Source organism: Streptomyces sp. SID12501 (genome assembly GCF_010550245.1).
Classification (GTDB): Bacteria; Actinomycetota; Actinomycetes; order Streptomycetales; family Streptomycetaceae; genus Streptomyces.
On sequence record NZ_JAAGLU010000013.1, the window covers coordinates 167,826 to 225,496 of the forward strand.

50 protein-coding genes and 3 pseudogenes (2 of these 53 cut by a window edge) are annotated in these 57,671 nt (G+C 68.2%); 24 read left to right on the forward strand and 29 right to left on the reverse strand.

What is annotated here, in order from left to right; all coding sequences use genetic code 11:
- From G3I71_RS17765 to G3I71_RS17780, 4 genes are all read right to left on the reverse strand, one after another.
- Window positions 1-146, reverse strand: partial view of an Imm50 family immunity protein gene (locus tag G3I71_RS17765; protein WP_164315757.1) — the start only. The gene continues 262 nt to the left of window position 1, outside the view; only the first 146 of its 408 coding nucleotides appear in the window; it begins with the start codon at window positions 144-146; its stop codon lies beyond the left edge, outside the window.
- Window positions 136-636, reverse strand: a complete 501-nt coding sequence (locus G3I71_RS17770; RefSeq protein WP_164315758.1) for an Imm50 family immunity protein — start codon at window positions 634-636, stop codon at window positions 136-138. The genes G3I71_RS17765 and G3I71_RS17770 overlap by 11 nt, the downstream gene beginning before the upstream one ends.
- 293 nt (window positions 637-929) lie before the next feature.
- Window positions 930-1,673, reverse strand: a complete 744-nt coding sequence (locus G3I71_RS17775) for a hypothetical protein (protein WP_164315759.1) — start codon at window positions 1,671-1,673, stop codon at window positions 930-932.
- Between the two features lie 21 nt (window positions 1,674-1,694).
- A complete protein-coding gene (locus G3I71_RS17780; protein WP_164315760.1) occupies window positions 1,695-6,323 on the reverse strand; it encodes a DUF6531 domain-containing protein in 4,629 nt (1,542 codons plus the stop codon).
- A gap of 328 nt (window positions 6,324-6,651) precedes the next feature.
- On the opposite strand from G3I71_RS17780, the gene G3I71_RS17785 reads away from it, so the two are divergent.
- Entirely contained in the window at window positions 6,652-7,308 is a 657-nt protein-coding gene (locus tag G3I71_RS17785; RefSeq protein WP_164315761.1) for a hypothetical protein, read from the forward strand.
- Between the two features lie 71 nt (window positions 7,309-7,379).
- Window positions 7,380-8,339 (forward strand): hypothetical protein, encoded by a 960-nt coding sequence (locus tag G3I71_RS17790; protein ID WP_203730675.1) that lies wholly within the window; start codon window positions 7,380-7,382, stop codon window positions 8,337-8,339.
- On the opposite strand, the gene G3I71_RS17795 is transcribed toward G3I71_RS17790, so the two are convergent.
- Window positions 8,312-8,683: a hypothetical protein gene (locus G3I71_RS17795; RefSeq protein WP_239149195.1), complete on the reverse strand. Its 372-nt coding sequence runs from the start codon at window positions 8,681-8,683 to the stop codon at window positions 8,312-8,314. The two genes, G3I71_RS17790 and G3I71_RS17795, sit on opposite strands and share 28 nt — an antisense overlap.
- Before the next feature lie 144 nt (window positions 8,684-8,827).
- Between G3I71_RS17795 and G3I71_RS17800 the strand changes: the two genes are divergently transcribed.
- Together G3I71_RS17800 and G3I71_RS17805 are read left to right on the forward strand one after the other, a co-directional pair.
- Window positions 8,828-9,340 (forward strand): SigE family RNA polymerase sigma factor, encoded by a 513-nt coding sequence (locus tag G3I71_RS17800; RefSeq protein ID WP_164315762.1) that lies wholly within the window; start codon window positions 8,828-8,830, stop codon window positions 9,338-9,340.
- A 113-nt stretch (window positions 9,341-9,453) separates the two neighbouring features.
- Window positions 9,454-10,755: a hypothetical protein gene (locus G3I71_RS17805; protein ID WP_164315763.1), complete on the forward strand. Its 1,302-nt coding sequence runs from the start codon at window positions 9,454-9,456 to the stop codon at window positions 10,753-10,755.
- Between the two features lie 41 nt (window positions 10,756-10,796).
- Here G3I71_RS17805 and G3I71_RS17810 read toward each other — a convergent pair whose 3' ends face one another.
- Window positions 10,797-12,122, reverse strand: coding sequence for an Nramp family divalent metal transporter (locus G3I71_RS17810; protein WP_164315764.1), 1,326 nt, complete (start codon window positions 12,120-12,122; stop codon window positions 10,797-10,799).
- Window positions 12,123-12,332: 210 nt separating this feature from the next.
- Between G3I71_RS17810 and G3I71_RS17815 the strand changes: the two genes are divergently transcribed.
- Complete coding sequence (locus G3I71_RS17815; protein WP_164315765.1) at window positions 12,333-13,694, forward strand: M14 family metallopeptidase; 1,362 nt, start codon at window positions 12,333-12,335, stop codon at window positions 13,692-13,694.
- Between the two features lie 66 nt (window positions 13,695-13,760).
- Here the strand turns inward: G3I71_RS17815 and G3I71_RS17820 are convergent, their stop codons facing one another.
- From G3I71_RS17820 to G3I71_RS17840, 5 genes and pseudogenes are all read right to left on the reverse strand, one after another.
- On the reverse strand, window positions 13,761-14,357 hold the full coding sequence (locus tag G3I71_RS17820) for a hypothetical protein (RefSeq protein ID WP_164315766.1): 597 nt from the start codon (window positions 14,355-14,357) through the stop codon (window positions 13,761-13,763).
- Window positions 14,358-14,479: 122 nt separating this feature from the next.
- Window positions 14,480-14,682, reverse strand: a pseudogene (locus G3I71_RS17825) (GntP family permease); the annotation flags it as partial.
- Between the two features lie 71 nt (window positions 14,683-14,753).
- Window positions 14,754-15,167 (reverse strand): RidA family protein, encoded by a 414-nt coding sequence (locus G3I71_RS17830; protein WP_164315767.1) that lies wholly within the window; start codon window positions 15,165-15,167, stop codon window positions 14,754-14,756.
- Entirely contained in the window at window positions 15,164-15,964 is an 801-nt protein-coding gene (locus G3I71_RS17835) for an IclR family transcriptional regulator (protein WP_164315768.1), read from the reverse strand. Before G3I71_RS17835 ends, G3I71_RS17830 begins: the two co-directional genes overlap by 4 nt.
- Window positions 15,961-17,073 carry a sugar kinase gene (locus G3I71_RS17840; protein WP_164315769.1) on the reverse strand — a complete coding sequence of 371 codons (1,113 nt, stop codon included), beginning with the start codon at window positions 17,071-17,073 and terminating at the stop codon, window positions 15,961-15,963. Before G3I71_RS17840 ends, G3I71_RS17835 begins: the two co-directional genes overlap by 4 nt.
- 148 nt (window positions 17,074-17,221) lie before the next feature.
- Here G3I71_RS17840 and G3I71_RS17845 point away from each other — a divergent pair, with 148 nt between their 5' ends.
- Window positions 17,222-18,526, forward strand: a complete 1,305-nt coding sequence (locus tag G3I71_RS17845; RefSeq protein ID WP_164315770.1) for an amino acid deaminase — start codon at window positions 17,222-17,224, stop codon at window positions 18,524-18,526.
- A gap of 60 nt (window positions 18,527-18,586) precedes the next feature.
- On the forward strand, window positions 18,587-20,212 hold the full coding sequence (locus G3I71_RS17850; protein ID WP_164315771.1) for a D-aminoacylase: 1,626 nt from the start codon (window positions 18,587-18,589) through the stop codon (window positions 20,210-20,212).
- An 84-nt stretch (window positions 20,213-20,296) separates the two neighbouring features.
- On the opposite strand, the gene G3I71_RS17855 is transcribed toward G3I71_RS17850, so the two are convergent.
- The 3 genes from G3I71_RS17855 to G3I71_RS17865 form a co-directional block, all read right to left on the reverse strand.
- A complete protein-coding gene (locus G3I71_RS17855; protein WP_164315772.1) occupies window positions 20,297-21,172 on the reverse strand; it encodes a serine protease in 876 nt (291 codons plus the stop codon).
- 318 nt (window positions 21,173-21,490) lie between these two features.
- Window positions 21,491-21,934, reverse strand: a complete 444-nt coding sequence (locus G3I71_RS17860) for a hypothetical protein (RefSeq protein WP_164315773.1) — start codon at window positions 21,932-21,934, stop codon at window positions 21,491-21,493.
- 485 nt (window positions 21,935-22,419) lie between these two features.
- Window positions 22,420-23,538, reverse strand: coding sequence for a hypothetical protein (locus G3I71_RS17865; protein WP_164315774.1), 1,119 nt, complete (start codon window positions 23,536-23,538; stop codon window positions 22,420-22,422).
- Window positions 23,539-24,111: 573 nt separating this feature from the next.
- Between G3I71_RS17865 and G3I71_RS17870 the strand changes: the two genes are divergently transcribed.
- Window positions 24,112-24,600 (forward strand): hypothetical protein, encoded by a 489-nt coding sequence (locus tag G3I71_RS17870; protein ID WP_164315775.1) that lies wholly within the window; start codon window positions 24,112-24,114, stop codon window positions 24,598-24,600.
- A gap of 94 nt (window positions 24,601-24,694) precedes the next feature.
- Here G3I71_RS17870 and G3I71_RS51145 read toward each other — a convergent pair.
- The 3 genes and pseudogenes from G3I71_RS51145 to G3I71_RS17880 all read right to left on the reverse strand — a co-directional run.
- A pseudogene (locus tag G3I71_RS51145) lies at window positions 24,695-25,004 on the reverse strand (protein kinase family protein); the annotation flags it as partial.
- On the reverse strand, window positions 24,971-25,666 hold the full coding sequence (locus G3I71_RS17875; RefSeq protein WP_164315776.1) for a hypothetical protein: 696 nt from the start codon (window positions 25,664-25,666) through the stop codon (window positions 24,971-24,973). The gene G3I71_RS17875 and the pseudogene G3I71_RS51145, both read right to left, overlap by 34 nt.
- Entirely contained in the window at window positions 25,663-25,983 is a 321-nt protein-coding gene (locus tag G3I71_RS17880; protein ID WP_203730621.1) for an ATP-binding protein, read from the reverse strand. Before G3I71_RS17880 ends, G3I71_RS17875 begins: the two co-directional genes overlap by 4 nt.
- A 44-nt stretch (window positions 25,984-26,027) precedes the next feature.
- Here G3I71_RS17880 and G3I71_RS17885 point away from each other — a divergent pair, with 44 nt between their 5' ends.
- From G3I71_RS17885 to G3I71_RS17930, 10 genes and pseudogenes are all read left to right on the forward strand, one after another.
- Complete coding sequence (locus tag G3I71_RS17885) at window positions 26,028-26,219, forward strand: Scr1 family TA system antitoxin-like transcriptional regulator (protein ID WP_164315777.1); 192 nt, start codon at window positions 26,028-26,030, stop codon at window positions 26,217-26,219.
- Window positions 26,212-26,424 (forward strand): DUF397 domain-containing protein, encoded by a 213-nt coding sequence (locus G3I71_RS17890; protein WP_164315778.1) that lies wholly within the window; start codon window positions 26,212-26,214, stop codon window positions 26,422-26,424. The genes G3I71_RS17885 and G3I71_RS17890 overlap by 8 nt, the downstream gene beginning before the upstream one ends.
- Window positions 26,425-26,527: 103 nt before the next feature.
- Entirely contained in the window at window positions 26,528-26,881 is a 354-nt protein-coding gene (locus G3I71_RS17895; RefSeq protein ID WP_164315779.1) for a VOC family protein, read from the forward strand.
- A gap of 33 nt (window positions 26,882-26,914) precedes the next feature.
- Window positions 26,915-27,292, forward strand: a pseudogene (locus G3I71_RS17900) (VOC family protein).
- 117 nt (window positions 27,293-27,409) lie between these two features.
- Window positions 27,410-28,621, forward strand: a complete 1,212-nt coding sequence (locus tag G3I71_RS17905; protein WP_164315780.1) for a pyridoxal phosphate-dependent aminotransferase — start codon at window positions 27,410-27,412, stop codon at window positions 28,619-28,621.
- A 93-nt stretch (window positions 28,622-28,714) separates the two neighbouring features.
- Complete coding sequence (locus G3I71_RS17910) at window positions 28,715-29,155, forward strand: hypothetical protein (protein ID WP_164315781.1); 441 nt, start codon at window positions 28,715-28,717, stop codon at window positions 29,153-29,155.
- Window positions 29,156-29,457: 302 nt separating this feature from the next.
- Window positions 29,458-30,543 carry a substrate-binding domain-containing protein gene (locus G3I71_RS17915; RefSeq protein ID WP_164315782.1) on the forward strand — a complete coding sequence of 362 codons (1,086 nt, stop codon included), beginning with the start codon at window positions 29,458-29,460 and terminating at the stop codon, window positions 30,541-30,543.
- Window positions 30,544-30,649: 106 nt separating this feature from the next.
- The gene (locus G3I71_RS17920; protein WP_164315832.1) at window positions 30,650-31,807 is read left to right on the forward strand and encodes a toxic anion resistance protein; all 1,158 of its coding nucleotides are present in this window, start codon (window positions 30,650-30,652) and stop codon (window positions 31,805-31,807) included.
- Window positions 31,804-33,372 (forward strand): substrate-binding and VWA domain-containing protein, encoded by a 1,569-nt coding sequence (locus G3I71_RS17925; protein ID WP_164315783.1) that lies wholly within the window; start codon window positions 31,804-31,806, stop codon window positions 33,370-33,372. The genes G3I71_RS17920 and G3I71_RS17925 overlap by 4 nt, the downstream gene beginning before the upstream one ends.
- A gap of 4 nt (window positions 33,373-33,376) precedes the next feature.
- Complete coding sequence (locus G3I71_RS17930; RefSeq protein ID WP_203730681.1) at window positions 33,377-33,997, forward strand: hypothetical protein; 621 nt, start codon at window positions 33,377-33,379, stop codon at window positions 33,995-33,997.
- A 115-nt stretch (window positions 33,998-34,112) separates the two neighbouring features.
- Here the strand turns inward: G3I71_RS17930 and G3I71_RS17935 are convergent, their stop codons facing one another.
- Complete coding sequence (locus G3I71_RS17935) at window positions 34,113-35,975, reverse strand: phosphoenolpyruvate carboxykinase (GTP) (protein WP_343242991.1); 1,863 nt, start codon at window positions 35,973-35,975, stop codon at window positions 34,113-34,115.
- Between the two features lie 349 nt (window positions 35,976-36,324).
- On the opposite strand from G3I71_RS17935, the gene G3I71_RS17940 reads away from it, so the two are divergent.
- The 3 genes from G3I71_RS17940 to G3I71_RS17950 all read left to right on the forward strand — a co-directional run bounded on the left by G3I71_RS17940 (window position 36,325) and on the right by G3I71_RS17950 (window position 39,487).
- A complete protein-coding gene (locus G3I71_RS17940; protein ID WP_164315784.1) occupies window positions 36,325-37,044 on the forward strand; it encodes a hemolysin III family protein in 720 nt (239 codons plus the stop codon).
- Between the two features lie 162 nt (window positions 37,045-37,206).
- Window positions 37,207-38,850: an MFS transporter gene (locus tag G3I71_RS17945; protein WP_164315785.1), complete on the forward strand. Its 1,644-nt coding sequence runs from the start codon at window positions 37,207-37,209 to the stop codon at window positions 38,848-38,850.
- A 4-nt stretch (window positions 38,851-38,854) separates the two neighbouring features.
- Window positions 38,855-39,487 (forward strand): TetR/AcrR family transcriptional regulator, encoded by a 633-nt coding sequence (locus tag G3I71_RS17950; protein WP_164315786.1) that lies wholly within the window; start codon window positions 38,855-38,857, stop codon window positions 39,485-39,487.
- Window positions 39,488-39,570: 83 nt separating this feature from the next.
- On the opposite strand, the gene G3I71_RS17955 is transcribed toward G3I71_RS17950, so the two are convergent.
- The 7 genes from G3I71_RS17955 to G3I71_RS17985 all read right to left on the reverse strand — a co-directional run bounded on the left by G3I71_RS17955 (window position 39,571) and on the right by G3I71_RS17985 (window position 50,224).
- Window positions 39,571-41,883 (reverse strand): galactose oxidase early set domain-containing protein, encoded by a 2,313-nt coding sequence (locus G3I71_RS17955; protein WP_239149206.1) that lies wholly within the window; start codon window positions 41,881-41,883, stop codon window positions 39,571-39,573.
- A gap of 200 nt (window positions 41,884-42,083) precedes the next feature.
- Window positions 42,084-43,370 carry a glycosyltransferase family 2 protein gene (locus G3I71_RS17960; protein ID WP_164315788.1) on the reverse strand — a complete coding sequence of 429 codons (1,287 nt, stop codon included), beginning with the start codon at window positions 43,368-43,370 and terminating at the stop codon, window positions 42,084-42,086.
- Window positions 43,367-45,028, reverse strand: coding sequence for a phospholipid carrier-dependent glycosyltransferase (locus G3I71_RS17965; RefSeq protein ID WP_164315789.1), 1,662 nt, complete (start codon window positions 45,026-45,028; stop codon window positions 43,367-43,369). Before G3I71_RS17965 ends, G3I71_RS17960 begins: the two co-directional genes overlap by 4 nt.
- Window positions 45,025-46,290 carry a glycosyltransferase gene (locus tag G3I71_RS17970; RefSeq protein ID WP_164315790.1) on the reverse strand — a complete coding sequence of 422 codons (1,266 nt, stop codon included), beginning with the start codon at window positions 46,288-46,290 and terminating at the stop codon, window positions 45,025-45,027. Before G3I71_RS17970 ends, G3I71_RS17965 begins: the two co-directional genes overlap by 4 nt.
- Before the next feature lie 231 nt (window positions 46,291-46,521).
- Entirely contained in the window at window positions 46,522-48,555 is a 2,034-nt protein-coding gene (locus G3I71_RS17975; RefSeq protein ID WP_164315791.1) for a thioredoxin domain-containing protein, read from the reverse strand.
- A 99-nt stretch (window positions 48,556-48,654) separates the two neighbouring features.
- Complete coding sequence (locus tag G3I71_RS17980) at window positions 48,655-49,383, reverse strand: hypothetical protein (protein WP_164315792.1); 729 nt, start codon at window positions 49,381-49,383, stop codon at window positions 48,655-48,657.
- A 376-nt stretch (window positions 49,384-49,759) separates the two neighbouring features.
- Window positions 49,760-50,224, reverse strand: a complete 465-nt coding sequence (locus G3I71_RS17985) for a recombinase family protein (protein ID WP_164315793.1) — start codon at window positions 50,222-50,224, stop codon at window positions 49,760-49,762.
- Window positions 50,225-50,454: 230 nt separating this feature from the next.
- Here G3I71_RS17985 and G3I71_RS17990 point away from each other — a divergent pair, with 230 nt between their 5' ends.
- The gene (locus G3I71_RS17990) at window positions 50,455-53,673 is read left to right on the forward strand and encodes a tetratricopeptide repeat protein (RefSeq protein WP_164315794.1); all 3,219 of its coding nucleotides are present in this window, start codon (window positions 50,455-50,457) and stop codon (window positions 53,671-53,673) included.
- Between the two features lie 43 nt (window positions 53,674-53,716).
- On the opposite strand, the gene G3I71_RS17995 is transcribed toward G3I71_RS17990, so the two are convergent.
- Together G3I71_RS17995 and mca are read right to left on the reverse strand one after the other, a co-directional pair.
- Complete coding sequence (locus tag G3I71_RS17995) at window positions 53,717-54,016, reverse strand: hypothetical protein (protein ID WP_164315795.1); 300 nt, start codon at window positions 54,014-54,016, stop codon at window positions 53,717-53,719.
- Window positions 54,009-54,869 carry a mycothiol conjugate amidase Mca gene (gene mca, locus G3I71_RS18000; protein ID WP_164315835.1) on the reverse strand — a complete coding sequence of 287 codons (861 nt, stop codon included), beginning with the start codon at window positions 54,867-54,869 and terminating at the stop codon, window positions 54,009-54,011. Before mca ends, G3I71_RS17995 begins: the two co-directional genes overlap by 8 nt.
- A 145-nt stretch (window positions 54,870-55,014) precedes the next feature.
- Between mca and G3I71_RS18005 the strand changes: the two genes are divergently transcribed.
- Both G3I71_RS18005 and greA read left to right on the forward strand, forming a co-directional pair.
- Entirely contained in the window at window positions 55,015-55,413 is a 399-nt protein-coding gene (locus G3I71_RS18005) for a DUF4307 domain-containing protein (RefSeq protein WP_164315796.1), read from the forward strand.
- 204 nt (window positions 55,414-55,617) lie between these two features.
- Window positions 55,618-56,115: a transcription elongation factor GreA gene (gene greA, locus G3I71_RS18010; RefSeq protein WP_164315797.1), complete on the forward strand. Its 498-nt coding sequence runs from the start codon at window positions 55,618-55,620 to the stop codon at window positions 56,113-56,115.
- 115 nt (window positions 56,116-56,230) lie between these two features.
- Here the strand turns inward: greA and G3I71_RS18015 are convergent, their stop codons facing one another.
- Together G3I71_RS18015 and G3I71_RS18020 are read right to left on the reverse strand one after the other, a co-directional pair.
- A complete protein-coding gene (locus G3I71_RS18015; RefSeq protein ID WP_164315798.1) occupies window positions 56,231-57,076 on the reverse strand; it encodes an ABC transporter permease in 846 nt (281 codons plus the stop codon).
- Window positions 57,073-57,671 carry the 3' portion of an ATP-binding cassette domain-containing protein gene (locus G3I71_RS18020; RefSeq protein ID WP_164315799.1) on the reverse strand. Its footprint extends 412 nt past the window's final position, so 599 of the gene's 1,011 nt are visible here — the last part of the coding sequence; its start codon lies beyond the right edge, outside the window — the gene reads right to left on this strand; the stop codon is at window positions 57,073-57,075. Before G3I71_RS18020 ends, G3I71_RS18015 begins: the two co-directional genes overlap by 4 nt.

Here is a 57,671-nt window from a genome sequence, read left to right on the forward strand (position 1 = left end):
GTATCGAAACCCAGAGTCACCGAGTCCTCCCGTTCGTCGATGTGCACGTAAAAGAGGTCGCACGCGCCAGTCGGGGGCGGGGCGCCGTCGTACAGCTTCCCCAGGTATTCGGGAGATGCAAGGAGCCGCGACCAGTCAGCGCTCATAGAACGTCTTCTCATTGGTCGGGGGAAGGAAGGTGTGCCGTCGGGCGTCTATCTTGCTCACGAAGAGATGCGTTCCGTTGTCCGATCCGTCGACGTGAATTTGGAATGCGCTCACGTGGCCAACGCGCACGGACTCACTGCAGTCGAATCGGAGCGCTACCCCTCGGCCGTCGGCGACTACCCGCATACGACTCTCCCTGCCCCATGACGACATCTCGACGCAGCCGACGGATGGCGGATCCCAGTCGGTGAGGGAGATGTTCTCCACTGCCAGGAACTGAAGTTGGCACTGCACCGTGTCCATACCCGCGTCGGTCCACTCCTGTGGTGCCGAACCGGGAAAGGAGGGCAGGTCGACGCGGAGCGTTACCGTGGGCCCGCGCCAGTTCAGATTGATCGATCTGATCCTGACGTCAACGAGATCCGGGACGTGGCTATAGAGCGAATAGAGTGTTTCTGGATTCACAAGAAAACTCTCAACGGTCGTCATACTCGACCTTCACCCGTAGCTGTTACGCAGCAGCGGGAGCTGCTGCGTATCACGTTCTGATCGTCCAAAATAGTGAGTGCGCGGGAGGAGCCGGCCTCACTTCCCACTCGGAGAGATCTTCGCCAGGCGCGCCGTACGGCAACTGACCCCCCACGGTTTCGGTGCATCGTTCAAGGACGGATGCTGGCCCAGATTGGTCATCGGCGTCATGTTCCAGCCAGAATCCGCAGAGGCCGCACGCTGATCCCCTTCGGGCAGCGCTTCGACCCTCCACCGGCAGGGGCGCCGGTCTCTCACACGTACAGTTTCGCGGTGGCGAACTCGACAAGTTCGTCGAGCCCAGTCTCCCGCGGTGTGCCGTTCTGGGTGTTCCAATCGGCGACGAACCAGGCGCCGTGCCATTCGGCACGCCATACATCGCCGTGCCGGTTCTCGAACTCGACAAAGCTACCGGTTCCGTCCTCCATCAGCCGAAGCTCCTCCACGAGCCGCACCGGCTCTGTGAAGCCCCGTCCCGGGTTTGTGCTCTTGCCGCGGGTCCGCGTGTTGGCGTACCGCATCTTCAGGAAGGGGAGAGGTTCGCGGCCGAGATGGTTCAGGCGCAGCATGCGGTACCTGGTGACGGCCTCGTCCAGCGTTTCGTCGCCGGAGAACTCGCAGGAGTACGCGGGAAAAGTCAGCCGGACGTGCGGGGTCAGGTCCGGGTTCTCCACGCGGTAGAAGCGGTGGACCTCGGGCGCGATACCCACAACCGCGTCAAAGCGATGGCCGGCTGGCGGTTCGAAGCCGTCGCGCGAGCCCAGAAAGGGATTACGGGCGAAGAGCGCGTCCTCGTGGTCCCGGGCGAAACGGAGGGTGCTTACGGCGAGGTTCCGGTCGTAGGATTTGCGGCCGCTCAGTTGGAGCAGCCGCTTACCGTCGGCGGACAGCGCCCCCGCGAAGTCGATTCCGGGAGCCGGCGACCAGTGCCAGCTGTCGGGCAGACCGGGAAGCGGCTCCGCGCCTCGGAAGCTCGTCACTACGGCGCGAACGTCCATCAGTCCTCCGTGATCACGTGATCAGCTGCATGAGTATCCGTCTCCGACATCCTGGCTGAACGTGTCCGTCATCCGCCCGCCACCCCTGGAGTTCTCACTCCACTCCATCGGTTCCAGGTGGTCCGTGTTGTTGTAGAAGTCGTTGCGTGTGGGGCGGTCGGAGAATCGGCCTTCCCGGTTCCAGTGCTGGACCACGGGGTCCAGGTGTTCGTAGGTCACCGTACGGTGGAACGGCTCGGGGTTGTTGGCTCGGGGGTTCCAGATCATTTCGTCGTTTCCGTTGCGCCACGTCAGCTGGTCCCGTGGGATCCGCAGGCCGTCGTCGTCGCGCGGCACCCCACTGATCGCCCTGCCCTCGTCGGTGTAGTTCTCGACCATGTAGTCGTGGGTGGGCGTTCGGTAGCCCGACGGGTACTGGTTGTCCCGTGTGTACGCACGATCCCCCTCGGGGAGATCCGGGTCCCGCCCGAACCGCATGCCGTTGCCCGGGTCCTGCCAGTGCAGTCCGAGCGGGTCACTCCACCGGTACGGGTTGGGGACGTACGCGCTGTCGTTCGCGGCGGGTGCGAGGCCGAGAGGGTCAGGGCTGGCGTACTGCCCCGTGAGCGGGTCGTAGTGGCGCAGGAAGTTGTAGTGCCAGCCGGTCTCGTCGTCGGCGTACTGTCCGGGGAACCTCAGCGGACAGTCGACCTGGTCGGTGCCGCCGGTCTGCAGGTTGTCGGGCAGACGACTGCCCCAGAGGGTCGTCCGCTGCTGCCAGACCACCTCACCGTCGGCCGAGACGAGTTCTGCGGGGGCGCCGGAGAGATCGGTGACGATCGCATGGAAGCGTGCGTCCCGTTCGGGCGCCGCCCGGTCGAGCTGGGTGACCGGCTGATGGGTGCCGGGTATGTAGTCCCACGTCGTGGCCGAGCCGTCCCGCGTGATCTGCTCGACGAGACGGGTGCCGTCCCACACGAAGAGGATCTCGTCATCGACGGATCCGTTCTCGGTCAGCCGCTGCTTGGCCACCCGGCGGCCCGTGGGGTCGTACCGGTACCGCCAACTGACTCCGTCCGGGGTGGTCGTGCCGACGAGTCGGCTCCGGCTGTTCCAGGTGTATGACCGGATCCGCCGCTGTCCATTGAGCAGCCGCCGTACCGTGCGGACGATCCGTCCCTCCGCGTCCCGTTCGTAGCGGGTACGCCCGGTGTGCTGGATCCGGGTCCCCACGAAGGATCGGTTCCTGTCGCCGTCCTCGACAACGGGGCTCAAGGCCCGGGTCACGTTCCCCAGCTCGTCGTACTGGTAACCCTCCTGCCACCCTCGCGCGTCCACGGCGGTAGCCCTGCCCCTGACGTCGAGGGTGAAGTGACGTGTCCCGGTGGTGAGTTCGTCGACTGCGGAGAGTGCGCCGTCCGGGCGGTACAGATAGGTGCGCTGCTGAAGCGGCGCTTCCTCGCCGTTGGAGGCCGAGGCCCGTGTGAGCGTCTGGGCGGCGAGCCTGCTCGCGTCGTCCCAGGACTGGCTGAGCCGGACACCCCCGGGCAGAGTACGGCTCGTCTCGCGATCACTGTCGTCGAAGTCGAACTCGATACGGCGGCCGTCCGCTTCGAGTACGGCGGAGCGTTCCGTGTCGTCGTACGTCCACGTGGACTCGATCCCCGTGGGAGTGCGCCGCGTGATGCGCCGTCCGAGCGTGTCGTACGCGAACGTCGTCGTCCTGCCGTCGATGCTCTCCGACAGCAGGAGACCGTCCACGCTGTAGGTACGCTCAACGGTGGCGTCGGGACCGGCTTCCAGGGTGGGGCGGCCATCGGCGTCGTACGTGCAGCTGACCGAGACACCGTCGTACCGTGTCTCGACCGTGCGGCCGAGAACGTCGCGGTGGAACGAGACCGCTTCTCCGGCGCCATTGGCACGGGACGCGAGCAGGCCTACGGCGTCCAGTTCGTAGGTGAGCGAGCGCCCGCCGAAGTCGGTCTCGGACACAAGGCGGTTCGCCGCGTCGTACCAGTACCGCCAGGCGTTGTCCTGGGGGGCCGTCACCTCGACCAGATTGAGTTCGGTGTCGTAGGTGAAGGAGTGGGCAGTCCCGTCGGACAGCCCGCGAGCCGCGACCTGACCGAACGGGCCGACCTCGAACGTGGTCGTACGCCCCAGGCTGTCGGTCTGGGCCACCAGGTGGCCCTCCGCATCCCACACCCAGTGCTCCTCAGAGCCGTCCGGCGTCCGGCGCCACACCATGCGGCCCTCGACCGTCGTGCGCCGATGCGTGACGCGTCCCCGCCCATCTGTGAAGCTGCTGACCTGGCCCAAGGCGTCCCGCTGGATCCGGCTGACAGCACCTCGCGCGTCGGTGAACTCGACGGGCAACCCCGTCGCGTCGCACCGCGCTCTGCTGATCCGACCGACCGCGTCGATGACGGCGGTGAGGCCGCCGTGGCGGTCGTACTCGTAGCGGGCATTCGCCCCTGTTGGGGTAGTGGTGGCGACATGGTTGCCCCTGCTGTCGTACGCGTGGCGCCACTCCGCTCCGCCAGGGGTCACCGCCCGTACCAGTCGCCGCAGTTCGTCGTACTCGGCCTCGGTCACGGCACCGTCGGGGCGGACGACCGTGGTGAGATTCCCCGCCGGGTCGTAGCCGTAGCGGGTGGTACGCCCCAATGCGTCGGTCCGGGAGAGGAGGCGGTCGAAACGGTCCCACTCGTTACTGACGTTCTGCCCCAGCGCGTTGGTCACCGAGACGAGTTGGAGCCGTTCGTTGTGCCGGTACGTGGTGGTGCGGCCGAGGGAGTCGGTGTATCGCGTGCTGCGGTCCTCGGCTTCGTAGGCGATGGTGCAGTCGAGGATGCCCTCGATACCCTCGCCACGGATGACGCGATGGGCCTCGTCGTAGGTGTAGCGGTACCAGGAGCCCGTGCGGTCGGTCCAGGACGTGATGCGGTCGTCCGCGTCGTAGGTGAGCTGATACGGCAGGTCGCTGGAGTTGAGGATCTCGGTCAGGCGACCGTTCTCGTAGCCGTAACGTGCCAGCGGTGTCGGGCTGTTGCCGGGATCGAGCAGTCGTAGCGCCGTGACCCGGGCGTCGACCGAGTCGACAGCCACGTGGTAACCACCGGAGTGACGCAGAGCGAGCGGGGCTCCGTCCGCGGCGTACTCGAAGTCGATACGGTTTCCGTTGCGGTCCCACACCGCCCGGATGGGCAAAGTGAACGCGGTGTCGTGATCGGCGCTCTCCACCGGAGCGAAGAGCCGGGTGATGCCCGACACGGGGTCGGTGACCCTCATGCCACCCGACTGCTCTTCGTCGAACGACAGTGGCCAGCGTGGCCCTTCCTTCGGCAGGACCTCGCTGTCGCCCTGCGGGGGCGGATAGACCAGGACCATGCCGTCCGCCGTGGCGAACAGCACGCCCTCGTCGTCGAGTTCGAGCCGTTGGTCGAGCGTGGAGGTCCACGAGGGGCCGAACCAGCGTCCCGAGCGATACGTGGAGACATGCGTCCGGGCCACGGCCAGTCGCAGTATGCCGGGAAGCAGTACATCCGTCGCCGTCATCAGCATCTCGCCGGAGACCATGTCGACCGGATCGCCGTTCTTGCACCGCCCGCCGGCCGGCTTCCCCTTGGCAACGGCGTTGTCCGCCTCCTTACGCAGGCCTCGTCTCCCCAGTCCCTTGGCCATGGCCTTGAGGCCGCCCTTGCCCAGCGACTTCATGCCTTTGGCGAGCCTGCCGACCGTGGTAAGGCCCTTGCCGCCAGGTATGCAGTCCAGCGCGGCGAAACCCACATCCCACAGGGACGCTTGCCCCTTGGAGTACTTGTAGAGGGTGTCGGCAAGGACGACCAGCGCGGCCACGACCACAATCGCCGCGAGAATCGGCCCCCCGATGATCATCGCGACGACCCCGACGACAGCGACGACGATCTTGCACACGGCGACGATGGTGTCCCAGTTGTCGACGAACCAGTCCCCGACGTCCTCCCACCAACTCCGGTTCTGGATACCGGCATCCGACGCCTCGTCGATCCTCCGCTTCGCCTCACCCGCCGCGTCCTCACGCATCCTGCGCGCGTCCTCAGCCATCTTCTTCGCCGCGTCGAGAGCGGACTGCGCACCGTCCACGTCCGACTGGGCGCTGCTCTGGGCCGACTTGGCATGCTGGGCGTCCCGCGTGGCAGCCCGGACCTTCGCCTCGTCCGGCTTCTCGGCGGTCTTACTGCCCGTCGGATCGTCCTTGTACTTGGCCGACTCCTTCGTGGCCCGCGTCATCCACGAATCAGCGGAGGACAGACGGGACTTGGCCGACGACAGATCCGCCTGCGCCGCCCGCCCCTTCACCAACGCCCTGTCCGCCAGCGCCTGCGCCCGCTCCAACTTCGGCCAGTAGTCCACCAGCGCGTCACCGCACAGGTCGTACGACTTCTTCAGCTTCTTCAGATTCTTGGGCACGTCCGAGAACTCGTCCTGGAACACCTCAGCGGTCTTGCCCGCCCACTCCAGCGTCTCGTTCTCCGACGCCATCCCCTTGATCAACCGCAACCCGTCCGCGACATCATCCGCGAAGTCATGCAACGTACGAGCCAGTTGGCGGACGCGGTCCGGATCACCCGGGGTCGGATCCTTGTCCAGGTCCAGCACGTGCCAGTCCGCCGGCCGGTACCCCGCCATCCCGCAACCCCCGTCACCCGAACCTCAACGACAACAGTCGTACGCACACGCGAACTTACTGCGCACAGGTATTCGACGGGAAGTTCGGAAGGGGCAAGGAACTGATCAGAAGCGATGTAGGTCATGCTGTGCGGCGCAGAGGGAGGTGAAGATCACGTCCACTTGTGGAGGTGTCAGGTGCGGGGCCTGACCGTCGAGCCGAAGGGGCATGTATGGCGACCAGTCCTTTGCCGTTGCCACAGCGCAACCTTGGTCGCCTGGCGGAACCACCGGGCCCACCGATACCGTCTTGACTTTGCCAGCACTTCTGTCTCACGGGGAGTCCACCTTGAAGCGCCGCTCTTTGCCCGTTGCTGCCGCGCTCGTCGCGTCCGCTGCCCTGCTGTTGACTGCCTGTGGCGGCGACGACAGCGGATCGAAGGACAACGACAAGATCGCCGGGGCCGACACCGGTAGCGAGACCCCGGCATCGCCGACGGCGTCCGCCTCCGCCGCCTCAGCCGACCGGCCCAAGATCGAGCTGCCGTCCGATCTGGCGTACACCTTCACGCCGGAGGGGACCGGTGACGCCGTCAAGGACGCCGTCCTCAAGGACAACGCCGAGATGATCCGTGCACTCGACGCAGCCATCGTCGCCCAGAATCCTCGACTTCCCGCCCTGGAGTTCTACACGGAGGGCGAAGGGGCCGTGGCTGCCCAGCAGTGGGTGAAGGCGTTCACGGATGCCAAGTGGACGGTTACCGGCACCGTGCGTTACTTCGACCGCCAGGTCACCATCAGTTCCAAGGAAAGCGCTTCGCTGACCTACTGCGCCGATGAGAGCAAGGGCTTCAGCAAAGTCATCAAGACCAACGAGATCAAGAAGACGCCTGTCAGCAAAGACAGTTATGTCGCCTACGGCGTCCAAGTTCAGAAGAACAAGGATGGCGTGTGGGAAACCTTGAAAATTCAGTCCACCCGTGGAGCTGACGGGTGCCAGCCGTGACGCGAATCGTCAGACTTGCCATAACCGTGCTGGTCGCAGGAGCTATCTGCGTGTCCGTGGCCCCGTCCGCCATGGCGAACAAGACTCCTCCTAGCGGAGGGTCAGTCGGCAACGGCCCGGGCCCTTCAGGTGGACTCGACGGCGACGCGCTCACCGCGACCGCCGGAGCCGTCGTCTACGACCGTTCCAAGAACGGGTCCGGGCAGTCGGCCGGTCCCGTCGCCGCGACAAGTGGCTGGACGCCGCCCGCTTGCTGGTATGCCCCGACGTACAGCCCCGAAGAGCTCGAGAAGGTCAAGGTGCCGGTCTGGGAGGCGGGGTCGACGGGGAACGAGTGGGATACCGAGCAGCGGAAGAAGTACCTCAACGAGGACGACCACACGAAGGACTTCAACAAGGACAAGGCCGGCGACGGCTACTGGTGGGGCTCGTACGTCAACAAGTCCTTCCCGCCGGGCTGGGACTCCTGCAAGGAAGACTACTTCTGGGTCGACACCGGCGACGCCCCGCCCGCCGACATCGACAACGTCATCACCCCGGCAATTCTCGCCGGACTCGCCTACAACGAGATCCGCGTCCCCTCCACCAAGGTCACCCTCGCCCCCGCCGGCCCCACCAAAGTGAACCTTCCCACCTGGGCCTGGCTGGACGCGGCGCAGTTCAAGCCCGTCTCCGTGACCGCGTCCGTTCCGGTTCTGGGGATGACGGCCACCACCGTCGCCGAACCCGTCTCTCTCAGGATCGAGCCCGGTACCGCCGACGCGCAGGTCTACCCCGCGTCCGGCGTCTGCACGTTCGTCAACGGGCGTATCGGGGAGCCGTACGCCACCGGGAAGGCCAACCAGACCCCGCCCTGCGGTGTGAAGTACCTGCGCTCCTCCGGCGACGGGACCTACCCCCTCCGCGCCACCATCACCTGGAAGATCCACTGGACCGGTACGGGTGTCAACAACCCGCAGCCCCTGCCCGACGGTGAGTTCGGGGCCGAGCAGGCCGTCGTCGTTCAGGAGATCCAGGCCGTCAACCGCTGAGCCGACTCTCCGGTCGGCGCCAACCCGTACTTCGCCGCCGCCTCTCGCGGCAGCGTCGCCCACATGCGCGTCCCGCCGCCCGGTTCGCGGGACGCGCCGAAGCCCCAGTCACCCTCGCGGGCCAGGACCCGCAGGGAGGCTCGGCGGCGGGTGTCACACGCTGCCGCGAGGTTCGGCCGGGTTTGGGGCGGGTGGCTGTCGTAGACGATCACTCGGAGTGTTACGGCGCGACAGCGGAGGGCCGGGTAGAAGTCCAGGGACTCCGTGAACTGGCATGCCGTCGCGGCGAGTAGCCGGTGCCGAGGACGCTCATCCTCGACATAAAGGCGGGGAAAGCCGACCACCTCCTCTGAACACCTGATCCTCAGATCCTCTGAATCAGCACCCGTATCCCTGCAACATTTCCCCCTGCCCATCGCGTCAATGAGGTGTGTACACACCACGCGCCCACGACCTGAGCGCGGCGCAGCAGGCAACAGGGGGAACGTATGAGAAAGGTCCGCGCGGACGAGTACGCGGAGTTCGCGGTGGCGCGCGCGGGGCATCTGTACCGCTCCGCGTGTCTGCTCACCGCCGGGGACACATACCTCGCCGAGGACCTGGTGCAGGAGACGCTCGGGCGGTTGTACGTCAACTGGGGGCGCGTCTCCCGGGCGAGCAACCCCGCGGGGTACGCGCAGACCGTGCTCACCCGCACCTTTCTCACGCATCTGCGGCGTCGCAGCAGTACCGAGCGGGCCACCCACGTGCTGCCCGAGCTGCCCGCCCTCTCCGCCGGAGCCGACGTGACCATGCGGCTCACCCTCATCGAGGCGCTGGCCCAACTCCCGCCCAAAGACCGGGCGGTGGTCGTCCTGCGCTACTGGGAGGACCGTTCCATCGAGGAGACGGCGAGCGCGATGAACGTCAGCTCGGCCGCCGTACGCAGCCGTTGTGTCCGTGCACTCGCCCGGCTGCGCGCGCTCCTCGGCGAAGAACTCAGTGAGTACGCGACCCGCTGACGTCCGCCCTCCTTCTCCCCCTCTCCCTGCTCCCGCGCCCTCCCTCGTCCCGCCTCGCTCCTCTCTCCGTTCCGGTACGCGACTCCCTTACACAGCAGAAGTGGTGGTTCCCCATGCCCGTTGAACATCGAGACGACCAGTTCGAGGACCGACTCGGCGCCGCCCTGCGCAACGCCGGCGGTGCCTTCGACGCCGATCGTGCCGCCCTCGTCGCCGGCGGTGAGTCCCGAGGGCGCCGGCTCCGAATGCGCCGCCGGACCGCTGTCGTGAGCGGCGCCGCCGCGATCGCGCTGGTGGGGGTGGGCGGCGCGCTGGTCGCGCCCTGGGGCGGCGACGGGACCGGACAGCGGGCTGTGGGGGCCGGTGGGACGACAGTCGGACCCGGCGACGCCAGCAGCACTCCCACTCCGACCGCCGCTCCGTCCCCCGTCTCCGGTGCCCAACTGCTCAGCACCCTCAAGGAGTTGCTTCCCGAGGGGAAGTACAGCGAGGAGTTGGCGCGTGGCACCAACTCGGAACGAGGGCCGTCTGTGTATGCCGTGTACGACGACGGGAAGGGCGCCTCGGCCCTGGCCGTCGGCTTCAACCGATTCGAGCCGGGGAGCGTGCAGGCCCGGCAGGCGACCGAGTGCCCGGACTCCGCGTTCACCCCGTACGACGACTGTACGAGGACTACGCTGCCCGGCGGCGCACTGCTCAAGATCGTCAAGGGGTACGAGTATCCGGACCGCCGCGTGGACACGAAGATGTGGACGGCGACCCTCCTCACAGCCGACGGAGCGTCCGTGTCGGTGACCGAGTGGAACGCCGCCGCCCAGAAGGGCTCGCCCATCAGCCGTCCCGAACCTCCGATGTCCAGCAGCCAGTTGAAGACCTTCGTCACCGACCCGGCGTGGCTCAGGGTTGTCAACGCCATTCCCCCGGACCCGGCGACAGAGACCCCGTCGGCGCCGAGCCAGACTCCGGGGGTCGACAGCGGCAGCATCGTGGCCACACTCACCGACCTGCTCCCGAACCACCTCGTGGTGGTCGCCAAGAGCGGCGAGGGGACCGAGTTCGGCTATGTCGTCGTCGACGACGGCAAGGGCAAGAGCTTCGTCCAGATCAATGTGCAGCCCAACATGGGTGACGTCGAGGGCGAGCTCTTCGGCGCGGGCTCGGGCGCCGTGACTCTGCCCGACGGCATCAAGGTCGTCGTCCGTCAGGGCGCCGGCGACGACAAGGGCAAGGGGCTCGTGATGCGGACCGCCGACGCCATCTGGCCCGACGGTCTGCGGGTGGTCGTCAGCGCCTTCAACTCCGCCAGCCAGATCACCGGCCCGACCCGGGAGAATCCCGCCCTCACCCTCGACCAGCTCAAGGCGATCGCCACCGACTCGAAGTGGCCGGGGCTGCTGCCACCGCCCCCGAACTGAGCCTGCGTCAAAGGGCTCTGGGCGCTGGATGGGCGAGGGGATCAGAAGAACTCCGACCACGGCTGGTCCCAGATCTGTTTCACGCAGAGCACCAGGAACAGCAGGCCCGCGATCACCAGCATCGCGTTGCTCAGCAGCCGGTTGCGCCATTCGGCGGGTGTGCGGGAGGAGTTGAGCAGGACCAGCAGGGTGCCGGCCAGGAAGGGGAGGAAGGCCGCGCCCAGGACTCCGTACAGGATGATCAGGCGGAAGGGCTGGCCCTGGAAGAGCAGGACGATGGGCGGGAAGGTCAGCCACAGCAGGTAGGCCCGGAACGGCCACGATCGTTCGCGGGCGCCCGAGGCGACCTCCTCGCCCGTCGTCCGAGTTCCGCGGAAGCGTTCCACGAAGTCCGCGAACATCAGGCTCACGCCGTGCCAGACGCCGATCAGTGAGGTGTAGGAGGTGGCGAAGAAGCCGATCAGGAAGAATTTCGCGGTCGCCGTGCCGTACTTGTCCTCCAGGATGTCGCTCAGCTGGATCAGGCCCTTGTCGCCGCTCGCGATCGACACATTGGCCGAATGCAGCAACTCCGCGCCCACGAACAGCATCGACACCACGAAGATGCCCGTCGTCACGTACGCGACGCGGTTGTCGAGGCGCATCACCTTCATCCAGCCGGTGTTCGTCCAGCCCTTCGCGTTGACCCAGTAGCCGTACGCCGCAAGGGTGATGGTGCCGCCCACGCCGCCGACCAGGCCCAGCGTGTTGAGGATCGAGTCCTTCTCGTCGGGGAGGACGGGCAGCAGGCCGGCGAAGGCGTCCCCGAGGTTCGGGGTGACCCGGATCGCCAGGTAGACCGTGACGACGAACATCACGCCCACCAGCACGGTCATGACCTTCTCGAAGACCTCGTACTTGTTGAACCAGACGAAGACCAGGCCGGACAACCCGCACAGGACCGCCCACGCCTTGAGGTCCATGACGTCCGGGAACAGCGCCTGGAGCGGCAGCGCGCTCGACGACATCGCCGCCGCGCCGTAGACGAAGCCCCAGATCACGACGTACGCGACGAAGAAGTACGTCGTCCAGCGGCCGAGGCTGGCCCAGCCGTCGAAGAGGGTACGGCCGGTGGAGAGGTGCCAGCGGCCGGCCGCCTCGGCGAGGGAGATCTTGACCAGGCAGCCGAGTACGGCGGCCCACAGGAGGGTGTAGCCGAAGTTGCTGCCGGCGATGAGCGTCGCCACCAGGTCGCCGGCGCCGACGCCGGTCGCCGCGACGACGATCCCCGGGCCGATGTACTTCCAACTGGACTTACGGGGAGTTGAGTTGGGGCCTGGGGCGTCTGTGGCCCCTGTTTCCGTGGTGTTCCCTGTGGTGTCCGCCATGTGCGCAAAGAAAGCGCAAAGAGGCCGGAGCGCACAAGAGGGCGTCAGCCGGTTCACGCCATCACCCTTTTAGGCGCTCTTGACCTGGCCATGTCATAGCCGGACGATGGCGCCACACCCGCATCAGTCCGTCGCACCGAAGAACCACCCCCCGCTCCACTCCCCCAGCTTCCGGAGACCCCGGAACTCCCGGAGAAATCAGGAGACTTCATGCGACTTCGTATCCGAGGCTCAGGTGCCCGAGGCGGCAGACGGTCCGCCGCCGCTGTCGGCCTGCTGTCCCTCGCCCTCGCCGTCGGCCTCACCTCCACCACACCCGACGACGCCACCGCGACCAGCGCCAAGCGCCCGGCGGCCTCGGCGGACGACATCCGCCAGTACGAGATCAACTTCGCGAACTCGACGTCCGACGTCCGCACCGACATCATGGCGTCGGGTGTGACCGTGGACGAGGCCGACGAGGAGAGGGTCGTGGTCTCCGGCCGCGCCGAGCAGGCCAGAAAACTCGCCCAACGCGGTTACGAGATAACCCTGTTGGGCTCGGCCCCCGACCGCTCCAGCAGCGCCGACGACGTACGTCTGCTCGACTTCCCCACGGCCGACTCCACCTATCACAACTACGCGGAGATGACGACGGAGATCAACTCCCTCGTCTCGGCCAACTCCTCCATCGCCAGCCAGCGGGTCATCGGTACCTCGTACTCGGGCCGGAACATCGTCGCCATCAAGCTCAGCGACAACGTCGGTACCGACGAGGCCGAGCCCGAGGTGCTGTTCACCCACCACCAGCACGCCCGTGAGCACCTCACCGTCGAGATGGCGCTCTACCTGCTGCGCAATCTGACGTCCACCTACGCCACCGACTCCCGGGTCAAGGCGATGATCGACTCCCGTGAGATCTGGATCGTCCCGGACCTCAACCCGGACGGCGGCGAGTACGACATCGCGACCGGCTCGTACCGTTCGTGGCGCAAGAACCGTCAGCCCAACAGCGGTTCGTCGAACGTCGGTACCGACATGAACCGCAACTGGAACTACCAGTGGGGCTGCTGCGGCGGTTCCTCCGGCTCGACGTCCTCGGAGACCTACCGGGGTACGGCCCCCGAGTCCGCGCCCGAGGTCAAGGTGGTCGCCAACTTCGTCCGCAGCCGGGTCGTCGGCGGCGTCCAGCAGATCAGGACGGGCATCGACTTCCACACGTACAGCGAACTGGTGCTGTGGCCCTTCGGGTACACGACCGCCAACACCACGACGGGCATGACCCAGGACGACCGGGACGCCTTCGCCACGGTCGGCGGGAAGATGGCCGCGAGCAACGGCTACACGCCCGAGCAGTCGAGCGACCTGTACATCACGGACGGCTCGATCGACGACTACCTCTGGGGCAGTCAGAAGATCTTCGCGTACACCTTCGAGATGTATCCGACGTCCAGCTCGGGTGGCGGCTTCTATCCGCCCGACGAGGTGATCGCCCGGGAGACGGCCCGTAACCGGGACGCGGTGCTGCAGCTGCTGGAGAACTCCGACTGCATGTACCGGTCCATCGGGAAGCAGGCGCAGTACTGCGCCTGACGGGCATCTGAGGTGGTGGGGAGCTGCGGGTCGGCTTGGGACCGGCCGCGCAGTTCCCCGCGCCCCCTAAGGGGCGCTCTTCTCGACCTCGACCTCGGCCTCGGAAACCTCGGCCTCGGATTCGTCCGCGTCCGTGGCCGTAGCCGCGTCCGTGGCTTCGTCCTCGGCTTCGGCGTCCTCGAAGTAGGTGTCCAGGACCGCGTCCAGCTCCGTTTCCCACTCCTGGTGCTGGGACTTCACCTTCGCTTCGATCTCGACCGGGTACCAGCGGCGGTCCGGGGTGTGGATCGTCACCGTGAACCGCTTGCCGAAGCGGGACGTCTCCGTCTCCACGGCCCCGATCTCGTCCCAGCGGAACTCGCACTCCTGGTCGTCCAGGTAGAGCCGTACGCCCCTGTGGTCGGCGATGATCTTCGCCCGGCGGTCGGACGCCTCGAAGGCGGGGCCATCGACCTCGGGGGTCTCCGCCTCTGCCTCCGCTTCCCCTTCCGGCGCCGGGGTGGCGTCTTCCGGGGCGACTTCCTCCACCTCGGCATCCTTCACCGGGTCCGGACCCCCGTCCTCCGGCTCGGCCGGCACGGGTGAAGTGAGCCCGGGGATGGCCGCAGGGTCGACCGCGGCGGTTTCCAGGGGCTTGCTGCTCGAACCTATGCGCTGCTCCACAGGCCGAAGTATGGCGGACATTGCTGTGTCATGGGACAGCAGGGGCCACAGAGATCCGGAGAGATCCGAAGAGATCACTGGATCTGCACGAACAGGCTCAGTACGGCCGCCACCGCGAACCCCGTCGCCGGACCCTGGGCGACGCACGGCACCACGGAGATCGGACACGCGAGGACGATCACCGGCAGGCCGATGTCGTCGAAGGTGTCGGAGAGTGCCTGGAGAGTGTCCGCGCGACCCCGCCGGCCTTGAGGATCGCGCCGAAGACCCCGCCGGCGCCGACCACGGGCGGGATGCTGCCGACCGGCTCGAGGGACGCGGTGGACGTCGCGCCCACGCGGCGGAGCCGCAGATCGGACACGGCCCCGCGCCCCTGAGGGGCCACCGGTGTGGGACTCAGCTGTCCAGTACCGCCAGCGCGTCGATCTCGATCAGGAGCCCGGCGGGCAGACCGACGTACACCGTGGTGCGGGCGGCCGGGGGCGCGGTGAGGGCCTGCTCCGCGAAGTAGGTGTTGTAGATGCCGTTCATCTCGGCGAAGTGGTCCACGTCCGTGAGGTAGACGCGGATCATCATCACGTCGTCCCAGCTCGCTCCGCCCTCCTCCAGGATCGCCTTGACGTTGGCGAGGGTCTGGAGGGTCTGTTCGGCCAGGGTCGGGCCGGCGGGCGTGGGGGGCTGTCCCTCGACGGCGGGCAGGAAGCCGACCTGACCTGCGACCTGGAGGATGTTCCCCTTCTTCACGCCGTGGGAGAACCTGGCGGGCGGGGCGGTGTGGGTCTTGGGGACGAGGGCGATCTTGTCTGTCACGAACCGTTCTCCTTCGCGAGCGTGGGTGTGGGCGTAGGGGTGGGCGTGAGGGTGGAGGTCCTGCCGGAGTACTCGCCGCTGATGGCATCCGCCGTACGGCGGACCAGCGGGAGCAGGGTGAGGAGTTCGTCGGCGGTGACGACGACGTTGGGGGCGGAGACGGACATGGCGGCGACCAAGCGTCCGTCGGTACCGCTGATGGGGGCCGCGACGCAGTTGATGGACTCCTCGTGACCCCCGAGGTCGGTGGCCCAGCCCTGGTCGCGCACCTTCTCCAACTCCCGCAGGAAAGCAGGGGCGTTGGGGGTGGAGCGGGAGGTGTACATGGGGTAGTCGAACTTGTCGGCGACGGCACGCCGCTCGGGCTCCGGCAGATCGGCGAGGAGCAGCTTGGCGACGGCGGCGACGGTGATGGCGACGGGCTTGCCGATCCGCGAGTACATGCGCACCGGGTAGCGGCTCTCGACCTTGTCGATGTAGAGGACCTCGCCCTCCTCGTGCACGGCGAGGTGGACGGTGTGCCCGCACTGCTCGTTGAGGCGTACGAGGTGGGGGTGGGCGATCTCCCGGATGTCGAGGTTCTCGACGGCTTCCTGGGCGAGCGCGAAGAGGCGGGCGCCGAGGCGGTAGCGCTGGTCGGACTGGCGGTAGACGAGTCCGTGCTCGTGCAGGGTGCGCAGCAGCCGCAGGGCGGTGGACTTGTGGACGCCGAGCCGGTCGGCGACCCGGCCGAGGTCGGCGGGGCCCTCGGCGAGCAACGGCAGGATGCTCAGCGCGCGGTCGACGGTCTGGCTCATGGGGTGCGTACCTCCTCGGGGGCCTGCGCGGCTTGCGTCCAGCCGGGGCCGAGTCGAAGTGTCCCCCACGCCGCGCTGTCGAGAGCGGCCAGCCGGTCGGCGTGGTCGCGGGCGGGCGGTGCGGCGAGGTCGCCGGGGGCGGTGAGGGAGGCGGCGGCCATGAGGTGGCCGTGCCGGATGCGGTCCCGTACGGGGAGACCCCTGAGGGTGGCGGAGAGGAACCCGGCGGCGAAGGCGTCGCCGGCGCCCACGGCCGCGACGACGTCGACGTGGGGCGCCCGGACGTGGGTGGAGACACAGTCGGCGTCCTCCAGCCCGGCCGGCCTGGCCAGTCCACCCAATCCACTCAGCCCGTCGGGGTCCCTGTCGAAGGCGACGGCCCCACCCCTGCCCTGTTTGACGACGACGAGCCCCGGCTCGGGCAGCGCCTCCGCGATATCGCCCGCGCCACACAGCCCCCACGCGGCCTCCGCCTCGTCGGCGCCGACGAAGACGAGGTCGGCCCGGCGCGCCAGGTCGAGGAGGACTCGCGGGCCGTCCACGTCCGCCCACAGCCCCTCGCGGAAGTTCACGTCGAAGGAGACGAGCGGCCGCCCCGGCCGGGCCTCGGTCAGCTCCCACAGGAGGTCGAGACAGTCACCGGACAGGGCCGCCGTGATCCCGGACAGATGCAGCACCCGCCCCGCGCGCGCCGCCGCCAGGTCCACGTTCTCCGCCGACAGCACCGAGGCCGCCGACCCGGCCCGGTAGTACGCCACCTCGTGCGCGCCGGTCGCCCGGTCCCCCGCCGTACGGAAGTACACACCCGTCGGACGCGCCGGATCACGCCGTACGGACGCCACGTCCACGCCGTACGACCCGATCGCCTCAACCAGGTGGTCGCCGAAGCCGTCGTCGCCGACGCGGCTGATCCAGCGGGCGGAGTGACCGGCGGCGGCGAGGGCGCACGCCACGTTGGACTCGGCGCCGCCGATGGCACGCTCGAAGGACGGTACGTCGGCGAGGCGGCCCGGCCGGGAGGGCAGGAAGGTGACCATGGACTCGCCGAGCGCGACGACGTCCACGATCTCCACCACGTCGAGGGCATTGCGGGAGCCCGTGATGGTCACGATCGTCGTAGCTCCTCGGTGATGGGGGGGGAGGCGGCGGCTCCGTTGACCCCGCGTTGGCGAGATGTTAGACAGCGGTAAGCGATATACGCAATGCTCGTTGCAAGCAGTGCAACGAGCTGAACGAGACCGAATGAGAGAGATCCCCATGGGCACCGATAGCACCGGGGCGCTCGCCCGGCTGGCCGCCGAACGCGTCGACGCCCGCTTCAAGGGCCTCCCGCCGGACTCCGACGGCCTGACCGTCGGCGAGCTGGCCGCCCAGCGCCGCAGCCTCTTCACCGGCGGCTTCACCACCCCCGTGCTGGCCCTCTCCGCCGAGCGCCTCACCCACAACCTGGAACTGATGGAGACGTACGCGGCCCGCCACGGCCTATCCTTCGCCCCGCACGGCAAGACCTCCATGGCCCCCCAGCTCTTCCAACGCCAGATCGACCACGGCGCCTGGGGCATCACCCTCGCGGTCCCCCACCAGGTGCGCGTCGCCCGCGCCTTCGGCATCCAACGGGTCTTCCTGGCCAACGAGTTGGTCGACCCGGCGGCCCTGCGCTGGATCGCCGCGGAACTGGCCGCCGACCCGGACTTCCGGTTCGTCTGTTACGTCGACTCCGTGCGCGGGGTGGAACTGATGGACGCGGCTCTCACGGAGGCGGGGGCAGGTGCCCGCCCACTGGACGTGGTCGTCGAACTCGGCGCCGGCGAGGGCGCCCGAACCGGCGTGCGCACGGAGGCCCAGTGCGCGGCGGTCGCGGACGCCGTGGCCGCCGTACCGTCTCTGCGGCTGGTCGGGGTCGCGGGGTACGAGGGCGAGGTGCCGCAGGCCGACCCGGAGCGGGTGCGGGCATGGCTGCGGAGGCTGGTGGCGCTGGCGGCGGACTTCGACAAGGCGGGGCGGTTCGCCGATGCGTCCCTTGAGGAGATCGTGGTGAGCGCGGGCGGCAGCGCCTGGTTCGACGCGGTCGCCGACGTGTTCGTGGAGATCCCCGAACTGTCGCTTCCTGTGCTGAAGTTGCTGCGCTCGGGGGCGTACGTCTCGCACGACGACGGCCGCTATCGCGAGGTCACCCCGTTCAACCGGGTCCCCGAGGAGGGCGCCCTGGAGCCCGCCTTCCGCCTGTGGACGCAGGTCGTCTCCCGCCCCTCCCCCGAGCAGGCCTTCGTCAACGCGGGCAAGCGGGACGCGGCGTACGACCTGGACCTGCCGGTGGCCCAGGTGGTCCGCAGGGAGGGCGCCACAGAGGGGGCTGTCGAGCGGCCCGGCACCGGCATCTCGGTCACCGGGCTCTCCGACCAGCACGCCTGGCTGAGCACGACCCCGGAAGCGGATCTGGAGGTCGGCGACTGGCTGGGCCTGGGCCTGTCCCACCCGTGCACGTCCTTCGACAAGTGGCAGCTGATCCCGGTCGCGGAGGCGGACGGCACGGTCGTCGAGTACATCCGCACGTTCTTCTGATCTCCAATCTCAGATCTCCAATCTCAGATCTCCAATCTCCAACTGCTGAGGAGACCCGGCGTGGATGAGCTCGTCATTCGGGACGCGGACGTCGTGGACGGCTCCGGCGGGCCGTCGTACCGCGCCGATGTGGTGGTCGACGGCGGGCGGATCGTGTCGATCGTCCAGGAGGCGGCGGCAGCGGGCTGCCAACGCCCAAAGGCGCGCAGGGAGTTGGACGCGGAGGGCCTGACCCTCTCCCCCGGTTTCATCGACATGCACGCTCACAGCGACCTGGCCCTGCTCCGCGACCCCGACCACAGTGCGAAGGCCGCGCAGGGGGTGACCCTCGAAGTCCTGGGCCAGGACGGGCTGTCGTACGCCCCGGTCGACGACCGCACCCTCGCCGAGGTCCGCCGCGCGATCACCGGCTGGAACGGCCACGGCGACGACGTCGAGTTCGACTGGCGTTCCGTGGGCGAGTACCTGGACCGTCTCGACCACGGTTTCGACGGCGAGGGCATCGCCGTCAACGCGGCCTGTCTGATCCCGCAGGGCACGGTACGGATGCTCGCCGTCGGCTGGGACGACCGGGACGCGACACCCCAGGAGCTGGACCGGATGCGGCAGTTGGTCGCGGAGGGGATGGAACAGGGCGCGGTGGGCATGTCGTCGGGGCTCACGTACACGCCCGGCATGTACGCCAAGGATGCCGAACTCACGGAACTCTGCCGGGTGGTGGCGTCGTACGGCGGCTACTACTGCCCCCACCACCGCTCCTACGGGGCGGGCGCGTTGGAGGCGTACGCGGAGATGGTGAGCCTGGCGCGCGAGGCGGGCTGCCCGCTCCATCTCGCCCACGCCACCATGAACTTCGGTGTGAACGAGGGCCGGGCACCGGAACTGCTGTCACTGCTCGACGAGGCGCTGGCGGCGGGAGCGGACCTGACCCTGGACACGTATCCCTACACGCCCGGCTCCACAACGCTCGTCGCGATGCTGCCCAGTTGGGCGAGCGAGGGCGGCCCGGAAGAGATCCTGCGACGCCTGACGGACACCGACACCGCCGACCGCATCCGCCACCACCTGGAGGTCGTCGGCGCGGACGGCTGCCACGGCGTGCCCATCGAGTGGGACACGATCGAGATCTCGGGCGTGACGGACCCGGCACTGAACAAGTTCGTGGGCCGCACGGTCCAGGAGTCGGCGCAGGCGAGCGGCGAGACTCCCTGGTCAACGGCCCGCAGCCTTCTCCTGAGCGACCGCCTGGGCACGACGATCCTCCAGCACGTCGGCCACGAGGAGAACGTCCGGGCGATCATGCGCCACCGCGTCCACACGGGCGGCTCGGACGGCATCCTCCAGGGCACGAAACCGCACCCGCGCGTGTACGGCACGTTCCCGCAGTATCTGGGCAGGTACGTACGGGAGTTGGAGGTTCTCTCCCTGGAGGAGTGCGTGGCCCACCTGACCTCACGCCCGGCAGCGCGGCTGCGGCTTCCGGACCGGGGCCTGGTCCGCGAGGGCTACCGGGCCGACCTCGTCCTCTTCGACGCGGCGACGGTCGCGGCGGGCTCCACCTTCGAGGCGCCGCGCACGCTCCCGACGGGCATCCCGTACGTGCTGATCGACGGCCGGTTCGTGATGGAGGACGGCCGCAGAACGGACGTACTGGCGGGGCGGGCGGTCCGCCGTACCGACATCTGACCGCCCACCCCAGCCACGCACTACCTGCCACCTGCCACCCGTTTACGGCTTACGGCTTACGGCTTACGGCTTACGGCTTACGGCTTACGGCTTGGGCAGGGTGCAACCACTCGCGCTCAGGTCGAGCTTGTTGTCGAGGCCGAAGCACGCGGGGATCTGGTAGGTCTCCTGCGCGTAGTTGATGCCCTGGCGGACGGTCACGGTGCCGTTGGCGTCGACCTCGCAGGGGTTGTTGTCGGTGCAGCGCCCGCCGTCCTCGTTGCCGGTGTTGTTGACGGCGACGACGTTGCCGGTGGCGTTGTCGACGACCGGCGAGCCCGAGGTGCCGCCGATGGTCTGGCAGGCGGAGGTGTAGCGGACCGAGTCCTTCCAGGTCCACTCGCCTTCCTTGAGGCGGTAAGCGAAGCCGTCGACGTTGCAGGCGTACGTCCGCTTCCAGTAGCCGGAGACGACCGTGATCGCGGTGCCGACGACCGGGTGTGTGGTGTTGAGCGTGAGAGGGCTGATGTTGTACGAGGTCTTGATCGCCGCGTAGGTGGTCGTGAGCTGGTAGATCGACACGTCCGTGTCGGTCATCGTCGCGTACGCGATCTTGCTTGCGCGCAGGGTGGCGACGCGGGTGGCCGCGGCGTTGAGCAGCCCGAAGGTACGGGTGGACGCCTGGTCGACGATGACCTCGCCGGCCTCCGGGAAGCCCGTCTCCAGGCAGTGCCCGTTGGACATGACCAGCGCCGGGTCGTCGGCCTCGGAGTTCGGGAAGCGGACGAGCGACCCGGAACAGTTGGAGAGCGAGACGGTGCCGGCGAAGTTGACGGCCTGGATGGTCGGCGCTGCGGCCGCCTTGACCGCGGCGCTCTTCGCGACGGGCGCGGCCGTGTCGGCCTGCGTGGCGACCGCGGGTGCCGCTCCCGCCCCGGTGATCACCAGGGCTGCGAGCGCGGCAAGGAGAGGCTTGTTCATGTGGGGGTCCCCTCGTACGAAGGAGCGACCGGAGGTTTTCCGGCCGCTCACTTTTTGTCATGAGCATTGTGATGCGGGAGGGGTGATTGGGGCAAGGAATCGTTTCCGGCCGGGAGTTGGCGGGATTGTGCGCACGCGGCGTCGACGCTGACGGGAACCGGTGCAGGGGCGCCACCTTCTGCAACGCGACGCTCCCGCCGAGTAGCCGAGGGAATCTCAGGTCCGCCCGGTACCCAAGAGGCAGCGCGCTGGTGGTGACGGTCCGTTGTTGCGACGCAGGATTCCCCTTGGGCGTCCCGGTCCGGCGGGCGGCCGAGGTCACCCGGTTTTCTCGGTGCGCTCGGCCAGTGTCTGTTCCAGCCGGCGCACGTGCGCGTCCAGAGCGAGGTCCTTGTAGCCGTGAACATGATCCAGGATCTGGGCCATACGGGGCTGGTCGACGCCGGGCAGCCAGGGCTCATCGCGAATTTCCCGGGCCCGGAACCTGTCCAGCTGGGCAAGGCGTGCGTCGAGTTCGGTCTGCATGAGGCGGAACCGTTCGTCGCGGTCGAGGAAGATCACGAAGGCATAGCGGACCAAGAACTCCGGGTCGCCGAAATCGAGCGACGGCGAATACGGAACGGCCAGGTGCTCACCTGAGCCCCCGCCCTGGCGAGCGCGCCTGCCGGGGCCGGATCGGCGGCCAGTTCTGAACGCTCCCTCGACTCTGCTGCGCGATTCGGCCGGGCGGCAGCGACCGGCAGGAAAAGCCTCGACAGCCACCGCGTTGTCGCAGTTCGCGGTCCGCGCATCGGAGCCGCCTCAGAATTGGGCAGCAGAGTCTCCCTCCTCGTCCGCACCGACCAGGGCCTGGTACGGGCAGAGCACCGCCAAAGGGCGGCAGCTCCTCGGCATCCCCTATGCCGCGGAGCCCACCGGCGACCTGCGTCGGCAAGCCCCCACCCCGCCCGGCGAACTGGCGCGGGGTCCGGGATGCCACCCAGTACGGCGACTTCCGGGTTAACGCGGCGAAGGCCGCGTCCACCTTCCTTCGTGTCTCGGTCAGCGGCTAGTCCTGACACCACAGTCAGCCCACGTATCGCTCTCCCGGCCAACGACGACCAGCCCGGCACCACGTCCGGCACCCTTCACGTCGTACGACAACCACAGCCCCGGTGCCACGGAGGCTTCGTGTTTCCTGGAGGACCGTGACACTGGCCCATGGGGCAAAGCCCTGATTGACCCGCGAGCCCGGCCACTGCGGGTGGTCACGGCGTCTCGGGGCGTACGCCATGGATCGGCGGCTGTCGCTGTTGCGGAAAGGTCCATCCTGTCCAGCCAGACCCTGGCGGTTGCGCGATCAGATCGAGTGAGGGCTTGCTGTTGTCCGGCAACGCCGCGCGTCTGGGCACGGTTTGGCGGGCGTGCCGACCTCGTGTGGCGGCATGGCTTCCTGTGATGTTGAAGTCCAGGAGGAGAAGATCAAGTGCGTGCACCTGTTCGCCGGCGCCGGCCTTCTCCAGGTGCTGTTGGGCTTCGCGTACGAGTCGCTCGATTTCGATCTTGGCGCGCATCTCCAGACTGGTGCGCTGGGCCGACGCCTGCTGGACGGCCTGTTCGGCCTCGACTCGGAGTTGGTCAATGTCTTTGAGTGTCTTGTTCAATGACGCGTAGGTCGTTGCCCGGTGGTCTTTGGCGCGTTTTTCAGCGTTCTGCAGCATTTCACGAGCTCTGTCTTGCGCTCTTGTGATGATCGCGTCGGCGCGTCTGTTTGCCTCGGTGACTATGTCCTCATGACGGCTCTGGCCTTGCAGTTCAAGCCGGGCGGCAGTGGCCGCCCCGTCCGCGATGATCGCGGCGGCTCGCTTCTCCGCTTCGGGAGCCCGTTCGTGCAGGAGCTCATACTCCTCCTGGGCCGTCTTCAGCAGGTTCGATGCGCGGCGTTCCAGGCGGGCTGCCGCCTGCATCCGGCGGCTCGCGCTCTCTTGCGCGGCGTACGCCTGCGCGATGACCACGCCGGGTTGCTCGGTGAGCTCGCGCAGTCTTTTGTTCTCCAGCTCCAGGCGAGAAATTTGGGCTTGCGGAGAATCGCCGTCCCGCACTGTCGCCCTGTGGAAGTCCTGTTCTGCCGATCGCAGTCGCCGCAGTCGCTCACTCCATTGATCTGCGTCGCCCCCAAGGGTGGTGACGACGTCTCGGAGGAGGTCCTCGGCCGGCACCTTCTTGGCGTTGAACAACTCCGATAAACGAGGCTGGCTGTATCCGGACTTGCCGGCGAGGTGGGTGAGAGTGGGGTTGCCTGCCTGCTCACGGAGCTTGCGGAGGCCGATGCTGAAGGCCGCCAGGGGGCGCCCATCATCCTCCAAGACGTTCATCTTGCGCCCCACTGGGCCCCCTCGTTACACAACCTGCTGACAGGGCGTCATTCTTTCGGCAGAGCATCCGAATAATCCAATTGATCTTGAAGTGCCCGAGGCGATAGTTCAACTCTGGAATACCTTCGCGCCGTTCTCCGGGAGCTTGAACGATGAATTCCGGATGATCCAGATGATCGATGATCGATCGCGTTCCAAGCGCCCGCTTAATCCCAAGTTCGCCGTTGCCCCGAAGGTGAATATCGCGTTTGGTTTGAACAAGCGCTGAGGTCTTGACTTGAAGAGAACCTCTGCAACCGCGAAGGCGCGGTCTCCTCGTCCCCTACCGGGGGTCCTCACCTCTGGAACCCCCGACACGGACGCCTGGGGAAGGCCGCACTCGAACGCCGATGGCCCCGGACCCGATCAGGTCCGGGGCCAGGCCCTGCGCCGACTGTGCGGCGCGGCGAGAAACGACCGACAGCCTCAGTAGGGATGCCGTGCCAGGAAGCCCTCCTGAAGCGCCTTGCTTCTCTTCAAGGACAACTCATGATGCACTGCGCGGCTTCCCCGCTGGTGAAAATTGCATATCGACCATGCATCCGTGTGATGTTGGGCAGTACCGCACCCCAGGAGAACTTCGACAGCACCTGGACGTGGACTGCTGCGATCGGCCTGGTCACACTCCTGGTCACCACCTACTTCTCCGTCGATCAGCTGCGCAAGCGCAGGAAGGCCGCAGAGGCGAAACGGCTCAAGCCCGACTATGACCTGCTGGACGAAGTCGTCGTCGTACTCGGCAAGTTGGAGGCGCTGTCGGCCCAGAAGGCTGACCTGGCCATGCTGAACGAGCTGCGCAGCCGGATCAAACAGGCGGAACGCCGCTCCCCCGACCTGCTGTTCGGTGAGATCGTCGCCCGCATCGACATCTACCAGAAGGCCATGCTGCCCGACTGCTTCGGCAAGAAACTGGCCGGCAAGCGGGTCACCCTGGACGACCTCCTGGAGCTGTCCAGGAAGCAGGGCGCCGCGCTGACGGAGATCAGGGTCACGTGCGACGCGGTGCAGCTTGAAATCGACGGCCGTACCACCTGACGCGGAAGGACTGTGAGCGGCCGTCCGTCAGGATGGCCGCTCACAGGTCACTCTCAAGTGTCCTGAAGGAAGCAGGTTTTCGCTCTCTCATCGCTCATGCTCCGGTCAGGGCTTCCTGGACCTCGGCTGCGGGGAACGGAGTGCGCTTGCTTTGTGTGATCAGGCGGTGGTGGAAGTCCGATGTCTTTCGGAACGCCGGAGGGTCGGCGGCCTGCGACCCATTCGCGCAGGAAGGTCCCGTGCTCGACGCCGCCACGCACGCCGTCCGGGAGGTGATGGCGAAGCAGGTGGCCTGGTGCGTAGCACCGGTCGTACACGAGGTGATCGGCAAGGAAGGCGCCCTCTGCCGCCGAGAGTTCGAAGTCACGGCTCAAGGCCAGACCGAAGTCAGCGAAGTACACCTGCTCGACACGCGTGCCCCCGAGGACGCGACGAACGCATACGGTTCGCCGGCCCGGAGTCGCATGACCGCTTCCCACTGGTCATGGTCGAGGCACCGAAATGCCCGCTCGGGGTCGAACGCGGCGAGCAGCACGCGCACGGCGAGCCGCATCCACACCAGGGCCCGTTCCGGGGTATCGACCGCGTTCACTCGGACTCTTGACTCGCCGTCGCCGCCAACCTCCGTCGAACACACGGTGAACTCGCACCACCAACCCTGCCGAACGACAGATGCGGGGCGGCACATCAGGCTGCGACGCATTTCTCCCCTGGTCGACATCGCGGCGTACGAAGACAACGGGGGCCACGACAGGCACGTACCGCACGTCGCCGTCGCAGATCGTGTACGCGTACGTCTCCTGCCGACGGAGCGCAGCAAGGCTCGCGCATGTTCCCATCCGTCGGACATCCACGCCCGCACCGGAGCGGCGGCCGGTAGGTCGAGCTGATCCGCGATGCGGTCGGCCCGCTGTACCAGCCAAACCATGGCGAGCCAGGCGGAGTTGGGGCGGTAGCCGCCGAGCGTGTGCAGCGAAGGGCCTGTGACGGTGTACGCCACGCAGCCGGCATCGAAGGTGGTGGACTGAGCGACCGGTTGGCAGGACAGCGCGAACCGCGCGCTCAACACGCTGCTCCCCCACGGTTGATGACCAGGTGAGCCCAGACCGTCTTGCCGGTCTCCCTCGGCCGTACGCCCCACTTGTCGGACAGCCCCTCGACGATCAGTACGCCGTCACGGCGGCGCATACCCACCTCGAAGAACTCGCCGATCCCCTTGGCGTGCACGACCGCGTTGGCCGCCAACTCGCACACGATCGACTCGGCGTCGTCGGCCAGTTCACCGAGAAGCCAGAGGGTCAATATCCCCCGGACGTGGTCGCGGGCGACCGGCACCGAGTCCTTGCGTAAACGGAACCTTCTGTTGTGCGTACGCCCGGACATGCGTCCTCCTGCGGGTTGCGGACCCGCAGAACCAGTCACCTCCCGTGTTCACTCAAGAACAGAAGGTCACGCAGCGAACGAAGAGCACACTGCTCATCGAGGGCGAGGCAGAACTGACGTACTACGAGCACGCTTTCGACATGCTGCGGTCCGCGGCGCTGAGCCCTGACGACAGTCTCGCGTTCCGCCAGCAGACGATTGACAGCATCGCCCAGGAAGAAGAGCTAAATGAGTAAGAACCGGGACATCGTCACAGCCTTCAGGAAGTCGTCAGCCTCGGGGATGAGCGGCAACAACGACTGCGTAGAAGTAGCCCAAACCGCCGATGGAGGCCGCGCGATACGCGACAGCAAGACCCCTCACGGTCCCGTCCTCTTCTTCGCCCCCGCGGAGTGGAATGCCTTCAGCACAGGCGTCAATGATGAAGAGCTCGGCGGCTGAGCACGATAGCGCGAGACGCCCGCCGTCCACTGCCTGGGCCGGTGCTGGTGGCAGTGCTTCGAACCGCCGACATCCCACACGACAGCACAGGAGTACCGACGATATGGCGAACCGCTGGGTCGGAGTGACGATCGACTGCGTCGACGTGCAACGGACGGCCGCCTTTTGGAGCGCACTGTTGGAGCGCCCGCCGGGGCCGACCCAGCCCGGCTGGGTCTACCTCGGCCATCCCGACGACCCGCAGCCCCGTCTCGTCTTCCAGCCCGTGACCGAGGCGAAGCACGGCAAGGTCCGTCTGCACCTCGACGTCGCAGTCGACGACATCGAAGCGGGCATCGCCCAGGTCATCGCCCTCGGCGGCCGGTTCACCGGCGAACGGCACGACTACGACGAGGGCGTGGTCGTCGTGACGGCCGATCCCGAAGATCACGAGTTCTGCCTGGTCCACTACTACTGACCCGCCCCAGTCCGCCCATCGCCCGGAGGCGCTATGCCCCTGCGGATGAAGTTGCGTGCGACAACACTCGACTGCCCCGACCCACTGGCTCTGTCGGCGTTCTATCAGCAGGCCACCGGCCTCGAACCCGACCTGAAATCCGACGCCGACTTCGCTGGCCTCACCTGCGAGGACGGGCTTTCCATCGGCTTCCAACGCGCCGACGACCACCAGGCTCCGCGCTGACCCGACCAGACAGCTCCCCAGCAAATGCACCTGGACTTCGCGGTCGACGACCTGGACAGGGCCGAGGCGCGCCTGCTGGAATTGGGCGCGGGCAAACCTGGTCACCAACCGAATGAGGGCAGGTGGTGGGTCCTCACCGATCCGATCGGCCATCCCTTCTGCGTGGTCGGAGACAATCCCTTTTGATCAGGGCGGCGCGGGCGTGCGACCTGTCCGGCAACCCACCCGGCACCCCGCTCTTCCCTGCCCCAAGTGGTGGAAAACACGACGCGGCACGCGTTACCCAGCCGTAAACTCACCGCCATGCAGCTGATCCAGTCGACCAAGCTAGCCAACGTCTGTTACGAGATCCGGGGTCCGGTTCTCGAAGAGGCGATGCGGCTCGAGGCGGCAGGGCATCGCATCCTCAAGCTGAACACCGGGAACCCGGCCGCCTTCGGCTTCGAGGCTCCGCCCGAGATCCTGGAGGACATCCTCCGCAACGTGTCGTCGGCCCACGGGTACGGCGACGCGAAGGGGCTGCTGGCGGCGCGCCGGGCGGTCGTCATGCACAACCAGACCCTCGGTATCGAGACGGACGTCGAGCACGTCTTCGTCGGCAACGGCGTCTCCGAGCTGATCGTGATGGCGATGCAGGCCCTGCTCGACGACGGCGACGAGGTGCTGGTCCCCGCCCCCGACTACCCCCTGTGGACGGCGGCGGTCTCCCTCTCCGGCGGTACGGCGGTCCACTACCGCTGCGACGAGCAGGCCGACTGGATGCCGGACCTCGCGGACATCGAGCGCAAGGTCACCGACCGCACCAAGGCGATCGTCATCATCAACCCGAACAACCCGACGGGCGCGGTGTACGACGACACCATGCTCCGGGGGCTGACGGACATCGCGCGCCGCCACAACCTCCTCGTCTGCTCGGACGAGATCTACGACAAGATCCTGTACGACGGCACCACGCACACCTCGACCGCGAAGATCGCCCCCGATCTCCTCACGCTCACCTTCAACGGCATGTCGAAGGCGTACCGCGTCGCCGGTTACCGGGTCGGCTGGATGGCGATCTCCGGGCCCCGCGCGCACGCCGACTCGTACATCGAGGGCCTGACGATCCTGGCGAACATGCGCCTGTGCGCGAACATGCCGGGGCAGCACGGTGTCGTCGCCGCGCTCAGCGGGCGGCAGACCATCAACGACCTGGTGCTGCCGGGCGGGCGGCTCAAGGAGCAGATGGATGTCGCGTACGACCTGCTCACCCGGATTCCGGGCGTCAGCTGTGTGAAGCCGAAGGGCGCGCTCTATCTCTTCCCGCGCCTCGACCCGAACGTCTTCAAGATCAAGGACGACCGGCGGATGGTCCTGGACCTGCTCCGCCGCGAGAAGATCATGGTCGTGCACGGTACGGGCTTCAACTGGCCCGAGCAGGACCACTTCCGCGTCGTGACACTGCCCACGGTCGGTGACCTGCGCGACGCGGTGACCCGCATCGGCACCTTCCTGGACGGCTACAGCCAGCCGTAAACGTCCTGGAGCCACTTATCCGTGATCGGGCTCAATTTTAGACTGAATCTAAGCTAGGATGGCTTCCTGTCAGCGCACAGGAGGCCATCTCCCATGTACGAACCGATCCGCACCCCGTCGGTCCACAGCACCCGCAGCGCGCTGGCCGGCACCGCCTCGGACTTCCCCCACAGGTCGCGCGAGGACGAGCTGGACATCCAGCTGGCCGGCCATCTCGCCGCACTCCTCACCGCCACCGACGAGCTGCGCGCCCTCGCACCGTCCGCCGACCTGGACACCGCCGCGGAGCGCCTCGCCGGCCAGGTGAGCCGACTGGGCCATGGCCGTACGCCGGTCCGCGCCTCGACCACCGCGACCGCCGCCCCCGACCTCACCGCCCTGCACCAGCGCGCCCACGCGCTCGCCGGACGGGCTCTGGTCGTCGCGGCCTCCCGCGCCGACACTGCCGCCGCGATTCTCGCCGCCGAACGCATGGACGCCCACGCCGAGGCCGCGACCGAGGCCACCGGGCCCCGCGCCCTCGCGTCCCACTGAGCCCTTCCCCGGGCTCCCCTCGACGGCCCCGGTCCGCGCGCTCCCGCAGCGACGCGCGGACCGGGTGCCACTTCACTGCGTTCGCTTGAGCAGGGGGTTGTTGTGGCGCCGGGTTGTGAAGTGCCGTTGGGTGGGGTGCGATTCGCCGTAAGCGGCTCCGTGGTGTGCGGCTGCAGGCCCGCCGTGGCTTGTCGCGCAGTTCCCCGCGCCCCTTAGGGCGCGTTGCGTACCGGGACCAGTGCTTCACCCTCCGTTCATCCTCGTAACCGGGGAACGTTGGATTCCGGGAGCACGCTCCCGGCGTGAGACGAATCGCAGGGATTGTCCTCGCGGTCCTGCTGATCGGCGGCGTGGTGGCAGCCGTCGTGGCGGGCCGGGACAACGGGGACCGGAGCACGGCAACGAAGACCGTGCGTGGAGTGATCGGGTCGGAGAAGGCGGAGTTCTTCGCCGATCCCGACGTGGTGAAAGCCCTTGCCGCCAAGGGCTACACCGTGCGGACGGAGACCTCCGGGTCGTGGGCCATGGAAGGGCTGGACCTCAAGGGGTACGACTTCGCCTTCCCGTCCAGCCAGGCGCCCGCCGACGAACTGGCCGCCAAGTACAAGGCACGGCAACCCCTGCCGCGCCCCTTCTACTCACCGCTCGTCGTCGTGGCCCACCGCAACGCCGCCGGGGTGCTGGCCACCAACGGACTCGCGACGCTCGACGAGGGCCAGCAGCGCGGCACCCTCAAGATGGCCGCCTATCTCGCCGCCGCCGACAAGGACCGCACCTGGCAGCAGCTCAAGGGCGCTGAGAAATACGGGGAGTTGACCGGCACCCTCTACATCGCCTCCACCGACCCGGAGAGTTCCAGCTCCGGCGCCCTCTACCTCGCCGCCACCAGCTACGTGGCGAACGGGGGCCGGGTGGTGGCGAGCGACGCCGACATCGACCGCACCGCGCCCCTGATGCACAAGCTGGTCAGCGTCCAGGGCGCCCAACAGCCCAGCTCCGACGCGGCGTTCCGGGACTTCGTGAGCGGCGCCGGAAACCCGCTGGTCCTGGTGTACGAGTCGCAGGTCGCCTCGCTCCTCGGGGACCGGCAGAGCGCCGGCGACCTCACCGTCCTCTACCCGGACACCACCGCCAACAGCGACCACACCGTCGTACCACTGACCGAAGAGGGTCGCGCACTCGGTGAACTCCTCAGCGACGACCCGGTGTTGCGCAAGCTGGCCGTCCGGCACGGGTTCCGGCCGCAGGGCGACGCCGCCGAGTTCGTCGCGGCCACCGCCGCCCACGCCGCCTACCTCAACCAGAGACTGACCGGCGTCCGGCAGGCGCCCGTGCCCACCTCCAAGGTGCTGCACGAGATGGCGCGCCGGGCCCGAGGACAGTCATGACCAGGGGGAATCACACGTGAATTTCCAGAAGCCGAGCCAGAACACGACCGACAACCAGAACACGACCGACAACACGAGCCAGAACAGCAGCCAGAGCGGCGACGACATCTTCACGCTCACCCCGCCCGAGCCCGTCGCGGCCGTGCCGCGCGAGAAGGCCGGCGGTCTCGTGCCCGTCGACGACAGTGTCCGTACGGACATGGCCCGCAAGGCCGCCGAGTACGTCGGCCGGCTCGCCGCCCTCGACGCCCGCTCGCCCGAGTTCGCGGGCCGGGTCGGGGAGATCACCGGCCTCGGCGCCGGTGAGATGCGGACCGCCGCCGCGCAGTCCAACCGCATGCTGGAACGGGCCGTCCGCAGCCTGCCGAGCAACGGCGGTGACGCCCAGTCGCAGGTGGCGGGCTCGCTCGTCGAACTCCGGCGCGTGGTGGAGGACCTGGACCCGCGTGACCTGCCCACGGGCAAGGGCCGGAAGTTCCTCTCCAAGCTGCCGGGCGGCAACAGACTGCGCGACCACGTCGCGAAGTACGCCTCCTCGCAGGCGACCCTGAACAAGATCGTGGGCTCGCTGCGCGGCGGACAGGACGAACTGCGCAGAGACAGCGCGGCGTTGCAGACCGAACGCGTCCACCTCTGGGAGACCATGGGCAAACTCCAGGAGTACGTCGTCCTGACCGAAGCCCTGGACTCCGCCGTCGAGCAGCACATCGGCGCCGTCGACGCGGCCGATCCGGCGGGCGCCGACAACCTGCGCGCCGATGTTCTCTTCCCGGTCCGGCAGAAGCACCAGGACCTGCTGACCCAGCTCGCGGTATGCGCACAGGGCTACCTCGCCATGGACGTCGTACGCCGCAACAACGACGAGCTGATCAAGGGGGTCGACCGCGCGGCCACCACGACCGTGTCCGCGCTGCGCATCTCCGTGATGCTGGCCGGCGCCCTCGACAACCAGAAGAAGGTCATCGAGCAGGTCAACGCACTGCGCGGGACCACCGAGGACCTCATCCGGGGCAACGCGGAGATGCTCGCCACGCAGAGCGGCGAGATCCAGCGGATCGCCGCCGACCCGGCCGTCGGGGCGGAGACCCTCAAGAACGCCTTCCAGCAGATCTACCGCACCCTCGACACCATCGACACCTACAAGGTCCAGGCGACCGAGGCGATGGCGGCGACGGTGGAGTCGCTGACCTCCGAACTCCAGCACGCGAGCGCCTACTTGGAACGCAGCCGGTCCCGGGGCGCGCTGGACGGAGGCCAGGTATGAGCAGAACCCACCGGCGCACGGCAACCGCCGCTCTCGCGCTCGCCCTCCTGACCGCCACCGTCACGGCCTCCGGCTGCACGGCGCAGAACTCGTCCCAGGACCCGGCCGCCCCGGCCGCCCCCGAGCCCGGCACCCTCCGTGTCCTCGCCTCCAGCGAACTCTCCGACATGAAGCCGGTCCTCGCCAAGGTCGAGAAGGACACCGGCATCAAGGTCCGGCCCACCTACATGGGCACCCTCGACGCCGTCGAGCTGCTGGCGAAGGGGAAGACGGACGGGGTGTACGACGCCCTGTGGCTGTCCTCCAACGACTATCTGCGGCTGCGTCCCGACGCGGCGAAGAAGGTCGTGTCCGAGACGTCCGTCATGTCGAGCCCGGTCGCGATCGGCGTCAGGGACGCCACCGTCGCAGAGTTGGGCTGGAAGCCCGACCAGGTCACCTGGTCCCAGGTCGAGGAGGCGGTACGGGACGGCAGGCTGACGTACGGCATGACCGACCCCGCGCGCTCCAACTCCGGCTTCTCCACACTGGTTTCGGTCGCCTCGGGACTGTCCGGGGCACAGGCCGCGCTGACCGACGCCGACGTGACGAAGGCGTCCCCGCGGCTGAAGGAGTTCTTCAAGGGGCAGAAGCTGACGTCCGGTTCGTCGGGCTGGCTGGCCGCAGCGTACGAGCGGCGCGGCACCGTCGACGCCCTCCTCAACTACGAGTCCGTCCTCAAGGGCATCCCGGGACTCACGGTGATCCGCCCGCGCGACGGAGTCGTCACCGCCGACTACCCGGTCACCTCGCTCGCGTCGACCGACGCGGCGACCCGGGAGGACGTCCGCCGGCTGACGGAGGCCCTGCGCACCCCGGCGACACAGCGCGAGATCACCGACGTCACCCACCGCCGTCCGGTCGTCGCCTCCGTACCGCCCGCGGCCGGGCTCGACACCTCCCGCCGCCGTGAACTCCCCTTCCCCGGCAGCCGGTCCGTCGCCGACGGCCTGCTCGACGCGTACGAGAACGAGCTGCGCCGCCCCTCGCGGACGGTGTACGTCCTCGACACCTCGGGCTCGATGGAGGGCGAGCGGCTGGCCGGGCTGAAGCAGGCGCTGCGTGGTCTCACCGGCGACTTCCGGCAGCGCGAGGAGGTCACGCTGATGCCGTTCGGCTCGGACGTGAAGAGCGTACGGACGCATGTCGTGAGCCCCTCCGATCCGCAGAGCGGACTCGACGCGATCCGCCGGGACACCGACGGGCTGGCGGCGGACGGCGACACCGCGATCTACACCTCGCTGGAGAAGGCGTACGAGCAACTCGGCGCCGACCGGGACACGTTCACGTCGATCGTGCTGATGACGGACGGCGAGAACACGGCGGGCGCGAAGGCGGCGGAGTTCGACGGCTTCTACCGGCAACTCCCCGTCCGGCAGCGGGAGATACCCGTCTTCCCCATCCTCTTCGGCGACTCCGACCGCTCCGAGCTGGCGCACATCGCCGACCTGACCGGTGGTCGCCTCTTCGACGCCCAGGACGGCTCGCTCGACGGCGCGTTCAAGGAGATCCGTGGCTACCAGTAGGTTCATGGGAATCGGGGGGTTTCTGAGGTTTCTGCGGTTCCTGGAGTCCCGCAAGAACATCGCCGGGAGCGCGTGCGGGCTGGTGGGCCTCGGCCTGACCTTCACCGGTGTGGCGGGACCGTACTGGCCGGTCGTCGTCGCCGGACTGTACGGCGCGGGCGCGCTGATCGCCCCGCCGGAGCGGCAGCCGGTGCCGGACTTCCCGGACCCGTCCGCGCAGCTCTCCGCCCAACTCGACGAGCTGCGGGGGGATTTCGGCCGGTTGCTGACGTACCTCGAAGGCGTCGAACTGCCGCCCGCCGCCGATGGCCGACTCACCGAGTTGACCGGACTCCTCACGGCGCTGCTGGACCCCGACTGGTCCGGCGAGGTCCTGGCAACCGACCCGGAGGGCGTCCACGCGCTCTCCCGGGCCGTACGCCAGGACGTGCCGGAGGCCGTCGACACCTTCGTACGGACCCGGTGGTGGACCCGGCTGACCCCGGGCGCCGAACCGCCGGAACGGCACCTGGAACGACAGCTCGGGCTGCTGCACGAGGAGGCGGAGCGGTTGGCGGTGAGCCTCCGGGAGGCGGAGGCCCGACGCCAGGAGACGCACACCCGCTACCTGGAGGGCCGCGCATAACCCCTGGGGGCTCCGCCCCCGGACGGGCTGAAAATCGAAGGACCACCGCGGCCGGTCATGACGACGTCGCAGGTCAGGGCAAGTCCGACCGGCCGCGGAGTTATCGAGGTGGGCCTCAGCCCAGGCGCTGCACCAGCGCCCGGTACTCGTCCCACAGTTCCTTCGGTGTGTGCTCGCCGTACGTGTTCAGGTGTTCGGGAACCAGCGCCGCCTCCTCGCGCCACACCTCCTTGTCGACCGTGAGCAGGAAGTCGAGGTCGGACTCGGAGAGTTCGAGACCGTCCGTGTCGAGCGCGCCCTTGGCCGGCAGCACGCCGATCGGCGTCTCGACGCCCTCGGCCTTTCCGTCCAGCCGGTCCACGATCCACTTCAGGACCCGGCTGTTCTCACCGAACCCGGGCCACACGAACTTGCCCTCGTCGTTCTTGCGGAACCAGTTGACGTAGTAGATCTTCGGCAGCTTGGACTGGTCCTTGTCCTTCGCCACGTCGATCCAGTGCGCCATGTAGTCGCCCATGTTGTAGCCGCAGAACGGCAGCATGGCGAAGGGGTCGCGGCGCAGCTCACCGACCTTGCCCTCGGCGGCGGCCGTCTTCTCGGAGGCCACGTTCGCGCCCAGGAAGACACCGTGGTTCCAGTCGAAGGACTCCGTGACGAGGGGTACGGCGGTGGCGCGCCGCCCGCCGAACAGGATCGCCGAGATCGGCACGCCCTTCGGGTCCTCCCACTCGGGCGCGATGATCGGGCACTGGGCGGCGGGCGTGGTGAAGCGGGCGTTGGGGTGGGCGGCGGGGCTGTTTCCGTTTTCCTTGGCGGACTCCGGCGTCCAGGAGTTGCCCTTCCAGTCCGTCAGATGGGCCGGAGTCTCCTCCGTCATGCCCTCCCACCAGACGTCGCCGTCGTCGGTCAGCGCCACGTTGGTGAAGACCGAGTTGCCCCACAGCGTCTTCATCGCGTTGGCGTTGGTGTGCTCACCGGTGCCGGGCGCGACGCCGAAGAAACCGGCCTCGGGGTTGATGGCGTAGAGACGGCCGTCCTCACCGAAGCGCATCCAGGCGATGTCGTCGCCGATCGTCTCGACGGTCCAGCCGGCGACCGTCGGCTCCAGCATCGCGAGGTTCGTCTTGCCGCAGGCCGACGGGAAGGCCGCCGCCACGTACTTCGACTCGCCCTGCGGAGGCGTGAGCTTGAGGATCAGCATGTGCTCGGCGAGCCAGCCCTCGTCGCGTGCCATGACGGACGCGATGCGCAGGGCATAGCACTTCTTGCCGAGCAGCGCGTTGCCGCCGTATCCGGAGCCGTACGACCAGATCTCGCGGCTCTCCGGGAAGTGCGAGATGTACTTCGTGGAGTTGCACGGCCACGAGACGTCAGCCTCGCCCTCGGCCAGCGGCGCCCCGAGCGTGTGCACAGCACGCACGAAGAAGCCGTCGGAGCCGAGTTCGTCGAGGACCTGGCTGCCCATGCGGGTCATCGTCCGCATGGACACGGCGACGTACGCCGAGTCGGTGATCTCGACGCCGATGGCGGAGAGGTCCGAGCCGAGCGGGCCCATGCAGAACGGGACGACGTACATCGTCCGGCCCTTCATCGAGCCGCGGAAGACGCCCTTCTCCCCCACGAAGATGTCCCGCATCTCGGCGGGATCCTTCCAGTGGTTCGTGGGGCCCGCGTCCTCCTCCTTCTCGGAGCAGATGAAGGTGCGGTCCTCGACACGCGCGACATCGGTCGGGTCGGAGGCCGCGTAGTAGGAGTTGGGGCGTTTGATCGGGTCCAGTTTCCTGAAGGTGCCTTTTTGGACGAGCTCTTCGCACAGTCGCTCGTACTCGGCCTCTGATCCGTCACACCAGACCACGTTGTCCGGCTGCGTAAGTTCTGCGATCTCGTTGACCCACGAGACCAGTTGCTTGTGGTCGGTCGGGACGGTGCCTGAGAGGAAGGTGTCAGGGGGAACGGGAGCCGCGATGTCGCGCGCCACGATCTGCTCCTTGAATGAGGGTTTTTTGTTGACTGCCCCTTGGGGGCTGCGACCCGGATGCTTCACGATATTGATCAATGGCGCTCATCCGGTGCCGACCGCACTCATTTGATCATCCGACTGGAGCGCCCATCTGTCCAGAGGGCCTCACACCTGAGCGACGTGACCATTGCCACTCATTCGCCGCCCGCCCAGGCGTTTCCTCCGGGTCACCACGCATTCACCTGGCGCACCCGAGCGCCGAGCCGGCCCCGATGCCGCCCCAATGCACATGAGAGGCTGGCCACTTCCGGCCCTTCCATCCCCGGACTGACGCGTAACTTACGGTTCCGTAGGTACGATTGCCGTCATGACTGCGTCCGCCCCCGACGCGCCCCTGGACTCGCCGGCCGTCGGCCGCAGTCCCCTGGCGCTCTCGCTGCCACATTCCGATGAGATCAAGCCCAAACTGCGCGGCTGGCTGCATCTCGGCATGTTTCCGGCCGTACTCATCTCCGGCCTGGTGCTCACCGCGCTCGCCAGTTCGAGCCGGGCACGCATCGCCTGCGGGATCTTCACTCTCACCGCCTGCCTGCTGTTCGGCGTGAGCGCGCTCTACCACCGCGGCACCTGGAGCCCGCGCATGGACGGCGTCCTGCGCAGGCTCGACCACGCGAACATCTTCCTGATCATCGCGGGCACCTACACCCCGCTGACGATGCTGCTGCTCCCGGCGAGCAAGGGTCAGTGGCTGCTGTGGAGCATCTGGGGTGCGGCCGTGGCCGGCATCGCCTTCCGCGTGTTCTGGGTCGGCGCCCCGCGCTGGCTCTACACCCCCTGCTACATCGCGATGGGCTGGGCGGCCGTCTTCTTCCTGCCGGACTTCATGCGCGCGGGCGGCATCACCGTCCTGGTACTGGTCCTCGTCGGCGGACTCCTCTACAGCGCGGGCGGCGTGATCTACGGGCTCCAGCGCCCCAACCCGTCACCGCGCTGGTTCGGTTTCCACGAGGTGTTCCACTCCCTGACCCTCGCGGCCTTCGTCGCGCACTACATCGGCATCTCGATGGTGGCCTACCAACACGGGTAACCCCCGCCCCTCTACCCCGCCCCTCTACCCCTCCCCCCTTCCCTCCGAGATGGCCGCGGCTTCCGAGCCGCGGCCATTTTCTGTGCCCTCGCCTCCGATTTCCGCTCCCTCACATCCACATCAGGTTGACAGTCACCACCTTTTGGAAGCTACTCTCATTTCATGGCTACTGTCACTGGACCGGATACCGGCACAGACACCACCCCGCCCCTCGACCCCCGCCGATGGTGGGCCCTGGGCGCCCTGGTCGCGAGCATGCTCGTCCTCGGCTTCGACATGACGATCCTCAACGTCGCGCTGCCCACGATGGCCGAACAGCTCGGCGCGTCCACCGGCGACCAGCAGTGGATGGCGGACGCGTACATCGTCGTGTTCGCCGCGCTGATGCTCCCGGCAGGTCTCCTCGGCGACCGCTTCGGGCGCCGCCGGATGCTGATCGCCGGGCTCGGGATCTTCCTCGCCGGGTCGCTCGTCGGAGCGCTGGCAGGTGACGTGAACTGGATCGTCGCGGCCCGCGCGCTGATGGGCGTGGGCGCGGCCCTGGTCATGCCCCTGGCCCTCTCCGTCCTGCCCTCGCTCTTCCCGCCCCACGAGCGCACCAAGGCCGTCGGCGTCATCTCGGCAGGCTCCGCGCTCGGGATGCCGCTGGGCCCGATCATCGGCGGCTGGCTGCTCAACCACTTCTGGTGGGGCTCGGTCTTCCTGATCAACGTCCCGATGGTCGCCATCGGCATCACGGCCTGCGTGTTCCTCCTCCCCGAGACCCGCGACCCGGCCTCCCCCAAGGTGGACGTGGTCTCCACGGCGCTCACGGCGACAGGCCTGGGCGCGCTCATCTACGCGATCATCGAGGCCCCCACCCGGGGCTGGACCGACCCGCTGGTCCTCACCCTGTTCGCCGCGGCGGCCGTACTCCTGACGGCCCTCGTCCTGCGCGAACGCCGCGCCACCCGCCCCATGCTCGACATGACGCTGCTCTCCCAGCGGGGCTTCCTGCTGAACACGGTCGCGGCGACGCTGGTGATGTTCGTCCTGTCCGGCCTGATGTTCGTCCTGCCGCCGTATCTCCAGGCGGTGCTGGGCAGTGACGCCCTGGGCACGGGCGTACGGCTGCTGCCGCTGATGGCCGGCCTGTCGGTGGCCGCGCGGGCGGCGCAGCCCGTGAGTGCCCGGTTCGGCTCGCGGGCGACAGTGGCCGCCGGCCTGGTGGTCCTGGCCTTCGCGGCGATCCTTGGCAGCCGTACGACGGTCGACGCGGGCTACGGCTACACGGCCCTGTGGCTGACCATCGCCGGCTTCGGCTTCGGCTTCGCCATCGTCCCGGCGATGGACGGCGCCCTGGCCGCCCTGCCCGCCGACCGCGCGGGCAGCGGCTCCGGACTCCTGATGACGCTGCGCCAGGTGGGCGGCGCGATCGGCATCGCGCTGCTGGGCAGCCTGCTGGCGAGCACCTTCCGCGACGGCCTCGACGTCACGGGCCTGCCCGCCGGCATCGCGGACACGGCCGGCGACTCGGTGGTGGCGGCCCATCTGATCGCGGAACGGACGGGCTCGGCGCAACTGCTGACCTCAGCGAACAGTGCGTACGTCCATGGCATGGGCGTCGTCCTGCTGGTGAGCGGGGTGGCGGCTCTGGCTGCGGCGCTGCTGGCCGGGGCGTTCCTCCCCAACACCCCGACACACACCGGGCCCGCACCGACGAACCCGACATCCCCCACCCCTGCCGCCATCCCTGTCGGCACCCCTGACGTGGCCACTGACACGGCCACCGACATCGCCGCCGACCGGCCCGATGGCCGACAATGAACGTATGACGGCCGCACGCACCTCTCCCTTCGCCGACCGCCCCCAGCTGGGCCTCCGTGAGCGGAAGAAGATCAAGACCCGGATGGCGATCCGTGCCGCGACGTACGAGCTGATCGAGGACCAGGGGTACGACGCCACGACGATCGAGCAGATCGCCGAGCGCGCCGAGGTGTCGCAGTCCACGGTCTTCCGCTACTTCCCCACGAAGGAGGACATCGTGCTCACCGACGAGTACGACTCCGTCCTGGAAGAGGAACTGCGCGCACGACCGGCGGACGAACCGTGGCTCGACTCCCTTCGGTACCTCGTGAAGCAGGCCGTCGGTGTCAACTGGATCGAAGAGCCGCAGGTGACCCGGCTACGCGGCCGGCTGATGCTGGAGGTCCCGGCGGTCCGCTCCCGCATGATCGAGAGCATGTCCGAAACCGGGCGCCTCCTCTGCCGCGTCATCGCGGAGCGCACCGGCCGCGACCCCGCCGACCTGGAGGTCCGCGTCTACGCCATGTCCCTGATCGGCGGCCTGTCGGAGGTCACCGTCTACTGGGCCCAGAACGACTTCAAGGACAACCTGGCCGACCTGCTGGACCGTACGGTGGACGTCTTCGAACACGGCCTGCCTACGCAGGGCCCTTCCTGACCTGCGGTCACTCCCGGTGGGCGCGCCCACCGGCGCGGGCGCGCCCACCGGGAGTCGGGGACACCAGTTCCCCTACCACTACCTCACTTCTTCGCGCTCTTCCTCAGGTCCTGTTTCTCGCAGGCCACCCCGTTGCGGCTCGGATCGAGGCCGAGGGGGTCGTCCTTGCCGTTGATCTTCAGGCGGCCGTAGTCGTTGGCCCTGAGCCAGGCGCAGCGGGCGGCCGTCGTCTGCTTGACCTCCGCCGGGAACACCGTCGGGACGCAGACGTTGATCGAGCCGTAGTGGCGGTCGCAGCCCGAGAGGGTCGGGCTGACGTTCTGCGAGGCGCGCTCCTTGCCGGGGCCGGTGACCTTGCCCTTCAGTCCGTCCGCGAAGGAGTGGATGTGCGCGGAAGGGGTGGCGTCGGAGGATTCCATGGGCATCGACATGGACATCGCCGTCGACGACAGTGCCGCCGGCCCCTGGAGGTGGACCCACTTCGCCACCGAGGGAACGCCGTTGGCGTCGACCGCGAAGAGCATGTACCAGCCGGGCGGGGCCAGGTTGGGGTTGCTCGTCACATTGAGGTCGATGTTGTTGCCGTCGACCGACAGGGGCAGGTCCACGAACCGCTGGTTCGGGTCCGAGGAGTGCGTGACCGCGGCCGGGCGGATCAACTCCGCCTTGACGATGGGGCGGTCGACCGTGATGCGCTGCGTGTCGCCGTAGTTCCACTCGCCGTCGATCATCGAAGTGATCGTCGGACGCGTGCCCTTGAGGAGGTACGGCGGGGTGTAGATCGACACGTTGTGGTTCCAGGTGCCGTTGCCCGGGTTGTCACCGGTCGACATCACCCGGCCGTCGGGCAGCAGGAACGACGACGAGTGGTAGCCCCGGGCCTGCGGATCGGCGGCCACCGGGTCGAAGGTGTTCGCCGCCGGGTCGTAGATCGACGACTCGAAGACCGGGTTGGCCCGGTTGTGCAGTGCGCCGCCGGTCTCCAGCACCTTGCCGTCCGGCAGCAGTACGGCGGAGACGTACATCTTGCCCTGGTTGCCGGTTTCGGCGACCGGGCCGTTGCCGAGGTCGACCGTGCCCTGCGGCAGCGGCGGACCCGCCACGTACGCCGGGTCGGCCGCCTTGAGGTCGATGATGTCGGTCAACCGGTTGGCGTCCGGGTTGGACTCGATGTTGCCGCCGCCCAGCGTCAGCACCCTCTGGTCCTGGGCCGGCGGCAGCAGCACGCTCGCCGACTGGTCGCGCTGGTCCTTGTTCTGGAGCCCGGAGATCGCGGTCGTCGCGTTGGCCGCGTAGTCGTAGACCGCCGACCCGGTGCCGGGCGTGCCGTTGCCGAAGACATGGCTGCCCGAGTAGAAGAGGCGGCCGTCCTGCATCAGGATCATCGACGGGTACAGACCCCAGTACGACCAGGTCTGGTTGACCTGCCACAGCGGCAGCCACTGCTGCTGCGCGTCCGACCACAGCTCGGCGGTCACCGAACCCGTCGAATCCTCCTTCAGCCCGCCGAAGGAGATCACGTCGCCGTTGCCGAGGGCGGTCGCCGACGGGTACCAGTGACCGTCGTTCAGGTCGTTCGTCTTGCTGTACGTCTCGGTCACCGGGTCGAAGATGTACGAGTCCTTGTAGCCCTCGTAGCCGTGCCCGCCGGCGACCGGGTACGCCTTGTTGCCGCTCATCACCAGCACGCGCCCGTCCTGGAGCTGGACGTGCCCGGAGCAGAACATGTCCTTCGGCGTGGGGATGACCTTGTAGGTGCCGTTGGCCGGGTCGTACACCGCGCTGGTGAACGTGCCCGCGTTGAACTGCTCCTCGCTGTTGCCGGAGCCCGCGATCAGCAGCACCTTGCCGTTGTTGAGGACGACGGAGTGCATGGAGCGGACCGGGTTCTGCGTGGGCAGCACCGTCCACTTCCCGTTGGCGCACTCCTCGGCGGTGCTGGTGCAGGTGGCGGGCGGGACCGGGTCGGCGACCTGCTCCATCGTGTAGTCGTCGGTGGTCGCGGAGCCCGTGCCGTAGACCGAGACACCCCAGGTGATGCGGTCGGTGCCGGCCGGGACCGCCGGTGTGCGGACCGTGGCCTGGGTCCAACTCCCCTGCATCTCCAGGGTTTTGAGGTCGGTCCAGTACTGCCAGCCGAGCGTCGTGTCGTGCCGGAACAGGGTGATGGCCGCGTCCGGGGTGGTCGTCTTGTACCAGAGCCCGAGGTCGTACTGCTTGCCCGCCGTCACCACGGGCGCGCAGGTCGTGTCCTCGGTGATCAGCGCCTTGCGGTCGCCGCTCACCCGCCGGGTCAGCTCGACCTTCATGGCCTTCGAGCCCGAGTGGCCGCCGGTGACGGTGGAGAAGGTGAAGTCATTGTCGCCCCACCCCGACTTCTCCCAGCAGTACGGCATGTCGCCGCTGCCCGCCGTCTCGAAGCCGGGGTTGAGGACGAGGTTGGCGGCGGACGCGGGCTGGGGCGAGGTGAGGAGGAGACCGGCGGTCAGGGCCCCGACCCCGACAAGTGCGGTTCTTCTGCGCGCAGTTGATCTCCGCGCTGATCTTCCCGCTGCTCTTCCTGCTGTGCTGAATGTGCTGAATGTGCTGAACGGTCTCACGCGGCTCTCCTTGCTGCTTCGCTTTCGCGCCCGGCCCCCTGGTGACCCCGACGCGGCAGATAGACCAGCGCTTCGGTTCCGACGAAGCGCAGGACGAAGGTCGTCACCAGCGCGAGCGCGGTGGCGGACAGCACGCCCATCCCGAACCGGTCCACGAACAGCGCGATCAGCGGCAGCCGCAGGACGAGGTCGAGGTTGGCGATCACCGCGAACCGGCCGGCGCGGTCCCACCAGCGCCGGTGCCTGCGGCGGTCGCGGAACAGCAGATGCTCGATGAGCAGGAAGTTCCAGGCGACGCCCAGTTGGTTGGCGAGGATCTCGGCCGGTACGTAGTGCAGACCGGCCGCGGTGAGCCCGTACAGCCCGAGCAGGTTCGGCAGGAAGCCGGTGGCGCCGATCAGGCCGAAGCCGATCATGCGGGCGGCGGGCGAGGCGGAGCGCAGGCCGACCAGATGGCGCAGGAAGCGCAGGCCCTCCTGGGCAGAGGACTTGGACTCGCCGGCGTAGCGGTCCTGGAAGACGAAGGGGACCTCGGTGACCTCGCGAGGGCGGCTGCGGACGGCCAGTTCGAGGAGGATCTTGTAGCCGAGGGGCTGGAGGATGTCGGCGGTGACCGCGCTGCGCCGGATCGCGAAGAACCCGCTCATCGGGTCGCTGATGCCGTGCAGCCTGCGCGGGAACAGGGACTTGGTCAGCCAGGTCGCACAACGGGACACGGCCACCCGGTAGTTGCCCGCGAGCCCGGCCCGGCTGCCGCCCTTGATGTAGCGGGAGGCAACCACGAGCCCGGCGTTGGCCCGCTCCCCGGTGGCCACCAACTCCGGTACCAGGGACGGCGGATGCTGACAGTCGCCGTCCATGACGACGATCCAGTCGGAGGTCGCCGCCTTGATGCCCTCGACGACCGCGCCACCGAGCCCGCCCACCGCCTCCTCGCGGTGGATGACGGTGACGGGGAACGGGCAGTCCTGCGCGGCCTCGGAGATCACCTCGGGGGTGTCGTCCGTGGAGTCGTCGACGAAGACGACCTCGCAGGCCAGCCGCGACGGCACCGACTCGGTGATCCGGCGCAGCAACTCCCCGATGTTCGCGGACTCGTTGAAGGTCGGTACGACGATGGTGACGGCACCGGGCTCGGCAACTGTGTCCTTTCGCTCGGTTCGCCTCCCGGGCGCCAGAGCCGGTGTCGAGACGCCGGCACGCCCCTTCGGCTCACTCGTGGCCGCCGCGTGTACGGCCCGATCACCCGGTTCACCAGGGACAGTGGACTCGAAGCTGCTCATCGGGCGCCTCCCGCGGCGTCGATACTGCGGATCTCGATCCGGTCGTCACCGGCGCCGAAGGTGGCCACCGGGGTCGAATGCTCCATCGCGGCCTTGACGTTGGGCAGATCGACCGCGTCGCGCCGCACTGTCGGAGAGGCGACGACGTAGTCCAGGTCCTTCCAGCCCCCGGGGATCGTCTTCGTCACAGCCGGGTCGAGGTCGGCCTTGTAGAACCAGATGACGCCGAGCCCGGGCTTGTACCCGGCGTGCACGAGGTCGAGCCAGAGCGCGTCGTCGACGAGTACCCGGGTGTGCGCCGGGTCGGCGACCTCGGTCGCGAGCCACTTGGAGGCGGCCCGGTACGGGGCGTTGGCGTCGGCGGTGAGGGCGGTACGGTCACCGTCGTACCAGCGCGGTACGACGTACACGGCCGACGCGGCGACGAGGACCGCGGCAACCGCGTACCGCACCCAGGTGAGTCGCCGCCTCTCTCCTTCGGCGCGCCGTCGGCGCAGTACCGCGTGGGCGACGCTCGCGATGCCTCCGGCGAGGACCAGGGCGAGGAAGGGCAGCGCCTGGATGACGTACATCGCGGGCAGATAGCCGCTGGGGCGCATCGCGACCAGGGCGAGGATGCCGACGGTGAGGGCCGGTCCGGCCAGTGCGCGGGCGGTGACCGACCAGCGCCAGGAGGCGATGAGGAGCAGGGCGCCGGCGAGGCCGCCGAGGGGCAGAACACGGTCGTAGTAGAGCCAGGACTGCAGGACGCCGTACGAGCCGGAGCCCTTGTCGAGGATGAAACCCGAACCAGGCCTGGTCATCTGGTACTTGAGCCCGTCGATCAGCGAGACATGGCCGCCGCCCGGGAACAACTCGCCCTTGAGCAGGGCGAACAGGGGGTAGGAGAGGCCGATCAGGACGCAGGCGGTGACGGCGCCGGTGAGCGCGAACTTGCGGGTGTCGCGGTGGCCGTGCCGCCACATGGTGACCAGCAGGGCGGGCAGGATGACGAGCATCGTCTCCTTCGTGAGCACCGCCGCCGCAGCCGCCATACCGGCGCCGAAGTGGTGCCACAGGTGGCGGCTCGGGGAGGCTGCGAGGGTGAAGGCGGCCAGCACCCACATCACCGCGATGTTGTCGAGGAAGATCTCCCGCTGGAGCACGACCGAGAGCGGTGACAGTCCGAACAGCGCCATGGCAAGCCCCGCGGCCCAGCGGGGCAGTGACAGACGGCGCCCCAGGACGTAGACGAGGACCGCGCTGGCCGCACTGACCAGCAGCATCGCGACGCGCATCGAGCCGACGGTCATCGAGTCGGGGCTGAGCAGTGACGGTATCCAGGTCAGGGCGGCTATCTGGATCCAGCCGAGGGGCGGATGGTCGTACCAGTAGGTGTAGTGGGCGAGGCCCTTGCCCTGCTGCACGGCCCACGCCTGCGCGAGGTAGGTGCCCTCGTCGTCGCTCAGGGTCGGATAGTCGGCGATGTTCCAGCCCTGCACGACCATGATGGCCACGAGAAGAAGACCGCAGGTCAGAAGGTCGGGGCGGGCGGATCGGAGGCGGCCCCAGCGGCTCGGCGCCGGAGTTGCCCGAGGGGCCGACCCGGTTTCGGGCGCAGGCTGCCGCTGTGCGGGGACCTTGGGAACCGCGGTCACCGCAGGGAGGGTGGAAGTCACGCGGGAACATCCTCTCGGAACTCACGGGAGTTGAGGTGTGCGCCGACGTGACTGGTCAACTCCCAGTCGTCGCGGCCGCGTTGTTCACGCCAGACGGCGCGCACGGCCGCCCCGGCGAGGACCACCTGGTAGAAGGGGCCGCCCACGACGAGCTTGAGATAGTGGACGAGACGGATCCGGAGCCCGTACTGCTTGCCGAAGTCGTGCAGTCCGACGAGCTCGAAGACGAAGGTCACCATGGCGGTGACGAGCGGCAGGAAGGTGATGAAGGCAACGCCGACGGGCACGTCGAGGAAGAGCGCGACGGCCACGTTGAGCGGGATCACCACCCCGGAGATCGCCTGGAGATAGGGCGTCATCAGGGTGTAGCGGGCAAGCAACCGCTGCCCGAATCCCGGGAGTTGCTTCCAGTCCCCCTTCCGGTACACCTGAAGGAAGCCCTGGTTCCAGCGGGTGCGCTGCTTGAGCAGCGACATCAGCGAGCCCGGGGTCTCCTCCTTGGTCACCATGTCGGAGTCGTAGGCGACGACGACCTTCTTGCCGACGCTGGACAGCCGTACGCCCAGATCGCAGTCCTCGGCAAGGCAGTCGGGGTCCCAGCCGGCCACGTCCCGCAGCACCTCGGTCCGTACGAAGACGGTGTTGCCGCCGAGTGGGATGAACCCCTTCTGCGCGTGCAGATGGAGCCGCGACCGGAACCAGAAGAAGTACTCCAGGCAGTTGCGCAGGCTGTACCAGCTGGAGTTGAAGTTGATGAGCTGGACACCGCCCTGGACGACGTCCGCGCCAGTGGTCCGGAACGCGTGGTCGACGTGGGAGAGCAGCTCCGGGTGGACCTGGTCCTCCGCGTCGAAGACCCCGACGATGTTGCCGCGGCAGTGCGGCAACGCCGTGTTCATGGCCCTCGGCTTGTTCTTCCTCTCGTGGGTGTCCACGACGACCCGGACGCGCGCGTCGCGTTCGGCGGCCTGCTCGGCCACCGCCGCGGTCTCGGGGTCGTCGTGCCCGACGATGACGATGATCTCGAAGTCGGTATGACCGGATTCGAGGAGGCGCTGGATGGTGTGGTCCAGTACGGCCTGCTCGTGCCGGGCGGGCAGCAGGAGCGAGAACGACAGCCCCTCACCGCCGTCCGGACTACTGAATCGGGTGGAGGCAAGCACTTCCGGCGTACGCCAGGCGTGCATCTGCCACCACAAGGTGAAGGCGGCCATCCAGAACAGGGCCAGCGAAACGGCAGCGATGAATACAGACGTGAGCAACAGATCCCCCCAGATCCCATACCCCCTGTCGCGACAGGGAGTTACCCCTGCCGCGTTCCGGTGGCGAACCTAGGGGAGGAGTATGAAGGGGGCGAACTCTTCCGATAAATAGCATGTTTCGGAACGGTGGACCCTCTAGCCGGATGTATCCGAACACATCCGTAAATCCAGCCCGCCGAACACGACTCGGGAAGCCGCGTTCCCTCCTGATTCACCCTGGTTGGGGCGCTTTCAGCCGCCCAGCGCGACACGCAGGCGCTCCGGATCGGTCGTCGGAACGTCACAGGTGAAGTTACGGCAGACGTATGCGGTCGGTTCACCGCCAACGAGAATCCGCCCGCCGAGCAACGGCAACTCGTCACTGTCCGCAGTCCCCACCGCGACGACAGCACCCGGCGCGGTGGCCAGAAGTGCCGTACGGTGCAAGGCCGTTGTGGCCGGATCACCAAGCGACGGCCCGACCACCGCAACCTCTCGCGGCCCGTCGAGCAGCGCCTCGGCGACAGCGAGCCCCCACCCGACGAACCGCGGCACACGCGGCCCTAGCGCCTTCACCACGCCCAACGCCCGCTCGGCGGCGGCCCGATGGGGCTCGGAACCGGTCTGGGCCGCGTAACCGAGCAACGCCCCCGCGGCGGCCGTCCACCCGGAGGGCACCGCGTTGTCGGTCGGATCCTGAGGCCGCCGGATGAGCTGCTCGGCGTCACTGGCGGTGTCGTACAGGGCACCCGACTCGGCGTCGACGAACCGCACGAGCACATGGTCGAGCAGGAACCCGGCGAACTCCAGCCACACCCCCTCCCCCGTCACGGAGGCAAGCGCGAGGAACCCCTCGGCGACATCGGCGTAGTCCTCCAACACCCCGGCGTTCGCCCCGACCTGCCCGTCCTTGCTGGTACGGGAGAGCTGGGCCCGGTCGTCCAGGTGAACCCGTACGAGGAGATCGGCGGCGGCCAGCGCGGCGTCCACGAGGTCGGGCCGCTCGAAGTAGGCGCCGGTCTCGGCGAGCGCGGCAACGGCGAGCCCGTTCCAGGCGGCGACCACCTTGTCGTCCCGCCCGGGAGCGGGCCGCTCGCGACGGGCGTCGAGCAACCGCGCCTTGACGGAATCGATCTTCTCGGCGTCGAACACGCCCTCGTGCTGCGGAAGTTGGAGGACAGAGGCACCCTCCTCGAAGGTGCCGTCCGCCGTCACCCCGAAGTAGTGCGCGGCAAGCTCCGCGTCCTCGTCGCCGAGCACCTCGGCGAGCTGGGCCGGCGTCCACACGTAGTAGGCGCCCTCGACGTGCCTGCCGGACCCGTCATCACTGTCGGCGTCGAGCGCGGACGCGAACCCGCCTTCGTTCGTGCGGAGTTCACGCACCAGGAAGTCGGCGGTCTCCAGGGCGACGCGCCGGGCGAGCTCGGAGCCGGTGGCGCGCCAGAGATGGGCATAAGTTCGACACAAAAGGGCATTATCGTAGAGCATCTTCTCAAAATGCGGAATTACCCAGTTTCGGTCGACGGAGTACCGTGCGAAACCACCGGCAAGTTGGTCGTAGATCCCGCCTCGCGCCATGCGCTCACACGTGTGCTGCGCCATCTGCAGAGCCCCCTCAGCCCCGGTACGTGCGTGATGCCGCAACAGGAACTCGACGACCATGGACTGCGGAAACTTCGGCGCCCCGCCGAACCCACCGCACTGCGGGTCATACTCCCGAGTGAGCCCCAGGAGGGCCTGAGCCAGCTCCTCCTCGCCGGGGACCTTCGCGTCGCCGTAGTTGATCTCCCGCCCTGTCAGATCCCGCACAATCTTCCCCGCGACCTCTACTACTTCGTCCCGCTTGCCAGTCCAAGCCTGGTGCACGCCTTCCAGTACCTGCCGGAAGGAGGGCATGCCGTGCCGGGGCGTTGGCGGGAAGTATGTGCCGAAGTAGAAGGGTTCGGCATCTGGGGTGAGGAACACGGTCATGGGCCAGCCGCCCTGGCCGGTGGCGGCTTGGACGGCTTCCATGTAGACAGCGTCGACGTCAGGGCGTTCCTCGCGGTCGACCTTGATGCCAACAAAGCGGGCGTTAAGGAATTCGGCGGTGGCCTCGTCCTCAAATGATTCGGAAGCCATGACATGACACCAGTGGCAAGAGCTGTACCCGACGCTCAGGAAGACGGGCACATCACGCCGCCGGGCTTCCTCGAAAGCAGCGGATTCCCACGACCACCAGTCAACCGGGTTGTCCGCGTGCTGAAGGAGGTAGGGGGACGTGGCACGTGCGAGTCGGTTGGGCATGTGCCCATCCTCGCGCACGCCGCAATGCGCACGCACCCACGCCACATGCATGGCGCACGAACCTCACGGATCGCCCTCAAGCACCCGTGAACTCTGAAGTCACAGCCAGTCGAACTCCAGCCGTTCCAGGATCGGCGTGGGGTCCCCCTGCCTCGACGCCGGCCTGACCGTGATGCCTTCGGCCCCGAGCGCGCACTTCAACAGCATCCGCTTATCGACCATGTCTGCTCCTTCCCACGCTTCCTTCAGAGCATCGGGATGCAGGACAGGCTCACCTTCCGATGCCAGTGATTCCACCATCGCGGTCGCGTTCTCGATGACTGCGCGCTGCCCCTCGCTCAGTTCCTCGAAGCGCCCTTCGTCCATTTTCCCGTAGACGTAGAAGTCCTCTTCAAGCTTCTCCACACGCTTCTGCGCCGCTTCAAGTGCCCTCTGCGTTTCCTTCTTCTTCGCCTGCGTCTCTGGATCCGTGAACGCGATCCACCGGCGAGCAATCTCGGCAATGACTGGTGCGTCTGGCTCAAGGGCGGTGATGTGGTCGATCCAGGCATGCCCGACCGCGTGGTCAATACGTCCAGCGAGGGTCATCGAACCCTCACAGACCGACCTGCCGCGCGTCTGCCGGACTTCGCACCGGTAGCGGCCGCCACGCTGGCTCATTGGGCCACCGCACGGATCGAGCCTTCCGGTGCCCGTCTTGTCCCTCATCCGGCCACACCGGTAGATGCTCGTGCCGAGATACTTCGCCTCCGGCTTTCCCCTGGCCCAACGCGCATCGGTCCGTTCAGCAATGAGGGCCTTGATCCGAAACCACTCGTCCGGGGTCACAACCCCGGTCCCACACATGACGATCTCGCCCAGTTCGCTGCGTAGTGGTTCTCCGTAACCGTTCCTGTGGACTGAGCGGGAGTGAGTCCGTTCAGCCGCGCGCCCCGAACGGTCTTGGGCGAGCTGGTCCCCGGCGTACTCGACCCCGGGGCGGCGACACGCATCCTGTGCGTGGTCCTGGCCCGGGAGGCCAGTTCCCTACGCGACCTGGCCAGGTGGGTACGGCCAGAGGCGACGGAGAGGCCCTGAACCATCCACTGGTGGAGCAGGGGCCCCGCACGCTGACGCCGTACCCGGTGTCCCAGGTCGCACAACCACGCTAACCCAAACGGCCCAGGGCACCGCAAGCCCGGAAGCCGACCATCACACGATCGAGCTAATTCGACCTCGTACACACTCCTTGCCGAGCAGCTACTAACCCCTCCGTGACGGAAACGAGCCGTGCCTGCCTGCGGTCGAACTCGTCCAGCATTCGCCCCACCGCCCCCATGCCGCGCCGGTCGAAGCGGTCCGTCTTCCACACGCCCAGCGTCTTGGACTTGCCATTCATGATGGCTTGCGTGGCCTTCTCAAACTCCCTGCGCCGCACATAGGTCTTGGATGCCGAGAGTTGCTCGAACCAGATGTGCCGAATCTGAAGACCTTCTGCCTGCACCCAGCGAACCAGCTCTCGCACGTGCCCACGAATCGTGGTCAGGTCCTCCTTCTTGGTACTGCGTCGCAGGTAGGCGTCCATGAGCCGAGACGGCTCCGCGGTCGCGGGTTTGTCCAGCCCCATCGCCTCAAGCTCGTCAGAGTTGAACCCCAATGCGACCAACGTCGCGTGATCCTCGCGCACCACGACCCCCTCTTTTCCTGGGAAGAAGCTACGGAGGTGTTGATACTTTCTAGGCCGTTTTCTGAAAGTGAGGCACGATCCAGCACTGGTGATCACTTTGTGATCATCCAGCGCCCTACAGAGTTCTGGATCTCTCACCGCCACGGCCGTTCGTGATCGCCGCCCTCTCGCGCTCACGCCTCCTCCGAAGGACACTCATAGATAAAAGAGTTGACGCCAGAGGGGGACACACCATGCAGGACAGCCACCGGGCGGAAGCCGAGCGGCTGTTGGGCCGGGCCGTGGAGGAAGAGGTGCGGCGGTCCGGGGGGCGTACGGACGGGGGCGTGCTGCTCACACGGGCGCGCGGGGCGCTGGACACCATGGCGAAGTCGTCCGCGGAGGAGTACGCGGCGTACACGCGGGCGCTCGACGAGGCGAAGGCCGGGCAGCTCACCTTCGGACAGCGCTACGCCCGGGAGGGTGCCGGAACTCCCTTGCTGGTGGCGGCTGTTGCCGCGCTCACGGCAGGCGTCGCCGACCTGGCGCTCGGCACCGGCACCGGCACCGCCGTCGGGGCGGCGCTGACCGTGGGCGTCGTGGGCGCCGCCGCGACCGTCCTCAAGGTGACCGCCTCCCATCTGCCGGCCGCCCACCACCGGGCCGGCGCCGTGAGCCAGCCCGGCGGTCCAGAACAACTGCGGCTGACCTGGCTGACGGCGCTGGAGGTACGCGGCATCCGTCCGTTCCTCGACCAGCAGCGGGTGCTCAGCGCGTCCACCGGGCCGAAGAAGTCGGGGCCGAGGCTGCGCGGCAGCGACAAGAGCGCGGCGGCCCGCACGCGCAGCGTCCTCGATCAGTCCTTCGCCCAACTCCCGGACCCGGACGAGCCGTTCGCGGGCCGGCGGCAGGAACTGGCCCGTATCCGGCAGTGGGTGCACTCGGCCCGGGCGAGTACGGAGACCCGGCCGACCCTGGTCGTCCTGCACGGCGCGTCCGGCAGTGGCCGCAGCGCGCTCGCCATCCACGCGGCGCACGATCTGCGGGACCAGTTCCGGGGGGCGTGCGTGGTGGATCTGCGCGGCGACAGCCCGAAGGAGCCACCGCTGCCCACCCGCGACGCCCTGCTGTATCTCCTCAACCGGCTCGGCGCCTCCCGCGAGCAGTCGCTCTTCCGTGAGCGTTCGTCACCGGACCAGCAGGTCAGAAGGCTGAGCGAGCTGTACAACCAGCACCTCACCGGGGTCCCGGTGACGATCGTCCTGGACGACGCCCAGGACCCCGAGCAGGTCCGCACGCTCGTCCCGGAGCGCTCCGACAGCCTCGTCATCGTCACCGCCCGGGAGCCCCTCGACCTTCCGGCCGAACTGCCCTTCTGGGTGCACCAGTTGGCCGTCGAGCCCCTGGACGCGGCAGGCGCGGAGGAACTGCTGAACGCGTCCGCGCAGGCCGAGCCAGGGTCGGGATCGAGTCCGTACGATGCCGAATCCGCCGAGCGGATAAGGGAGTTGTGCGGCGGGCTGCCGCTGGCGCTGCGCGTCGCGGGCTCCTCGCTCGGTCCGCGCAGCCAGCGCCGGCTGGCCGCCGACCTGGGCGCGTACGGCCCGGTCGAGCCGGTGGAGCGGGTGCTGTGGCTGCGCTACACCGACCAGTCGGAACCGGGCCGACGGCTGCTGCGCAGGCTGGCGCTGGCCGGGCGGGCCTCGCTCGGCGCGGCGGCTGCCGCGGCCCTGTTGGCCACGGACCGGACGGAGGCGACCCGTCAGCTGGACGCGCTCGCCCGCGCGGGCCTGATCGACCATGTCCGGGGCAGCCGTTACCGCCTGCACGACCTGGTCCGCGCCTTCGCGCAGGCCCGTCTCCTGGACGAGGAGGAACCGGCGGAGCGCACGGCCGCGCAGGAACGGCTGATCGTGAGCTACGGCGAGCTGGCCGACTCGGTGCTGCGCCTGGTCGACGGCAACATGTCGACCCGCTCGGACCGCTTCAGCCCGCACGGCTTCACCTCCCTCGACGAGGCGCTGCGCTGGCTGGACGACGAGTCGAGCTTCATCACGGCGACGCTGCGGCACGCGGACGGCGTCAACCAGGCCGCCGTGCTCAACCTGCTGGGCGCGCTGTGCGACTACTGCCTGCTGCGCGGCGACCTCTACCGGCTCGGCGAGATCAGCGAGCTGGCGGAGTCGGTGGACCAGGGCCTGCTGGTCCGCTCGGTGCAGTGGCGTACGGGCATCGCGGCCCGGCAGCTGGGCGAGCTGGACAAGGCACGCACGACGCTCACCTCGGTCGTCGAGCTGTACATGGAGGCCCACCACGACGCGGGCGCCGCGCGGGCACTGTGCTCGCTCGGCATCACGCTGCACCACCAGGGCAACCTGGTCGAGGCGGCGGCGAAGCTCCAGGAGGCCCTGGAGCTCCAGCAGGCGCCCGAACTGGCGACCGACCGCGCCTGGACGATGCACGCCCTCGCCGCCGTCGAACGCGACCGCTCCCACCTCGCCGAGGCGTGGGACCTGCTGACCCGTTCCCTGGTCCTCCACAAGGAGGGTGAGTCGATCCACGGCGAGGCGTGGGCCCACTTCCAGCTCGGCCAACTGGGCCTGCGGATGGGCGACGTACCGCGCGCCGAGTCCGAACTGCGCACGGCCCTCGACCTGTACGGCCGTACGCGCGACGCCCGTGGCGAAGCCTGGGCCCTGACCCAGCTGGCCCGGGCCCGGCTGGTCGCCGGGGACGCGTCGGCAGCGGTGGACGGGCTGCGCCGGGCGGCGGCGGTCCACCGGGACAACGAGGACGCGCGCGGCGAGGCGTGGTCGGTCTACTACCTGGGCCAGTCCCTGGAGGAGACGGGCAACCTGGATCTGGCGGTCCGCGAGCTGGAACGTTCCCGCACCATGTTCTCCCGCATCCGGGACGTCTACGGCCTGGCCTGCGCCCGCCATCACTCGGCCCGCGTCACCCGCGACCAGCGGGCCGTCCAGACGGGCTCGCTGCGCAACTCGGGATTCGCCCGCCAGCTCCTGGTGGACGCCCGCGCCGACTTCCAGCGCATCGGGGTGGCCCACGGGGAGGCCTGGACCTGCCTGGAACTGGCGATCGTCGACGCGGGCAACGCCCGCACCCAGCAGGCGCTGGCCCTGTGCGACGAGGCGATCGGCCTGTTCACCTCGTACGGCGACCGGCGCGGCGAGGACTGGGCGCGTTTCCTGCGCTGCACCCTCCTGCCGTACGCGGCCCCCGGCGGCGTCGACATCGGCACGGCGGTGGCCCAGGAGGAACTGACCCAGCTCTCGCGCAGCCGCCACCCGTCCCGCGACGACAAGCTCGACGACTTCGTCGACGCCTACCAGCTCCTCCTGGAGCGCGGCGTGGCCCTGGAGTCGGGCTGGCAGGGGTGGCGCCTGGGCATGATCCCCAACCGGCACGCCCGGGAGGTCATGGGGGTACCGGTGGAGGCGGCAGGCCGGCGGTAGGGCGGGAGGAGCGGTCACCGGGTGCCGGGCACCCGGTGCGGCCTCACTCCTGCGCGGAACCCTTGGCCGATCCGCCGGCCGATCCCCTGGCCGCGCCGTCAGTCGCTCCGTCGGCCGTTTCCCTGGCGGCGTCGGGGGTCTTCTCGGGGTCCGGCGCCTCCTTGAAGTCGATCCTGCCCATCTGCTTGCTCATGGACTTCATCAGGGCCCACACGGCGAGAGCCATCACCGCGAACACGATGAAGCCGAGGACACCGGGGGTCACCTTGTCCTCGTCGACCTCCGCCGCGAACGGAAGGAGATGCGTCATTGCCAGGCTTGTGCTTGCGCTCATGTCAGGCATTGTCGCGGATGCCCGCAAAGAGGTCGTCCTCGGGGAGGGAAGTGTCCACCAGCGACTTCGCCAGCTCGTACTCCTCCGTCGGCCAGACCTCCCGCTGAAGCTCCATCGGCACCCGGAACCAGCCCCCGTCGGGGTCGATCTGCGTGGCGTGCGCGAGCAGCGCCTTGTCGCGGATCTCGAAGAACTCCGCGCACGGAACATGCGTGGTCAGCGTGCGCTCGGTGCGCTCGAACTCCGACCACCGCTTCAGCCAGTCCCCGTACGGCGACTCCATTCCGCGCTCGATCAGCGCGTTGTGCAGCGCCTCGGTACGCGGCCGGTTGAAGCCCTGGTTGTAGTACAGCTTTTGCGGCTGGTACACCGCGCCGAACTCCGACTCCGGGTAGGTCTCGGGGTCCGCGGCGCCCTCGAAGGCCACCATCGAGATCGTGTGGGTCATGATGTGGTCGGGGTGCGGGTACCCGCCGTTCTCGTCGTACGTCGTGATCACCTGCGGACGGAACGAGCGGATCTGCTTCACCAGTTCCCCGGCCGCCTTGTCCACGTCCTCCAGGGCGAAGCAGCCCTCGGGGAGCGGGGGCAGCGGGTCGCCCTCGGGCAGGCCGGAGTCGACGAAACCGAGCCACTCCTGCTTGATGCCGAGGATCTCGCGGGCCTCGTCCATCTCCTTCTTGCGTACCTCGTGGATGTTCTCCTCGATGTACTTGTCGCCCTGCAGTTTCGGGTTGAGGATGGACCCGCGCTCCCCGCCCGTGCAGGTCACGACGAGCACGTCCACCCCCTCGGACACGTACTTCGCCATGGTGGCCGCACCTTTGCTCGACTCGTCGTCGGGATGCGCGTGCACGGCCATCAGTCGCAGCTGGTCAGTCAAGACTCAATCCTCGTAAGTCGGCGCCCGGTGTGAGCGGGTGCGATGAGCGGCTTCTATAGTGACCGAACCGGGCGGCCAATAATTCCGGGGCCGGGCTTTCCGGGCCTTCGCGGAGAGGACGATCATGAGTACGGCGACCTCGCGACTCCCCGAGGGACGGTACGGCCGCTCCACGGACGAGCGCGCCGACCGCAGGCTCAGGGTCGCCGCCGCCGTCCTCGGGTCGGTACTGCTCGTCGTGGTCGGCTGGTTCGGCTATCACTACGTTGTCGGCAACAAGATCAGCGCCGAGATCATCGCCTTCAAGACGTACGACGACTCGGTCAAGGTTCATCTGGAGGTCCGCAAGGACTCCGGCACGAACGGCTACTGCACCGTTCGCTCCCAGGCCGAGAACGGTGCCGAGGTCGGCCGCGCCGACTTCCGCTTCGACGGTGACGCCACCCGCATCGACAGGCTCGTCACGCTCCGGACGACGTCCCAGGGGACCACGGCCGAGCTGCTCGGCTGTCACAGCGACTGAGGCCGCCGTCGGGGGCATCAGCAGGGGTCATCAACGGGGTCACACTCATCACACAAGCGCTGACCTGCGCTGACGTTTTTCTGATGGCTTATGTCCTCCCCCTGCCGCCGCTGAATTGTTAGGCTCGTGGTTTCGCCCATCCGTGGAGGAACATTCTTCTGGTAGGGCGTTGCTTTGTATTCCCAGTACCTACGAGGAGCACCTGTGACCCAGACCAGCGAGAACGTCACCTGGCTGACCCAGGAGGCGTACAACAAGCTCAAGGGCGAGCTTGAGCACCTTACTGGTCCTGCGCGCACGGAGATCTCCGCCAAGATCGCCGCTGCACGCGAGGAGGGCGACCTGCGCGAGAACGGCGGGTACCACGCCGCCAAGGAGGAGCAGGGCAAGCAGGAGCTCCGTGTGCGCCAGCTGACCCAGCTCCTGGAGAACGCGAAGGTCGGCGAGGCTCCGGCGGCCAACGGCGCGGTCGCGCCCGGCATGGTCGTGACCATCGCCTTCGACGGCGACGAGGACGACACGCTGACCTTCCTGCTCGCCTCGCGCGAGTACGCCAGCTCCGACATCGAGACCTACTCGCCGCAGTCTCCGCTCGGCCGCGGGGTGAGCGACAAGAAGGTCGGCGCGGACGCGCAGTACGAGCTGCCCAACGGCAAGCTCGCCTCCGTGAAGATCCTGAAGGCAGTGCCCTACCAGAGCTGACCTCCCGGAACCGGCCCTCACCGACCCTTCGGACCCGTCGGAATCCCTTGCCTCGGCCCTTACGAGCCCCCGGCGCCCAGTGGGCGCCGGGGGCATCGTCATGCCCGGGTCGCCGTCATGCCGTGGCGGAGCGGTACTTGCGGACCGCCAGGGTCCTGAATATGAGGACGATCAGGATCGAGTAGATGACCGAGGCCCACACGGGGTGCTGCATGGGCCAGGCGTCCGACGGTGAGACGCCGGGGTTGCCGAACAGTTGTCGGCAGGCCTGCACGGTGGCGCTGAACGGGTTCCAGTCGGCGACGTGACGCAGCCAGGGGGTCATCCGGCTGGAGTCCACGAACGCGTTCGACACGAAGGTGACCGGGAAGAGCCAGATCAGTCCGCCGGACGTCGCCGCCTCGGGCGTACGCACGGACAGGCCGATCAGGGCGCCGATCCAGGTGAACGCGTATCCCGTCAGGAGCAGCAGCCCGAAAGCGCCGAGCACCTCACCGATGTTGGTGTGCGTGCGCCAGCCGACCAGCAGCGCGACCACCGCAAGCACGAACAGGGTGAGCGCCGTCTGCACGAGGTCGGCGAGCGTGCGCCCGGTGAGCACCGCACCGCGCGCCATGGGCAGGGAACGGAAGCGGTCGATGAGGCCCTTGTGCATGTCGTCGGCGATGCCCGCGCCGGCGCCCGCCGTGGCGAACGTGACGGTCTGGGCGAAGATGCCGGCCATCAGGAACTCGCGGTAGGTGCCGGGGTCCGTAGAGCCGTCGATGTTCATCGAACCACCGAAGACATACGCGAAGAGCACCACGAACATGATCGGTTGGATCAGCCCGAATATCACCATCTCGGGAATCCTGGTCATGCGGAGCAGGTTGCGTTTCGCAATGACCAGGGAGTCGCGGATCAGTTGGCTGAAGGGATTCGTGGGCGCCGTTGCGGGCACCGCGTCGGTGACGGCACTCACTGGACGGTCTCCTTTCCGTTGTCTTTCCCGCCTTGCTTCCCGCCGTTCTCCTCGTCCTTCACCTCGGCCAGGTGGCCGGTCAGGGAGAGGAAGACGTCGTCGAGGGTCGGGCGGCGCAGGCCGATGTCGTCGATCTCGATGCCGCGGGTGTCCAGTTCACGGATGACCTCGGCGAGGAGCTTCGCGCCGCCGGTGACGGGCACGGTGAGTTTGCGCATGTGTTCCTGGACGGTGACCTCGCCCTGGCCCTTGCCGAAGGCGCCCAGCACCTCGGACGCGGTCGCTATGTGCTCGCGCTCGTGCACGACGACCTCGACGCGCTCGCCGCCGGTGCGGGCCTTGAGCTGGTCGGAGGTGCCGCGGGCGATGACCCGGCCGTGGTCGACCACCGCGATGTCGTGCGCGAGGTGGTCGGCCTCCTCCAGGTACTGCGTGGTCAGCAGCAGCGTCGTCCCTCCGGAGACCAACTGTTTGATGACCTCCCACAGTTGCTGACGGTTGCGCGGGTCGAGGCCGGTCGTCGGTTCGTCCATGAACATCACCGGCGGCGAGACGACCAGGGCCGCCGCGAGGTCGAGCCGGCGGCGCATGCCAC

What these genes read in the sequence shown, in the direction of transcription:
- G3I71_RS17770 (WP_164315758.1), bottom strand. Translation starts at nt 636, where the DNA reads ATGACGACCGTTGAGAGTTTTCTTGTGAATCCAGAAACACTCTATTCG.
- G3I71_RS17775 (WP_164315759.1), bottom strand. Translation starts at nt 1,673, where the DNA reads ATGGACGTTCGCGCCGTAGTGACGAGCTTCCGAGGCGCGGAGCCGCTT.
- G3I71_RS17780 (WP_164315760.1), bottom strand. Translation starts at nt 6,323, where the DNA reads ATGGCGGGGTACCGGCCGGCGGACTGGCACGTGCTGGACCTGGACAAG.
- G3I71_RS17790 (WP_203730675.1), top strand. Translation starts at nt 7,380, where the DNA reads ATGGCGAACAAGACTCCTCCTAGCGGAGGGTCAGTCGGCAACGGCCCG.
- G3I71_RS17800 (WP_164315762.1), top strand. Translation starts at nt 8,828, where the DNA reads ATGAGAAAGGTCCGCGCGGACGAGTACGCGGAGTTCGCGGTGGCGCGC.
- G3I71_RS17805 (WP_164315763.1), top strand. Translation starts at nt 9,454, where the DNA reads ATGCCCGTTGAACATCGAGACGACCAGTTCGAGGACCGACTCGGCGCC.
- G3I71_RS17810 (WP_164315764.1), bottom strand. Translation starts at nt 12,122, where the DNA reads ATGGCGGACACCACAGGGAACACCACGGAAACAGGGGCCACAGACGCC.
- G3I71_RS17815 (WP_164315765.1), top strand. Translation starts at nt 12,333, where the DNA reads ATGCGACTTCGTATCCGAGGCTCAGGTGCCCGAGGCGGCAGACGGTCC.
- G3I71_RS17835 (WP_164315768.1), bottom strand. Translation starts at nt 15,964, where the DNA reads ATGAGCCAGACCGTCGACCGCGCGCTGAGCATCCTGCCGTTGCTCGCC.
- G3I71_RS17845 (WP_164315770.1), top strand. Translation starts at nt 17,222, where the DNA reads ATGGGCACCGATAGCACCGGGGCGCTCGCCCGGCTGGCCGCCGAACGC.
- G3I71_RS17855 (WP_164315772.1), bottom strand. Translation starts at nt 21,172, where the DNA reads ATGAACAAGCCTCTCCTTGCCGCGCTCGCAGCCCTGGTGATCACCGGG.
- G3I71_RS17880 (WP_203730621.1), bottom strand. Translation starts at nt 25,983, where the DNA reads ATGTCCGGGCGTACGCACAACAGAAGGTTCCGTTTACGCAAGGACTCG.
- G3I71_RS17890 (WP_164315778.1), top strand. Translation starts at nt 26,212, where the DNA reads ATGAGTAAGAACCGGGACATCGTCACAGCCTTCAGGAAGTCGTCAGCC.
- G3I71_RS17895 (WP_164315779.1), top strand. Translation starts at nt 26,528, where the DNA reads ATGGCGAACCGCTGGGTCGGAGTGACGATCGACTGCGTCGACGTGCAA.
- G3I71_RS17905 (WP_164315780.1), top strand. Translation starts at nt 27,410, where the DNA reads ATGCAGCTGATCCAGTCGACCAAGCTAGCCAACGTCTGTTACGAGATC.
- G3I71_RS17910 (WP_164315781.1), top strand. Translation starts at nt 28,715, where the DNA reads ATGTACGAACCGATCCGCACCCCGTCGGTCCACAGCACCCGCAGCGCG.
- G3I71_RS17925 (WP_164315783.1), top strand. Translation starts at nt 31,804, where the DNA reads ATGAGCAGAACCCACCGGCGCACGGCAACCGCCGCTCTCGCGCTCGCC.
- G3I71_RS17930 (WP_203730681.1), top strand. Translation starts at nt 33,377, where the DNA reads ATGGGAATCGGGGGGTTTCTGAGGTTTCTGCGGTTCCTGGAGTCCCGC.
- G3I71_RS17940 (WP_164315784.1), top strand. Translation starts at nt 36,325, where the DNA reads ATGACTGCGTCCGCCCCCGACGCGCCCCTGGACTCGCCGGCCGTCGGC.
- G3I71_RS17945 (WP_164315785.1), top strand. Translation starts at nt 37,207, where the DNA reads ATGGCTACTGTCACTGGACCGGATACCGGCACAGACACCACCCCGCCC.
- G3I71_RS17950 (WP_164315786.1), top strand. Translation starts at nt 38,855, where the DNA reads ATGACGGCCGCACGCACCTCTCCCTTCGCCGACCGCCCCCAGCTGGGC.
- G3I71_RS17955 (WP_239149206.1), bottom strand. Translation starts at nt 41,883, where the DNA reads ATGCCGTACTGCTGGGAGAAGTCGGGGTGGGGCGACAATGACTTCACC.
- G3I71_RS17960 (WP_164315788.1), bottom strand. Translation starts at nt 43,370, where the DNA reads ATGAGCAGCTTCGAGTCCACTGTCCCTGGTGAACCGGGTGATCGGGCC.
- G3I71_RS17975 (WP_164315791.1), bottom strand. Translation starts at nt 48,555, where the DNA reads ATGCCCAACCGACTCGCACGTGCCACGTCCCCCTACCTCCTTCAGCAC.
- G3I71_RS17990 (WP_164315794.1), top strand. Translation starts at nt 50,455, where the DNA reads ATGCAGGACAGCCACCGGGCGGAAGCCGAGCGGCTGTTGGGCCGGGCC.
- G3I71_RS17995 (WP_164315795.1), bottom strand. Translation starts at nt 54,016, where the DNA reads ATGCCTGACATGAGCGCAAGCACAAGCCTGGCAATGACGCATCTCCTT.
- mca (WP_164315835.1), bottom strand. Translation starts at nt 54,869, where the DNA reads ATGGCCGTGCACGCGCATCCCGACGACGAGTCGAGCAAAGGTGCGGCC.
- G3I71_RS18005 (WP_164315796.1), top strand. Translation starts at nt 55,015, where the DNA reads ATGAGTACGGCGACCTCGCGACTCCCCGAGGGACGGTACGGCCGCTCC.